We start from the raw sequence: 51,644 nt of genomic DNA on the forward strand, positions 1-51,644 counted from the left end.
TCCGTGCTCGCGACGGTGCTGACCCCGGTCTTCTCCGACGCGGAGCGGGACTGGGGGATCTCCGCCGCGCTGGTGGGTCAGGTGCTCGTCGTCCAGGTGGTGACCGTGCTGGCCGGTGTCGCGTTCGGCATGCTGCTGCTCAGCTCGCCGCTGGCGATCGTCCTGTACTTCGTGCTGCCGACGGTGTTCAACATCGTCGTCAACCTGATCGCCGCCCTGGACTGGGTGCGGGACTGGCTGGACCTGTCGACCACCTCGATGCCGCTGTTCCAGGACGGGCTGGACGGGCAGGGCTGGGCGCAGTTCGGCACCTCGGTCGGGCTGTGGGTGCTGCTGCCCATGGTGATCGGCTGGGTGCGCATCCAACGGTCCGAGATCGCCTGACCCGACGGACGGCGGCGGGAGCAGTCCCGCCGCCGTCCGGCTCAGGCGTGCTCGCCGGGGACCCGCAGCGCCCCGCTGAGGTGCCGGGCGGTGTTGACCAGCCCGACGTGGCTGAACGCCTGCGGGGTGTTGCCCAGGTGCCGGCCGGTGCGCGGGTCGTACTCCTCGCTCATCAGGCCGAGGTCGTTGCCCAGGCCGAGGAGCCGCTCGAAGAGCTCCCGGGCCTCGGCGGTGCGGCCGATGCCGTTGAGGGCGTCGGCGAGCCAGAAGCTGCACAGCAGGAACGGCGCCTCGTCGCCCGGCAGGCCGTCGACCCGGCCGTCGGCGTGGGTGTGGTACCTCAGCAGGAAGCCGTCGGACATCAGCTCGCGCTGGACGGCGTCCACGGTGCCCACGACCCGCTCGTCGTCCCAGGGCAGGAAGCCGACCTGGGGGATGAGCAGCAGCGCGGCGTCCAGCCCTTCCGAGCCGTAGAACTGGGTGAAGGTGCGGCGCTCGGGGTCGTAGCCGCGGGCGCACACGTCGTCGTGGATCCGCTGCCGCAGCTCCCGCCAGCGCTCGACCGGCCCGTCCAGCCCGTGCCGCTCGACCGCCTCGATCGCGCCGTTGACGCCGGCCCAGGCCAGCACCTTGGAGTGCACGAAGTGCCGGGGCTTGCCACGGACCTCCCAGAGGCTGTTGTCCGGGGTCTCCCAGATCTCCTCCAGGTAGGCCAGCAGCTCCTTCTGCACGGCCCAGGCGTCCGCGGTGGCGCAGAGGCCGGACTCGCGGGCCAGGTGCAGGCCGTCGAGCACCTCACCCCAGACGTCGAGCTGGAACTGCCCGGCGGCGGCGTTGCCCACCCGCACCGGGGCCGAGCCCTCGTACCCGGGCAGCCACGGCAGCTCGTACTCCGGGATCCGCCGGGAGCCGTCGAGGGCGTACATGATCCGCAGGTCGGCCGGGTCACCGGCGACGGCGCGCAGCAGCCACTCCCGCCAGGCGCTCGCCTCCTCGAGGTAGCCGGTGCCCAGCAGGGCCTGCAGGGTGAAGGTGGCGTCACGCAGCCAGCAGTACCGGTAGTCCCAGTTCCGGCTGCCGCCGAGCTCCTCGGGCAGGGAGGTGGTCGCGGCGGCGACGATCCCGCCGGTGGGCCGGTAGGTCAGCGCCTTCAGGGTGATCAGTGAGCGGCGGACCGCCGGAGCCCACTCGCCGTCGTAGGTGCAGTGGCCGATCCACTCGGCCCAGTAGGCCTCGGTGCTGGCCAGCGCCTCCTCGGCGTCGACCGGCTCGGGCCGCGGCAGGTGCGAGGGGGACTGGACCAGCACGAACGGGACGCGCTCGCCGGCGGTGACCTCGAACTCGGCCGAGGTGGTGTGGTCCTCCCCGTGCAGCTCCACCGGCGTGGTCAGCGAGACCGCGTCCGGGCCGGCGACGGCGACCAGGTCGCCGTCCACCGAGCGCACCCAGGGCACGAGGTGGCCGTAGTCGAACCGGAGCACCAGGTCCATCCGCATCGGCACGCGGCCGGACACGCCCTCCACGATCCGGACGACGTCCGGGCTCTCACCTCGTGGTGGCATGAAGTCGATGACCCGGACGGTGCCGGTCGGGGTCTCCCACTCGGTCTCCAGCACCAGCGAGTCACCCCGGTAGCGCCGGCTGGTGCAGCTGCTCCCGTCGGCCGGGGCGAGCCGCCAGCGACCGTTGCGCTCGTCGCCGAGCAGGGCGGCGAAGCAGGCAGCGGAGTCGAAGGACGGCAGGCACAGCCAGTCGATCGAGCCGTCCTTGCCGACCAGCGCAGCGGTCTGCAGGTCCCCGATCAGTCCGTAGTCTTCGATCCTGCTGGGCACGGGCGGTTCCTCTCGAGTGGGTCGGCCGGGGTTGGGCCGCGGCATGGCACGAAGGCGCCCAGCAGGCCCTACCGTCCTGCTCCGCCCGGCAAACCCCGCGACCGCGTGATGATCATCCGTTATCCCCAACATTTGGCCCTGATTGAGAACAGGAGCAACAGAACAACCGCGCAAGCAGCGGGGCAGTGGGGCCCGGATGGCCCTGGACGGTGCTAGGAACGACCGGCGGCTCCACGTCGCTCAGCTCGTCCGGAGAGGAGACGGTCCGTGGCCTACGACGCCGAACTCGCCGACCGCGTCCGCAGGGCTGTCCCGGGGGAGAGGACCGTTCGCGAGGTGCGGATGTTCGGTGGCCTCGCGTTCATGGTCGACGGCGAGATGATCGCCTGCGTCTCGGCCGGTGGGGGAGCCCTGCTCGTGCGGGTGTCGCGCAGCCGAGATGCCGAGTACCTCTCGGTGACCGGGGCCCGCCGGGCGGAGATGGGCACGGGCCGCTCCATGGGCGAGGGCTGGATCGCCGTCGACGAGGCAGCGCTCATGGACGACGGGGACCTGCAGTTCTGGATGCACGCCGTCCTGGAGCACAACGCCGAGCGGACAGCCGAGAAGGCGGCGAGGAGCTGATCGTCATGGGTGTTCCTGTCGGGGCTCCGGTCTAGCGTCCCCGCTGTCGCACCAGCCGCTGACCGCAGGAGACCGCCATGAGCACGCTCCCGGACCGACCGAACACCGCGCTCGTCGTCATCGACGTGCAGCAGGGCGTGGTGGCCGAGGCGCCCCGCCGCGACGAGGTCGTGGGCCACATCAACGAGCTGGTCGAGCAGGCCCGAGACGACGGGGTGCCGGTGGTCTGGGTGCAGCACTCCGACGAGGAGCTGGTGCGGGGGAGCGACGCCTGGCAGTACGTCCCCGAGCTGGTGCGAGCCGAGTCCGAGCCGCTGGTGCACAAGTCCTACGGCGACTCGTTCGAGGGCACCGACCTCGCGGACGTGCTGGCTGACCTCGCCGTGGGCCGCGTGGTCGTGGCCGGTGCCGAGTCCGATGCCTGCATCCGGTCGACCATCCACGGTGCGTTCACCCGGGGCTACGACGTGACGCTGGTCGGCGACGCACACACCGCCGGCGACAAGAGCGCCTGGGGCGCACCGCCGGCCGAGCAGGTCATCGCGCACACGAACCTCTACTGGCAGTTCCAGTCCGCGCCCGGGCGCACGGCCGCCGTGGTCGACACGAAGGACGTGACGTTCACCGGCTGACCAGCGACGCCAGCACCGTGGCCGGTGGGGGAGTCAGATCACGGCACGACCACTGGCGAGTCGCTGCCCCACACGCGCACGGCATGGTGCACGTCGTCTCCGGTCGTGACGTACAGCCGGGTCGGCGCACCCGGGAGCTCCGCGGCCGGGTAGCTCACCGAGGCACCACCGCCGGCGCCGGCACACGGGACGGTGAACTGCATCTGCCAGACGGACCGGTCGTCACCGATCCCGATCGTCAGGGACTGCCCCGCGTGCTCCTCGCCGCAGTCGCCCCCGACGTGCAGCGCCGGGTGATCGCCGCCGGTGGGCAGGTCGAAGACGTGCGAGCCGGTGTGCTCCTGCTCCAGCAGGACGGTGGCGCCGGCGTCGTCGGGCGGTGCCACGTACGGGGCCCCGGTGTAGACAGCACCCGGAGTGGAGGGCCCTGGAGCGGCTTCGGAGAACCAGGAGCACGCTGACGTGCCGAGCAGCAGGATGCTGGTGACCAGCAACGCCGCCTGCTGTCGTCGCATCGTCGCTCCTGTTCATCGACTGACGCGTCACCTTACGCACGCAGGCGGCTCCTCGGCATGAGGTACCGAGGTCGTCATCGCGGGGAGCGCCACATCGGTCGATCACCCCACTACTTGACATAATGTCGATTATCGGCGGACGGGATGAGGCTGCTCAGAGCCCCTTCCGGCCCGCGATGACCCGTCCGGTCGGCGGCGTGCACGTCGAGTGGCACGTGGTCACTGCGTCCGGCCCGACCACTCGGCGCGCTGTGCCCGGCACGCGCGTCCCGTGCGTCGAGTCGACGAATGCTGCTCCCGATGACCGGCGCCGGTCGCCTCGGTTGTCTCGGCCGTCTCAGCCGACGATCTTGGTGGCCCGTCGTGCTGGTCGATCAGCACGGGCGGCCACCACTCGCCGCAGGTCAGGGTCGCCCGCAGTCCTCCAGTGACCACCTGGTCCGACTCCCCGTGGTGTCGCTGCGCCGACCCAAAAACGTCACATTGACGAAAAGGCACCTCTGCGCGGGGCTCGGACACCCGCGGTCGCCGGCTCGCGAACTCGCCGTCGTGCGCGACTGACGCCAGGCCGGCGCCATCACCGACGGGTGCCTGCCGGAGTGGGCCGAGGTGAGCTCTGGCCGTGACGCGGGTCGCCGACCAGCGGACCGATCCCCCGAGGTCCACCGTCTCGAGGTGAGATACGTCACAGTGACGCATCTCGGGCCAGCACCTGGTGTGGGCCGCCCGGTGGCTCAGCCGGCGGTCTTGCCGCTCAGCCAGAGCCGGTCGAGCCGGCCGGTCGACCGGACCAGGTCGGCCAGGGACCGCTCGAGCTCGGCCTTGGTGGGCTTCTCGGTGAGCAGCGTCTGGACGTCCTCGATCGCACAGCGCAGTTGGTACAGCCGGTCCTGCAGACCGTCCAGCTCCGCCCGGGTCACCAGGACGACGTCCGCGGACAGACCCGCCTTGGCCGTCGCCGCGCGCTGTTCGTACGCCCGCTGCCGGCAGGCCTGGCCACAGTAGAGCCGAGGCCGGCCCACCGACTCCTGCGCCGGGAGGACGTTGCGGCACCAACCGCACCGTCGCTCCTCACCCTCGGCCCGCCGTGACCGAGGGACCGGAGGGGCCTCGACGCCCTGCTCTACCGCCACGGCACGGACGGTAGACGCCCGGTCCGGCCGCCCGCCGCGGACACGCCCGAGCCGGTCCGCGAGAGCGGCTGCCCCGTGACCAGGACCTCCTCGGACGGGCCGGGGCGCAGCGCACTAGCGTGGGGGGGTGCCGGGCTCGCGTTACGCCTTCCTCGATGGGCCGACCCCGGTGGCGATGGCCCACCGGGGTGGGGCGATCGAGCACCTGGAGAACACCCAGCCGGCCTTCGAGGCGTGTGTGGCGCTGGGTTACCGGTACCTCGAGACCGACGTCCGGGTCACCTACGACGGCGAGCTGGTGGTCTTCCACGACCCGACGCTGGACCGGGTCACCGACCAGACCGGACGGGTCGACACCATGCACTGGCGGGACGTCCGCACGGCGCTGATCGGCGGCCGCGAGCCGATCATGCGACTGGAGGACCTGCTGGGTGCCTGGCCCGACGTCCGGTTCAACCTGGACATCAAGGCCGCCGGCGTGCTGGCGCCCCTGGTGCGTTCCATCCGCCGGCTGAACGTCGAGGACCGGATCTGCCTCGGCTCGTTCTCCGACGCCCGGATCGCCGCGGCGCGGCGCCTCTTCGGCCCCGCCGTCTGCACCTCCCTGGGGCCCAAGGGCGTCGCCGCGCTCCGGCTCTCCTCCTACTCGCCGCGCGCTGCGGGGCTGGTGCGGATCCAGGCCGGCTGCGCGCAGGTGCCGCTCGCCCTGGGGGGCCGCCCGCTGGTCGACGAGCGGTTCATCGCCGCGGCGCACGCCCGCAGCCTGCAGGTGCACGTGTGGACCGTCGACAGCGAGGCGGAGGCCGCCGAGATGCTCGACCTGGGCGTCGACGGCGTGATGACCGACCGGCCGGCGATGCTCCGTGACCTGCTGGTGTCCCGGGGGCAGTGGACGGGCGCGTGAGGACGCGCGCCCCGCGGCTCCCCTGGCCGGCGCAGAACGGCACGGGCGGCCATCCGGGCCGGTGCTGGACCGCCGTCCCCGGGACTGGCACCCTGCGCCGGTGAGCGCCGCCCCGCAGGTCGACCCCGCACCGCCGCCGCCCGATCGGGCGCTGCGCCGGGAGCGCGCCGGTTGGTACTCCTACGACTGGGCGATGTCGGTCTTCAACACCTCGGTGACGACCGTCTTCCTCGCCCCGTACCTGACGTCGATCGCCGAGGCGGCCGCGGACGCCGACGGCCGGATCCACCCGCTGGGCATCAGCGTCCCGACCGGCAGCTGGTTCGGGTACGTGCTGTCGCTGTCGGTCGTGCTCCAGGTGCTGGTGCTGCCGATCACCGGGGCCATCGCCGACCGCAGCGGCGCCAAGCGGCAGCTGCTGGCCACCTTCGCCGGTCTCGGCTCGCTGTGCACCATGTCGCTCTTCTTCGTCGCCGGCGAGCGCTACCTCCTGGGCGCGGTGCTGTTCATCGCGGCGAACCTCTCCTTCGGTGCGGCGACCGTCGTCTACTACTCCTGGCTGCCCGACCTGGCCGGCCCGGACGAGCGGGACGCCGTGTCCAGCCGCGGCTGGGCCTGCGGCTACCTGGGCGGGGCGCTGTTGCTGGCCGCCAACCTGGCGCTGTTCTCCCAGTACGAGTCGCTCGGTCTGACCGAGGGCGAGGCGGTGCGGATCTGCCTGGCCTCGGCCGGCTTCTGGTGGGCCGGGTTCACCGTGGTCAGCGTCTCGCTGCTGCGCAACCGGCGGCCACGGGAGTCCGCGGTGGTGGTCGGGCCCGGGCAGGGGGCGCTCGCCGGGGGGTTCCGTCAGCTCGCCGCGACGCTGCGCGACCTGCGCCGGTACCGGCTGACCCTGTGGTTCCTCGGGGCCTACCTGCTGTTCAACGACGGCGTGCAGACGATCATCGGGGTGTCGGCGCAGTACGGCGCCGAGGAGCTGGACCTGGACCAGTCGACGCTGATCTCGGCCATCCTGCTGGTGCAGGTGGTCGCCTTCTTCGGTGCGATCGCGATGGGCCGGATCGCCATGGCGATCGGCGCCAAGCGGACGGTGCTGGGCAGCCTCGTGCTGTGGGTCGGGGTCCTGGTGGCCGCCTACTTCGTGCAGTCGGGCGCCGTCGTCCAGTTCTACCTGCTGGCCGTCTGCATCGGCTTCGTGCTGGGCGGCACCCAGGCGCTGTCCCGGTCGCTGTTCAGCCAGCTGATCCCGCCGGGCAAGGAGGCCGAGTACTTCGGCTTCTACGAGATCAGCGACCGTGGGACGAGCTGGCTCGGCCCGTTCCTGTTCGCCCTGACCTACCAGCTCACCGACTCCTACCGGTACGCGATCTTCAGCCTCGTCTTCTTCTTCGTCGCCGGCGGCTTCCTGCTGGCCAAGCTGGACATGCGCCGTGCGATCGTGGAAGCCGGCAACACACCCCCGGAGCGTCTGTGACCCCCACTCCCCCCGCCGGCCAGCTCGACGCCCTCGACGCCTCGCTGGGCGTCGTCCCGGCCGCCGGTGACCGCCGCCGGCACCCGGCCCCGGCCCACCTGGTCTTCTTCCACGGCCCGATGGACTGCGGGAAGTCCACCCTCGCCCTCCAGGTCGACCACAACCAGAGCCGGCAGGGCCGGCACGGGTTGCTGCTGACCCAGGGCGACCGGTCCGGCACCCCGCAGATCAGCTCCCGGGTCGGGCTGCAGCGGGCGGCGGTCGAGCTGGACGCCGACACCGACGTCCGGCTGCTGGTGCGCGACCGGTGGGCCGCCGGGCACCGGGTCGACTACCTGATCGTCGACGAGGCGCAGTTCCTCACCGGGGAGCAGGCCGAGCAGCTGGCCGAGCTGGTCGACGAGTCGCACGTCGACGTCTACGCGTTCGGGCTGACCACCGACTTCCGCACCCGGCTGTTCCCCGGCACCCAGCGGCTGTTCGAGCTGGCCGACGACGTGCAGCGGGTGCAGGTCGAGGTGCTCTGCTGGTGCGGCCTGCCCGGTCTGCTCAACGCCCGGGTCGTCGGCGACGCCGTGGTGCGCGAGGGGGCCACCGTGGTGGTCGCCGACACCGCGCCGGCGCTGCAGCCGGAGGCCACGCCGGCCGCCGGAGAGGCCGCCGTCCGGTACCAGGTGCTCTGCCGGCGGCACTTCTCCCGTGGTCAGCTGGGGCCGACACCGACCGGGCCGGGGCAGCTGGCCCTGCGCTGAACGGGCCGCCGGGCTCACCCGTCAGGGTGGTTGAGCGCTGATACATCACCCCGTGCGATGATGTGTTGCTGACGACGTGGAATCCATTTCCTTCATCTGTCGTTGACGTCTACGACACCCCGCACCGGATGCGTGAGCATGCGGATGCCCGGGCAGTCCAGATCTGACCGACATCAGCACGAGAGGACGGTGTGCCATGGGCGAGCGTTCGCTACGCGGGAGCCGACTGGGCAGCGTGAGCTATGAGACCGAGCGCAACACCGCGCCCATCGAGCGGCAGTACGCCGAGTACCGGTGTGCCCAGGGGCACCTCGTCACGGTGCCCTTCGCCGATGACGCCGAACTCCCCGACACCTGGGAGTGCAAGTACGACGGTTCGGCCGCCAAGCTGGTCGGGGGCGCGGAGCCGGCCCCCAAGAAGGTCAAGCCCCCGCGCACGCACTGGGACATGCTCCTGGAGCGTCGTTCGGTCGACGACCTCGAGGAGGTCCTCGCCGAGCGCCTCGAGGTGCTCCGCGGTCGCCGCACCCGCGCATCCTGAGCTGCTCTCCCAGCTGAGACGTCTCAGCTGAACGTGAACGGCCCCGGTGGGACCTCCCACCGGGGCCGTTCCGTGTCCGGGGAGCGCCCCGGACCAGCTGGTCAGGGGTCCGTGCGCTCCGCGGCGACCTCGCCCTCGATCACCGGGTGCTCCCCGCGGGTGGCCGGGCCGGCCCGGAACGGCTGGTCGGGGCCGGTGACCGTCTCGGTGCGCGTCGATCGCACGTACACCGGTCCGCGCAGCGCGTCCGGGAGCCGCCGGAGCAGCCCGCGGGCGATCAGGGCGCGGGGCAGCGCGCGGGTGACCGGCAGCAGGCAGAGCAACCCGAGCAGGTCGCCCAGGAAGCCGGGCAGCACCATCAGCAGCCCACCCAGGGCGACCAGTCCGGCATCCCCCAGGGCGCGGCCCGGGGCCCGGTGCTCCTCGGCCCGCATCCGGAGCTCCCCGAGGGCCTTGGTGCCCTGACGGGCCAGCAGCGCCCAGCCCAGGACGGTGGTGGCCAGGGTGGCGAGGATCGTCCAGCCCAGCCCGATCCAGGAGACGACCAGGACGTAGACGACGACCTCGGCCAGCGCGCCCAGCCCGATCGCCATCCGGAGGCCCGACGACCTGCGTCGTGGGGCGGTGTGGCTGGTGGCCATGTGTTCTCCCTTCGCCCGCGGGGCGGTGGGTCCTCCCTACCGGAGGACCCTGGGCCGCCGCCCGTCCCGGGCTCGTCCTGGTACGGGACGGGTCACCCGGCCCGGCAGCCGATCGGCCAGCCGGTCCAGGATGCCCCACCAGCTCACCCGTACCAGTGCTTCTCCAACGATCGACGCGCTCATCTTGCTCCGCCCGGCCGTCCGTTCGCTGAAGGCGATCGGCACCTCGACCACCCGGGCACCGGATCGGACCGCCCGCCAGGCCCAGTCGACCTGGAAGCAGTAGCCCTGGCTGGCGACCGAGTCGAAGGGCAGTCGGGTGACCAGCTCCATCCGCGCCGCCCGGAACCCGCCGGTGGCGTCGGCCAACGGAAGCCGCAGCGCCCAGCGGGTGTAGAGGTTGCCCAGCCGCGACAGCGCCAGCCGGTGCGGCGGCCAGTCGAGCACCTCTCCCCCGGGCACGTACCGGGAGCCCAGCACCAGGTCGGCGTCGGCGAGGGCGGCCAGCAGTGCCGGGAGGCGTTCGGGCGGGTGCGAGCCGTCGGCGTCCATCTCGACCACCACGCCGTAGCCGTGCTGCGCGGCCCACCGGAAACCGGCGACGTAGGCCGGCCCCAGCCCGGCCTTGGCGGCGCGGTGCAGCACGTGCACGCGCTCATCGGCCGCCGCCCGGGCATCGGCGAGCTCGCCGGTGCCGTCGGGTGAGGCGTCGTCGACGACGAGGGCGTGCGCCGTCGGCACCGCCGCGTGCAGCCGGTCCAGCACCCCCACCAGGTTCCCGACCTCTTCGTAGGTCGGGATGACGACCAGGACCGGCCCGGGGACCTCCGGGCCGGTCACCGGCCGACCGCCCGTCGCCGGGCCAACGCCGGGACCCCTGCGGCCAGGACGGCGCCCACGCCCAGCGCCGTCAGCACCCACTCCGGTCCCGCGCCCAGCCGTTCGGCGACGGTCGAGGAGTCCCGCTGGGCGATCTCCTCGACGAAGGTGTCGGCGGTGAACAGCTCGGAGCGCTGCACCAGGGAGCCGTCCGGGGCGACGACGGCGCTGATCCCGCTGGTCGCCGCGACCACCACGGTGCGGCCGTACTCGACGGCCCGCAGCCGGCTCATCGCCAGCTGCTGCGCGCTCTCGTCGGTGTACCCGAACGTCGCGTTGTTGGTCTGCACCACGATCATCCCGGCGCCGGCATCGACCACGTCGGCGACGAGGCCGTCGTAGGCGACCTCGAAGCAGATGACGTCGCCGACGCGCGCCCCGCCGACGTCCAGGACGCCGACCTCGGTGCCGTGGACGAAGTCGGTGACCCGGTCGACCAGCGGGCTGAAGAAGCGGAAGAAGGCCCGGGCCGGCACGTACTCCGCCAGCGGCACGGGGTGCCGCTTGACGTAGGTGTCACCGGGGCCGGTCACCGGGTCCCAGACGATGGCGGTGTTCGAGACGAACTCGCCCGGGCCCTGCACCACGGCGCCGACCAGGATCGGCGCGTCGATCGAGACGGCCGCGCGGGTGATCACCCGGGCCGCGTCGGCGTTGGTGTACGGGTCGATGTCGGAGCTGTTCTCCGGCCAGATGACCAGGTCCGGCTGCGCGGCGTCACCACGCGCGACGGCCGCAGCCAGCTCGATCGTCTGGTCGGCGTGGTTGTCCAGCACGGCCCGCCGCTGGGCGTTGAAGTCCAGCCCGGCCCGCGGCACGTTGCCCTGGATGACCGCCACCGTGCGGGTGGGGCCACCCGCGGTCAGCGACGCCCCGGCCAGCGGCAGCTCCGCCAGCAGGCCCACCAGGGGGACGGCGAGCGCACCCACGAGCGCCAGGGCGGCCGCACGCCGTCCGCCCCGCCGCCGCCGAGCCCGGTGCAGGCCGACGACGGCGGCGGCCAGCAGGGTGCCGGTCAGCGCGACGGCGAAGCTCACCAGGGGCACGCCGCCGTAGGCGGCCAGCGACGTGAACGGCCCGTCGGCCTGGCTGAACCCCAGCCGGCCCCACGGGAACCCGCCCAGCGGCCAGCGGCCGCGCAGCGCCTCGGCGCCCACCCAGAGCGCGGCGGACCACAGCGGCCAGCCGGGCAGCCGGGAGGTCACGGCCAGGGCCCCGCCGAGGACCGCGAAGTAGAGCGCCTCGACCACGGCCAGGGCCAGCCAGGGGAAGGAACCCACGTAGATCCCGGTCCAGGACAGCAGGGGCAGCAGGAAGACCAGGCCCAGCACCAGCCCCAGCCACACCCCGCCGCGGACCCGCTGACCGCGGACGGCGAGCGCGAGAGCCGCCGGACCCAGCACGGCGAGCGCCCACAGGTCGTGCCCGGGGAAGGCGAGGTACAGCGCCAGGCCCCCGGCTGCCGCCAGGGCGGTGCGCCAGGGCCAGCGGCGGCGCGGGGCCGCGGGCTCTGCCCGGGTGCTCGGGGTGGCTGACTCCACCGTGCCGGTCGCCACCACTGCCGGCACCGCCGCCCTCCGCGCTGGCCCGGGTCGCTGCCCGGGACACCCTGGGCCCGGCGTGCCGCTCGGACCCGGTCGTGGCGCTGATGCCGTGACCGGCTCCCAGCATCCCACTCCCGGCCTGGCGACCGCCGCAGCTGCACCGGACCGGCGTCCGCACCGGGGCACCCCGCGCCTTCGGGCCGGGACGGCGGCCGCTGGCTGCGGTCGCCGTTCCGTTGTCTGGTGACGCGGGGCCCCGCCGGAGCGGACGTCGGGAGCGGGACGTGCACCCTCGGGTCCGCGGTCCCCCCTCGGCCTGGCGGCGTGCGCAGGCAGCGACGCGAGGTGCGTCACCGGACTGCGTCACCGAGGGACGAGCGCGCGACTGTGCCGAGGGGGAAGCACACCCCGGTCTCCCGGGATGGGGCGACCCCGACCCTAGGCACCGATCGGACGCCGGGGAACCCCTCGGGACGAGTGGTTCGGAGCGTCACCGGAGCGGAACACCGGGTGGCGTGCCGATGACAGGACGGAGACCCGCCGGCGTCAGCCCGGGGAGTCGAGGGCGGGGACGACGAGCGTCGCCACCGCCTCGACCACCCGCAGCGGTGGGTCGAGCACCTGGGCGGCGGACGCGCCGCGGGTGGGGTCGGCGCGGGCCACGACGTCGGCCCAGCACCGCAGCTCACGGCTGCGGCGGCCGACCCGGACCACCTCGCAGGAGGCCTCCAGCACGTCGCCGGCCTGCACCGGCGCCAGGAAGGAGACAGCCGAGTACCCGGCGAGCAGCCCCTCGTCGCCGTCGGTGCGGATCGCCACCTCGGTCGCGACGTCGCCGAACAGGCCGAGGGTGTACGCCCCGTCGACGAGCGCGCCGCCGTAGTGGGCGTGCGCGTGGGGCACGTAGCGGCGGTGGGTGACGGTCAGCCCCAGGCGCGGGTCGGTCGGGCGCGGGTCGCTCATGCGGGCTCCTCCTCGGGGACGAGTGCGTGCACCAGGTAGCTGGCGACCTCGCCGGGCGTCGTCCCCCGGCCGAAGACCTTGTCCACCCCGAGGTCGGCGGCCATCGCCGGGTCGAAGCGGGGACCGCCGACCACCAGCAGCGGCCGGGACTCCCCCATCGCCTCGCGGAATGCGGCGGCCAGCTCGCGGGTGTTGCGCAGGTGGGCGTCCTTCTGGGTCACCACCTGGGAGACCAGGACGGCGTCGGCGTTGCGGGCGCGGGCGGCGTGCACCAGCTCCGGGACGCTGACCTGGGCGCCGAGGTTGGCCACCTGCAGCTCCCGGTAGTACTCCAGGCCCTTCTCCCCCGCGAACCCCTTGAGGTTGAGGATCGCGTCGATGCCCACGGTGTGCGCGTCGGTGCCGATGCAGGCCCCCAGGACGACGAGGCTGCGCCGGAGCCGGGTCTTCACCGCCGCGTTGACCTCACCCGGTGACAACAACGGGTAGGCCCGCTCCTCGACCTGCACGGCGTCCAGGTCCACCAGGTGCCGCACGCTGCCGTAGACCACGAAGAAGGTGAACGCCGCGCTGTCGCCCGCCGCCCCGCCCCCACTCCCGATCCCGGTGCTGTGCACCACCATCGCCGGCTCGATGCCCATCTTCTGCGCCAGCTGCAGCGCCGCGCCCTCGGCCTTGGGCCCGGGCGGGACGGGCAGCGTGAACGACGTCTGCACCATCCCGTCACCGGTGGTGTCCCCGTACGGCCGCACCACGCTCCCGCCCCCGGCCCCACCAAAATGGCCATCTTGGCGGTCGTCGTCAGGCACGGGCCACCTCCCGGGTGAGCAGTTCGGTGGCGGGGTCATAGTGGCCGGTCGCCTTGACGACGACGCCGTCCAGGCCCTTGCCGCCGTCCGGGGCCCGCTTGGTGATGCCGAAGGTGCCGTCGGCGACCGCCTGGATCAGCCCCTGCGGGTGGGCCGCGATCCGCTCCAGCAGGTCGACCGCCTCGGTCAGCACGGTGTGCGCCCGGCGGTCGATGAACCCACCGGGTGGGGGCGCGAAGTCCTCGTGCAGGTTCCCGGCGGCCTCGAGCACGTAGCGGACGTTGCGCAGCGCCAGGTCGCGGTCGGACAGCCACGGGGTGACCACCGCCTCGGTCATCATCCCGACCAGCAGGATCCCCTGGCCGGTGAGCGCCCCGGCCAGGTTGAAGAAGCCGTCGAGGAGGTAGCCGCGGAACACGTCGCCGGTCATGTGCTTGGTCGGCGGCATCCACTTCAGCGGCGCGTCCGGGAAGAGCCCGCGGGCCAGCAGCGCGTGCGCCAGCTCCAGCCGGAACGACTCGGGGACGGCCGGGTCGATCTCGAAGGCGTGTCCCAGGCCCAGCTGCCAGTCCGCCAGCCCGGCCTCGTGCGCCAGCCGCTCGTTGAGCAGCTGGCTGACGGTGACGGTGTGCGCCTCGTCGACGGCGTCGGCGGTGGTGAGGTAGTTGTCCTCGCCGGTGTTGATGATGATCCCGGCGCGGGCGTGCACCATCCGGCTGAACCGCTGGTCGACGAAGGTCCGGATCGGGTTGATGTCGCGGAAGAGGATCCCGTACATCGCGTCGTTGAGCATCATGTCCAGCCGCTCCAGCCCGGCCAGGACGGCGATCTCGGGCATGCACAAGCCGGACGCGTAGTTGGTCAGCCGCACGTAGCGACCGAGCTCGGCGCTGACGTCGTCCAGCGCGGCCCGCATCAGCCGGAAGTTCTCCTGGGTGGCGTACGTGCCGGCGTAACCGGTGCGGGTGGCGCCCTCGGGCACGTAGTCCAGCAGCGACTGCCCGGTGGAACGGATGACGGCGATGACGTCGGCGCCGGCGCGGGCGGCGGCCTGGGCCTGCGGGATGTCTTCGTGGATGTCGCCGGTGGCCACGATCAGGTAGATCCACGGACGGCGGGGCGGGTCGCCGTGCGTGGCGACCAGTTCGTCCCGGCGGGCCCGGTTCGCGTCGATCCGGGCGATCCCGGCACCGACGGCGGTGCGGGCGGCCTCCCGGGCCCGGTCGGCGGCGGCCCCTTCGGGCACGGTGAACCGGGCGGTGCCGGCGCCGACCTGCTCGGCGAGCTCGGCCAGCGTGCCGCCGGAGCCCAGCGCGTGCCAGACCGGCAGCGCCACCCCGTGCTCCAGGCCCACCTGGTCGCGGACGGCGTCCACCACCCGGTTGACCCAGGGCACCTCACCGTCGCCGAGGACCGGGTCGGTGCCGGTCAGCCCGGCCAGCCGCAGCTGGGCCCGCTCCACCGAGATCGTGGTGTGCGTGGCGGCCAGGTCCACGACCGGTGCCGCCGCCCGGGCGGCGAGCTCCCGTGCCCGCGCCACCAGCGCCTGGTCCAGCTGCAGCCTGCTCATCCCCGAGCTCCTCCCAGGTCGGCTCCGGTACAGGGGCCGGGCGCACGGCGCCTGACCGCCGAGTCGCCCGCAGCGGCGGTCAGCACGGTCGGCCGGCGACGATGAGCTGACGGCAGGCGGGGCGCGCGCGGCCGGCCAGGACGGCGGAGAGCGTCAGCTCGGTCGCCCACAGCGCCAGGTCCGCCGGTGCGCCCACGGCCAGCGGCCCGTCCGGGTGCTCGGCGCGGGCGGCCACCCAGCCGCCGTGGGTGGCGGCGTCGAAGGCGTCGAAGGGGCGCATGCCCGAGCCGGGGGTGGTGTGGTCGATGGCGGCGTGCACGCCGCCCCACGGGTCCAGCGGGGTGACCGGGGCATCGCTGCCGATGGCCACCGTCACGTCGGCGTCGACGAGGTCGGCCAGCGGGTTGCAGCCGGCGGCCCGCTCGACGCCCAGCCGCTCGGCGTACATGCCGCTCGGCCCGCCCCAGGCGGCGTCGAAGGCGGGCTGGACGCTGGCGACCATCCCCCACCGGCGCAGCTGGGCGATCGCGGCGTCGCTGACCATCTCCACGTGCTCCAGCCGGTGCCGGCAGGCCCGGACGGCGTCGCGGCCCAGCTCGTCGACGACGATGCCGACCGCGGCCAGCACCTGGTCGACGGCGGCGTCCCCGATGCAGTGGAACCCGGCCTGCAGACCTGCCGCGGTGCAGGCGCGCACGTGCTCGACGAGGGCCGCGGTGTCGAAGCGCAGCGCGCCGGTGGTCTCCGGCCGGTCGGCGTAGGGGGTGCTCAGCGCCGCGGTGTGCGAGCCGAACGCACCGTCGCAGAACAGGTCACCGCCGGCGCCGGCCAGCCGCAGCTCCCGGACGACGTCCAGCCCGCCGCGCTCGGAGAGCTCGCCCCAGTAGCCGACCACCCGCGGCCCGGGCGCCTCGGCGGCCAGCGCCAGCAGGCCGGCGAGGTCCTCGGCGCTGGACACCTCCGGCCCGGCCATCTCGTGCACGCTGCCGACGCCCAGTGCGGCCGCGGCCGCGAGGGTGGCCCGCTGGGCGCTGCGCCGCTGGCCCGGCGGCACCGACCCGTAGGCGGCCTGCCGGGCGGCGTGGTGGGCGTCGAGCCGGAGCCGGCCGTCGGGGCTGTACCCGGGCAGCGCGGTGATCCCGGGCACCCGGTCCAGCAGGGCGGTGGAGACGGTGGCCGAGTGCACGTCGACGCGGGCCAGGTAGGCCGGCCGCTCCCCCACCACCGCGTCCAGGTCGTGCCGGGTGAGCCCGCGGCCCTCGGGCCAGCCGGTCTCGTCCCAGCCGGTCCCGAGCACCGTGCCGGTGGGGGCGGCGGTGGTCTGGGCGGTGACGCCGGTCAGCGCGGACCGCAGGCTGTCGGCGCCGTGCAGGTCCAGCCCGGTCAGCGCCAGCCCGGTGGCGGTGGCGTGCACGTGGGCGTCGACGAACGCGGGGGTCAGCAGCGCTCCCCCGCCGTCCAGCACCCGGCCGGCCGTGGGTGCGTCGGCCGCGGCGCCCAGCCAGGCGATCCGCCCGGCGACGACGTGCACGGCCCGCCCGGGCCGGTCCCCGACCGTCACGTCCCGGATGAGCAGGTCGCTCATGAGGCGCGGACCCGTGGCTCGATCAGGGACCGCACCCCCGGCGAGCGCCGGTAGAGGTCCATCGCCAGGGCCGCATGCCCCGGCGTGTAGCCGTTGCCCACGAGCATCGTCACGTCCGCCGCCATCCCCTCAGCTCCCAGGGCCGCCGCCGAGAAGGACGTGGCCATGGAGAAGAAGACCACGGTGCCGCCGTCGGCCGTCGCGAGGACCGCTCCGTGCTCCGCGCCGGGGGTGTCCACGCAGACGACCGTGACGTCGACCGGCGCTCCGACCGCGGCCGCGACGGCGAGCGGGTCGGTGGCGTCGGCCACCACCACCTCGTCGGCCAGCCGGGCCGCCCGCAGCGAACTGGCCTCCCCCTCGTCCCGGACCACGCCGACCAGCCGGCCCGCGCGGGCGTCCCTGGCGGCGGCCAGGCTCAGGCAGCCGGACTTGCCGGCCGCCCCCAGGACGGCGACCGAGGGCCGGTGGCCCGACCGGTGCACGACCCGCTCGGTGGCCGCCGGGGCGCCACAGACGTCCAGCACCGCCAGCGCCACCTCCTGGGGCAGGTCGTCGGGCAGGACGGCGGCGATCGAGCGGGCGAACAGCACCGCCGTCCCGGCCGCGGGCACCTGCTCGCTGCGGCCGTCCCACCGCGCCAGCCCGTCGGTGATCCGCAGCGGGGTGAGCGTGAGGGAGACCAGGGTGGCCACCTGCTGGCCGGGCTCCAGGCCGAGCGGGGAGTCGTCGCCCACCTCGTCGACGACGCCGATGAGCATCCCGCCCGAGCCGGTGACCGGGTTGTGCATCTTGCCCCGGCTCCCGACGATCCCGAGCACGGCGGCACGCACCCGGTCGCCGTCCCCGCCGTGCTCCTCGGCCAGCTGCCGGTAGGAGGCGGCGTCGAGGTTGAGCCGGTGCACGGCGATGCGGACCTCGTCCGGGCCGATCCGGGGGTCCGCGTCCAGCCGGGCGGCCGCCTGGGGCAGCACGCCGACCGGTTCGAGCACCCGGTGCACGCCGAGGCTGCGGTGCAGCGCGTTCATCGCCACCGTCGTCCCTTCGTCGTCCCCGGCTCGATGCCGGAGAACCTATCGTCAATCAGCCCATTCACCGAACTTCTTCCCGTAGGGTCGTGGTGTCGATGTTGGAGACACCGCGCGGACAGGAGTTCCGGTGCTGGAGCAGCCCTACGAGTACACCGCCCGCGAGCTCGTCGAGCCCGACTGGCGTCGCCTGCCCGGCTTCGCCGGGGTCACCGAGGTGGACTGGCGGAGCGCCCAGTGGCAGCGCGCGCACTGCGTGAAGAACCTGCGCCAGCTGCGCGGGGTCTACGGCGACCTGCTGGACGAGTCGTTCTACGCCGACGTCGAGGCCGACCAGGCCGGCCGGGCCACGATGTCGCTGCTGCTGCCGCCGCAGATGCTGAACACGATGGTCCCCGGCCGCGTCCCCGACGCCGCCGCCATGCTCGCCGACCCGGTGCGTCGCTACATGCTCCCCGTCGCCTCCGACCGGCTGCCCGGCGACGAGGCCAGTCACCCGCACGCGGCCAGGGACTCCCTGCACGAGCACGAGATGTGGGCGGTCGAGGGCCTCACCCACCGCTACCCCACCAAGGTGCTGGCCGAGCTGCTGTCCACCTGCCCGCAGTACTGCGGGCACTGCACCCGGATGGACCTGGTCGGCAACTCCACCCCGGCGGTGGACAAGCTGCGCTTCGACCTCAAGCCGGTCGACCGGCAGGGCGAGATGCTGGCCTACCTCCGGCGCACCCCCGGGGTGCGGGACGTCGTCGTCTCCGGCGGGGACGTGGCCAACCTGCCCTTCAAGAACCTCGCCGCCTTCGTCGAGGGGCTGCTGGAGATCGACTCGATCCGGGACGTCCGGCTCGCGTCCAAGGCGCTGATGGGCCTCCCCCAGCACTGGCTGCAGCCCGAGGTCGTCGACGGGACGGGCCGGCTGGCCGCCACCGCCCGGGAACGGGGCGTCTCGCTGGCGGTGCACACCCACGTCAACGCCGCCCAGTCGGTGACCCCGCTGGTCGCCGAGGCGACCCGGGCGCTGCTGGCGGCCGGCGTGCGCGACGTGCGCAACCAGGGCGTGCTGCTGGCCGGGGTGAACGACACCGCCGGGCAGCTGCTGGACCTCTGCTTCGCGCTGCTCGACGGCGCCTCGATCACGCCCTACTACTTCTACATGTGCGACATGATCCCCAGTGCCGAGCACTGGCGGGTCCCGCTGGCCACCGCGCAGACCCTGCAGCACGACGTCATGGGCTACCTGCCCGGGTTCGCGACGCCGCGGATCGTCTGCGACGTGCCCTACGTCGGCAAGCGCTGGGTGCACCAGGTCGCCGAGTACGACCGGGAGCGCGGCATCTCGTACTGGACGAAGAACTACCGCACCGGCATCGAGCGCACCGACGCCGACGCCCTCGACCGCCGCTACGCCTACTACGACCCGATCGCCAGCCTGCCCGCCGAGGGCCGCGCCTGGTGGGCCGCCCACCGCGACCGCCAGCTGGCCCCCGTCGGCTGACGGCGGACCCCGCTGAGGCGTTTCCCTCGCGGCGGACGGCGGTAGGCACGGTCGGGTGGAACTGCTGTGCACCGACCGGCTCCGGCTGCGGGCCTGGACGACGGGCGACGCCGACCTGGCCCGCCTCGCCGACCTGTACAGCCGGGACGAGGTGACCTGCTGGCTGGGTGGGGCACCGACGGTGCCGCCTGCCGAGCTGGTCGAGCGCTGGCGGCTGGTGCACGAGCTGGACCCGGCGCACGGGTGCTGGGCCATCGAGCCCCGGGGCGGGGGCCCGCCGGCGGGCACGGTGCTGCTCAAGCCGCTCCCCCAGGGGGTCGGTGAGGTGGAGGTCGGCTGGCACCTGCACCCGGACAGCTGGCGGCGCGGCTACGCCACCGAGGCGGCGCGGGCGGTCGTCGACCGGGCGTTCGACGACGGGCTGCTGGAGGTCTACGCCGTCGTCCGGCCGGGCAACGAGGCCTCACTGCGGGTCTGCGAGAAGCTGGGGATGCAGCCGCTGGGCCGCACCACCCGCTGGTACGGCACCGAGCTGGAGGCCTTCCGGCTCGAGGCCCCGCCGGACTGAGCGGAGGGCGCCGTGGAGTGGTTCACCGACCCGGGCGCCTGGTGGGGCCGTTGGCTCTTCACTCGCGGCCTCGCGCTGGTCTACCTGATCGCGTTCGTCGCCGCACTGCGCCAGGGGCGGGCGCTGCTCGGCACCCACGGCCTGACCCCGGTCCCCCGGTACCTGGAGTGGGCCTCCTGGAGACGGGCGCCGAGCCTGTTCCACCTGCACTGGTCCGACCGGTTCTTCGCCGGCTGCTGCTGGACCGGCATCGTCTTGTCGCTCGCCGCTCTCGGCGGGCTGGCCGACCGCTTGCCCCTGGCGGGCTGGATGGCGCTGTGGGCGGTGCTCTGGACGCTCTACCTGTCGATCGTGAACGTCGGTCAGATCTGGTACGGCTTCGGCTGGGAGTCACTGCTGCTGGAGGCCGGGTTCCTCGCCGTCTTCCTCGGTCCCGCGCACGTCGCCCCGCCCACGCTCGGCATGTGGCTGCTGCGCTGGCTGCTCTTCCGGCTGGAGTTCGGAGCCGGACTGATCAAGATGCGCGGCGACCGGTGCTGGCGCGACCTGACCTGCCTGTCCTGGCATCACGAGACCCAGCCGATGCCCAACCCGTTGAGCTGGTGGTTCCACCGGCTGAGCCCGCGGCTGCACCGGGTCGAGACGCTGGCCAACCACGTCACCCAGCTGGTCGTCGTCTTCGGCCTGCTCGCGCCGCAGCCGATCGCCGGGGTGGCGGCGCTGGTCATCGTGGTCACCCAGGGGTACCTGCTGATCAGCGGCAACTTCGCCTGGCTCAATGCGCTCACCCTGGTGCTGGCCCTGTCGCTGGTCGACGGGCGCTGGCTGGCCGCCGTCCTGCCGGTCGACCGTCCCGACCAGCTCTCCGCCCCCACCTGGTTCGTCGCGGTGGTGCTCGGGCTGGCGGTGCTGGTCGCCGCCCTCAGCGTGGCGCCGGTGCGCAACCTGCTGTCGCCCGCGCAGCGGATGAACACCAGCTTCGACCCGCTCCGGCTGGTGAACAGCTACGGCGCCTTCGGCTCGGTGACCAAGGTGCGCCGGGAGCTGGTCGTGGAGGCCACCGACCACGCCGGGCCCGACGCGGTGTGGCGGGAGTACGAGTTCCGCGGCAAGCCCGGCGACGTCCACCGCCGTCCGCCCCAGTGGGCGCCCTACCACCTGCGCCTGGACTGGCTTATGTGGTTCGTGGCCCTCTCCCCCGCCTACGGCCGGGCCTGGCTGCTGCCGTTCCTGGGCAAGCTGCTGGCCGCTGACCCGGCCACGCTGCGGCTGTTGCGGTCGGCGCCCTTCGGCACGGACCGCCCGGCTGCGGTGCGGGTGCTGGTCTACCGCTACCGGTTCACCACCCGCCGGGAACGGCGGGAGACCGGCGCGTGGTGGCACCGCAGCTACGAGCGCGAGATGGTCGCCCCGCTCACCGCGGACGACGTCCGGGCGCGGGTGCGCTGAGGGTCAGCGGCGGGCGCGGGCCAGCAGCCGCTTGGCGCGGGCCAGCGGGTGCGGGCCCTTGACCTTGGTCCGGTTGCCGGCGGCGTAGTCGGCGTCGTTGACGGCGGCGATCTCCGGGGTCGGCGCGGTGCCACCCAGGTGGGCCGGCTGCCACCAGCGGTCGTCGTCCCCGGCCGGCTGGTCCGGGTAGGTGCGCTGCGCCTCGTCCAGCAGCTCCACCATCGCCGCCTTGATCCGGCGCAGCAGGGCCTGCGGCTTCTCCCCCGGCTCCGGGAACAGCGGCTCGCCGATGATCACCGTCACCGGCACGTCGCGGCGCAGCACGAACTTGTGTGCCTTCGTGGCGACGCGATGCCCACCCCACACCGCGGCAGGGAGCACGGGCACCCCGGCCTCGACCGCCATCCGAGCCGCGCCCGCCTTGACGTCCTTGACGGTGAACGACGTGCTGATCGTCGCCTCGGGGAAGATCCCGACGACGTTGCCGTCCTTCAGCGAGAGGACGGCGGCGTCGAACGCCGAGGCCCCGGCCTTGCGGTCGACCGGGATGTGGTGCATCGCGCGCATGAACGGCCCGGCGAACCAGTGCCCGAAGATGGCGGCCTTCGCCATGAACCGCACCAGCCGGTGCTGCGGCAGCGCCGCGAGCCCGAGGTAGGTGAAGTCGAAGTAGGAGACGTGGTTGCTGCAGATGATCGCCCCACCGGTGGCCGGCACGTGCTCCTGCCCGCGGAGGTCGAAGCGGAAGCGGAACAGCCGGAAGACGACGAGGACGATCCGGATCACCGACCGGTACGGGCGGTCCCGGGGGTCCGGCTTCGGCCCGAACAGGTCCCGGCGGGCGACGTCGCCCCAGCTGGCCGTGTACATGAGCGGACCCTAACCAACGCCGGTTCGAGAGCGGCGCTCCGGCCTCAGTCGCCGTGGGTGGCGGCGACCGCGGCCCGGACGACGGCAGCAGGGTCACCGGTCTCGCCGAAGACCGCCCGTTGCAGCGTCGCCCCGGTGCCGCGGCGCAGGACGGCGCCGACGCCCTCCTCCACCCGCTCGGCGTCCCCGCTGTCGCGCAGGGCCGCGCCGACGTGGTCGACCAGGGCGGCCACCACCTCGGCCGCCGGGGCGGGGTGGCCGGTCCGCGGGTCGACCAGGTCCCCGGTCAGCCCGGAGCGGCCGGCCCGCCAGCCGGCGACGCGGAGCACCTCGGTCCGCATCTCCGGGGCGGCGACGCCGGCCCGCCACTCCCGGGCCGCGGTCTCCACCAGACCGCGCACCAGCCCGGCCAGCAGGACGGCGTCCTCCACCCGCAGGGCCACGTCGGACACCCGGACCTCCACGGTCGGCCAGGTGGCCGAGAGGCGGGCGTCGAAGTAGACCATCCCCTCGTCGAGCACCGTGTCGGTGGCGACCAGGTCGGCGATCAGCTGGTGATACCGCGCCGGGGTGCCGAACACCGCGTTCGGGCCGGCGGAGGGCCACCGGTTCCAGACCTGGGAACGGAAGCTGGCGTAGCCGGTCTCACGCCCGGACCAGAACGGCGAGTTGGTGGTCAGCGCGGTCAGCACCGGCAGCCACACCCGGATCCGGTCGAGGACGGCGACCCCTTCCTCGTCACCGTCCACGGAGACGTGCACGTGGCAGCCGCAGGTGAGCACCTCCGCAGCGGTCAGGCCGAACACCTCGACCATCTGCGCGTACCGCTCCCCCGGCGTCGTCTCCGGCTCCACCGCCACCGGCGAGCTGGCCAGGGCCGCGACCCGGGCGCCCACCGTCACAGCGGCGGCATCGGCACGGGAGCGCCAGTGCCGCAGCTCCGCGACCACCTCGTCGAGCCCCCGGCAGACCCGGGTGCCCAGCTCGATCTGCTGCTCCTTCAACTCGGGCACCAGCCGCGGACCACCCGAGGCACCGCTGGCGTCGGGCGCCTCGTCCGACTGCTCGGCCCGGTCGTGCTCCTGGACCGTCTCCCCCTCACCGCGGCGGGCGGCCACCTCGAGGGCCTCCGGAGCCAGGGGCACGGGCGTGCCCGCCGGGTCCACGACGAGCAGCTCTTCCTCGACTCCCACGGTGCGCACCGCCCCATGGTCACCGGGACCGGGGGGACCCTGCTGGCTGGGTGGGGCGGATTGCAGTCCAGATCACCGTGGTCGCTGATGCGCACCCGGAGGGTGCGCCTTGTGTCCATGGCAGGTGACGACGACGATGAATCGCGACATTGTTGGTGATAACGGTAGTATCTCGCCATGTCAGGTGCATGGCAGCCACCGCTGCCGGAGATGCCGGCTCCACCCCCGGCCCGCGCCTGGGCCCGGTTGCCCGGGCCGCCCGGGTACGAGCCGCAGTGGCGGCGGCTGGTCGAGGCGGCTCTGGAGCTCGGACTGGGGCCCGAGGCCCTGGCCGAGACCGGGCTCGAGCCGTTGGCCGCGGCCCGCGAGTGGAAGCCGGCCACCATCGCCCTGTACAGCAAGGTCGCCCGCTACGGCGGGATCGGGGTCCCCCGGGCCACCACGCCCGAGCCCGACCCGGTCACGCTCGACCTGCGGGAGCTGACCCGGGTGCGAAGCGAGGCGCCGGAACACCTGCGTTCGGTCGCCTGGTGTGCGCTCGCCCTGGGCTGGCCCGGGACGGTGGGACAGTTCCGGGCGTTGCGCCGCGACCAGGTGCACGCCACGACCCGCCGCCTCGAGGTGTCCACCGAGGACGGTGAGTGGTCAGTGCCCGGTGCGCTGATCGCCTGGCACGCCTGGGAGGCCGTCCGCAGCCGGTTCCCCGGCCTGGCCGCGAGCCCCTGGGTGCTGCCGGCCCTGCGGCGGGGGCCGGGCCCGAGCTCGCACGTCGGTGGACAGCTCTCCACCCAGGCCCTGCAGGTGACGTTCGCCAAGCACGCCGTCCGTACCGCCACGGCCATGCGCGCCACGGCCCCGGCGAGCCGCCGCGAGCAGGTCGAGGAGCTGGCAGCCGACTACCTCACGCTCTCCTACGACTCCTACCGTCGGCTGGCGCTGGCCGGCGGGGCGCCGCCGGTGGGCCCCCGCGGGGCGGTGCGGGCACTCCGTGTCGTGGGCCGTCGCGCTCGACTGGCCGGCTGAGCACCCACCCGCCTCAGCACAACGAGAGCTGCTCGGGGGGCTCCTCGACCGCCGTCGGCGCCGGCCGACGGGTGGGCAGGCTGCCGGCGGGGAAACCCGCCGACTCGTCCCCGGGCAGCCCGAGGCCGCTGCCGGTGTCGACGCCCCGTGCCGCTCCCCCGCTCTGCCGGTCCAGGCCGTACCGCGCGAGCACCGGGGCCACCCGGCCGGCCAGCCATGTGCGGTACTCGGCCGGCACGTAGGCGCCGCGGCCGTAGAGCTGGCGGTACCGGCCGACCAGCCCGGGGTGCTCCCGGGACAGCCAGGCGGTGAACCACTCCCGGGCTCCCGGGCGCAGGTGCAGCGGCAGCACGGTCACCCCGGTGGCCCCGGCCTCGGCGATGGCGCCGATCGCCGCCGTCAGGTGCTCCATCCGGTCGGTGAGGCCGGGCAGCACCGGGGCCAGGAAGACCCCGCAGGGCAGCCCGGCGTCGGTGATCGCCCGCACGAGGTCCAGCCGCGCCCGGGGTGAGGGTGCGCCGGGCTCCAGGGCGGCGTGCAGGTCGTCGTCCCAGATCGCCATCGACACGCCCATCCCCACCGGGACGTCGCGCGATGCGGCAGCGAGCCGGGGGACGTCCCGGCGGGCCAGCGTGCCCTTGGTCAGCACCGAGAACGGCGTGCCCGACCGGGCCAGCGCGTCGATGATCCCGGGCATCAGCCGGTAGCGGCCCTCGGCCCGCTGGTACGGGTCGGTGTTGGTGCCCAGCGCGACGTGTTCCCGCTGCCAGGACGGCCGCGCGAGCTCACGCCGCAGCACGTCGACGACGTTGGTCTTGACCACGATCTGCTGGTCGAAGTCGGCGCCGCTGTCCAGCTCCAGCCACTCGTGCGTCCCTCGGGCGAAGCAGTTGTGGCTCACGACGCCGTTCGCGATGAAGTCCCCCGTGCCGGTGGTGATGTCGTACATCGGCATCTCCAGACCGAGGTCTTCGACCTCGGTCACCCGTAGATCAGCCGTGCTCTTGATGGCCGTGCCCTGCACCTGGCACTTCCGCCGGATGGCCGGGTCGACGAGGTGGATGAAGCGCAGGTGCTCCTTCAGCCCCCCGCGCAGGCGGACCGTCCGTACCCGGTTCGCCAGGCGCCTGTCCTCCAGGACGCTGTCGAAGCCCAATGCGGTGAAGGCGGCACTCGTCCGTTCGAGCATCTCGTCATCGGCGTTGGTGATCCTGAGGACGTGCTGGCTCCGGCTGCCCTCGGCGTCGAAGACGCCAGCCAGGAAACCCCGGTGCCAGGCACCTGACGGCTGTTCCGGCCAGGCGATGAGCTCGAAGATCCGGGACACGGAGGCGGCTGACGACGTCCTGATGGCGCTCATCGCGCGGCGCTCGGGGGTGACAGCGGAGAACTCGAACCAATCGGTCGAGATGCCCGCTTGCGTGAGGTACGCCTGTGATCGCCGGAGGCCGTTCAGGTCGGCCAACGCGAGTCGGAAACGGTGCACGTCACCATGGAGCCGCCCGGCTCGTTGGTAGCGGTACACCTTGAGGTGCGCGTCTCCGCGAACCATGCCGGTCAGGTATCCCCGCCGGTAGTCCTCGCAGACGTCGACCGTCAGAGCTGACCGGCCGAAGCCGAGCAGTTCGTCGTTGGTCGTCAGGTGCGGGCGCTGACCCGCTCCGCGGCTCGCGTCGGTGACGTGCTTCCAGCCACGCCCGGTCAGGAACCGATGGTCACCGCTCGCGACGATCCTCGTGCCATCGGCGAGGGTCACCCGGTGGGCGGGCTTGACCGTCGACCAGTGCGCCAGCACCTCCGTCTCGACGTACCGGCGGTAGCGGTCTCTCTTCTCCGTCCCGATGATCCGGTCCCCCACCACCAGGTCGGCGATGCCCTGCTGGGAGCCATCCGCCATCAGCACCTGGGTGTCGCCCGACAGGCAGTACACGCACGCATGCGAGCAGCCCCGGTAGGGGTTGATCGTGTGGCCGAATGGCATCGCCGAGCCCTTGGGCACCGCGTTCAGCGCGCTCTTGGCCCGCACCTCGTGGAAGGTCAGACCCGGGAACTCCGGCACCTGCACGCTGCGCAGCAGGCCGCGGACGTCGGGCAGCCCGGGCAGGGTGGTCGGTTCGTCGAAGTCCAGTCGCTGGGCGTCCCACCGCATGCCGCCCATCCGAACACATGTTCGACCGGCTTTCGAGTCACCTCAGGTCAGTACGGTCCGAGGCTCCCGGACGGTGCGGCGGCGTCCCCTTGCTTGAGCTCGACGAAGACGGTGTGCGTCGGCGTCGTACCGATGTTCTCCCCGGCGTGCTCCTGCGCCGAGAGCCATCGGGCGGCGCCGGCGGGGAGCTCCACGTCGACCTCCCGACCGCCGGTGGACAGCCGCCGCCGGAACGAGCTCAGCGTGACCATCACGCTGTCCGGGTGCCGGTGCGGCGTGGTGCGGTGGCCCGGCGCGTCCTCGTACTCGAGCACCCGGACGCGGGCGTTCTCGAAGACCACGCGGTAGCTGTCGCCGTTGCTGCTGATCGGGTCGAGGTCCATGGGCAAACGCAGCGCCGGCCGACGTCGGCCGGTCGGGTCTCGTGTGCGCCCGGTCAGACCGGCGGGCGGTCCTCGTAGAAGGTGGAGAGGACGACGGTGGTCCGGGTGGTCACGTTGGCCGCCGACCGGATCTCGTGCAGCAGCGCCTCGAGCGCATCGGGCGAGGCCACCCGCACCTTGAGGATGTAGCTCTCCACCCCGGCCACCGAGTGGCAGGCCTCGATGGCCGACAGGTGCGCCAGTCGGGTCGGTGCGTCGTCGGGCTGGGCGGCCTCGATCGGGGTGATGGAGACGAACGCGGTCAGCGGCAGCCCGAGCCCCTTGGCGTCCAGCTGCGCCGCGTAGCCGGTGATCAGCCCGCGCTGTTCCAGCCGGCGGACCCGCTGGTGCACCGCGGACACCGACAGCCCGACCCGCTCGGCCAGGTCGGTGAAGCTGGCCCGCCCGTCGCGGGCCAGCGCGCTCAGCAGCTCGCGGTCGACGTCCTGGGCCGCCGTCGGCCCGCCCGGCTCAGCCGGGGAGTTCGACGAGCTCACGGGGACCGTTGTTGAGGTTGCGGACCCCGTCGTCGGTGCAGACGACGATGTCCTCGATCCGGGCGCCGTAGCGGCCGGGCAGGTAGATGCCGGGCTCGACCGAGAAGGCCATCCCCGGCTCCAGCGGCAGGTCGTTGCCGGCGACGACGTAGGGCGCCTCGTGGGTGTCCAGCCCGATGCCGTGCCCGGTGCGGTGGATGAAGTGCTCACCGAAGCCGGCCTTGGTGATGACGTCGCGGGCCACGGCGTCGACCTGGGCGCAGGTGACACCAGGGCGCACCGCGGCGACGGCCGCCGCCTGCGCCCGCTGCAGGACGGTGAACCACTCGACCAGACCGCGGGCGGCGTACCCGCCGACCAGGTAGGTGCGGGTGCAGTCGGAGCGGTACCCGGTCGCGGTCTCCCCGCCGATGTCCACGACGACCACGTCGCCGGCCTCGATCACCCGGTCGGAGACCTCGTGGTGCGGGCTGGCCCCGTTGGGGCCCGAGCCGATGATGGTGAAGTCGACGCCGACGTGGCCCTCGGCCAGGATCCCCGCGGCGACGTCGGCCCCGACCTCGGCCTCCGTCCGCCCGACCCGCAGCCACTCCCCCATCCGGGCGTGCACCCGGTCGATCGCCGCACCGGCGATGGCCAGCTCCTCGATCTCGGCCGGCGTCTTCACCATCCGCAGCCGGTCGATGACCGGGCTGGCCAGCTCCAGCGCGGAACCGGGCAGCGCCCGCTGGATGCCCAGCGCGTGTTCGGCCCAGGTACGCGAGCCGACGGCCACCCGGGCCGGCGCCTTGCCCAGCCGGGCGGTGACCGCCTCGGCCAGCCGGGCGAAGGAGTCGTCGGTCTCGTCCCAGGCCAGCACCTCCAGCCCCAGCGAACCGGCCGGGGAGGCGGCGATCATCGGCGCCTCCAGCCGCGGCACCACCAGCAGCGGCTCACCCCGGCGGGGCACGGCCAGGGCGGTCAGCCGCTCCATGGCGTGCGCGTCGTAGCCGCAGAGGTAGCGCAGGTCGGAGCCGGGCGTGACGACGACGACGTCGATGCCCAGCTCGTCGGCGACGGCGCGGGCGGCGTGCACCCGGTCGATGGACACCAGCGGGGAGGAGGGAGGAGGAGAGACGGCGACCACGTGCGCAGACTATCCACGGAGCACGACAGGTCCGTCCGTCGTCATCGCACCGTTACCGTGCCCGGCGTGACGACGATGCTGCTGGACGCGGCGAGCCTGTACTTCCGCGCCTTCTACGGGGTGCCGACCAGCGTGACCGGGCCGCACGGCCGGCCGGTCAACGCCGTCCGCGGGTTCCTGGACATGACCGCCCGGCTCGTCGTCGCCCACTCCCCCAGCCGGCTGGTCGCCTGCTGGGACGACGACTGGCGCCCGGCGTTCCGGGTGGCGGCGCTGCCCAGCTACAAGGCGCACCGGGTGGCGCCAGCGGGCGGTGAGGAGGTGCCCGACGAGCTCGGGCCGCAGGTCCCGGTGCTGGTCGAGGTGCTCGCCGCCGCCGGGCTGACCCGGGTGGGCGCACCCGGCTACGAGGCCGACGACGTGATCGGGACGCTCGCCACCCGGGCCCGCGGGCCGGTCGACGTGGTCACCGGCGACCGCGACCTCTTCCAGCTGGTCGACGACGCCCGCGACGTCCGGGTGCTGTACACCAACCGCGGCATCAACGACCTGGAGTTCGTCGACGAGGCGGCGGTCGCGGCCAAGTACGGCATCCCCGGCCGCTCCTACGCCGACTTCGCGGTGCTCCGCGGCGACCCCAGCGACGGGCTGCCCGGGGTGTCCGGCGTCGGGGCGAAGACGGCCGCCGCGCTGATCAACGAGTTCGGCTCCCTGGCCGGCATCCGGGAGGCGGCTGCCCGCACCGCCGTCCCGAAGGCGCCGCTGACCGCGGCCGTGCTGAAGAAGCTGCACGCGGCTGCGGACTACCTCGACGCCGCCCCCGAGGTGGTCGCCGTCGTCACCACCATCGACCTGCCACCCGTGGACGGCGCACTCCCCCGCGAGCCGGCCGACGCCGAGGCGCTCGCCGCGCTGGCCGAGGCGCACGGGCTGGAGTCCTCGGTCCGCCGGCTGGGGTCGGCGCTGGGCTGGTCGGCGGGCTGAGCCCCCGTCAGCCCTCGGACCAGGTGTAGTCGCCGTCCTCACCGCGGAGCGTGAGGGTGAGGGTGACCGGTTCGCCGTCGGCGGTGCGGCCGGCGCACGAGTAGGTGGCGCCGTCGAGGACCGGGAGCTCCTCCGCGCAGCTGAGGTCCAGCGCGATGCCCTCCCGGTCCTCGAACTGGCCGGCGACGGCGCGCTCGACCGCCGCCGGGTCGAGCCGGGTGGAGCCGAAGGGGGACGGCAGGGTGAGCGCGGCCGCCACCAGCAGGGCCGCCAGGACGCCCAGCCCCAGCAACCGCGGCCGCCGAGAGCGGGTCCGGGCCGGGGGCGCGGGCGGACCCCAGCCGCCGGGGAACCCCTGCTGCTCGGAGAGCTGCCCCGACGGCGGGCCCCAGCCACTCGACCCACCAGGACCGCCCAGCGGCGGGCCCCAGCCACCGGACTGCCCGTGCTGGTGCGGCTGGGCGTGGGAGGACGGGGGTCCGTACTGAGGTGGGGGGCCGTACTGCGTCGGCTGGCCGTACGGGGATGGCTGCCCGTACGGAGCAGGCGCGCCCCAGCGCGGGTGTTCCGCGGGCCGTCCCGGGGCGGCCGAGGTCGGTCCCCAGCCGCCCTGCGGGCCGCTGCCTCCCGGCGCCCCCGGCCGGGAGCCGGGCGCGGGCCCCGTCGACGGCTCGGGGCGCGCCCACGGGGACTGCGGGTCCTCGCCCTGCGGCGGCTGGCTCATCGTGGCTCCTCGATCAGGCCCGGCACCCCGGGGCGGGCCGATTGTGTCCCACCGGCCGCAGCCTTCGGCTCAGTCGGTGACGGCGACCGCCACCACCCCGCGGCGGACCCGGCCCACGGCGGCGCGCGCCACCCCGGCCAGCGGGTCGTCAGCCACCTTGGCGAGCTGGTCGAGCAGGTCGACCAGCTGCCGGGCCCAGCGGACGAAGTCGCCGCCGGAGAGCTCGGTCCCGGCCTGCTCCGCCCCGGCCAGCACCCGGTCGAGGCTCTGGCCGTCGGCCCACCGGTAGGCAGCCCAGACGAAGCCCAGGTCCAGCTCGCGGGTGACCGGCACGGCGTGCTCCCGCTCCACGTCGGACAGCGCCGTGTGCACCCTGCGCATCTCGGCGAGGGCACCGGCGACCTTCCCGGCGGGCACGGAGGGCTGCGCGGCGCTGTCCCGGCGGGCCTCGAACACCAGCGCGGAGACGCAGCCGGCCAGCTCGGCCGGCGTGAGCCCGCGGAACGCGCCGGCGCGCAGGCACTCCGCGGTCAGCAGGTCGGTCTCCGACCAGATCCGGCCCAGCCGGCGGCCGGCCTCGGTGACCACCGTCGGGTCGGGGGCGGCGTCCCCGCCGTCCGGGGCGGGCCCGGGCTGCAGGTAACCGAGCTCGGTCAGGACGTCGCAGGTGCGGTCGAACTGCTGGGTCAGCGAGTTGGTGCGGTCGGCGATCTGCCGGCGCAGCCGCTCGGCGTCGCGCAGCTCGCGCAGCCAGCGGTCGGCGGCACGCACCCGGTCCTCGCGGTCGGGCAGCCCGTGCACCGGGTGGACGCGCAGCGCGTGCCGCAGGTCGGCGAGCACCGGGTCGTCGTCGGCCGCGGACCTGCCCTTGGCGCGCCGGGCGCCCAGACCGTTCTCCGCGCGGGCGTTGCGCAACGTGGAGGCGAGGTCCCGGCGGGCGTGCGGGCTGCGGTGGTTGAAGTTCTTCGGCACCTTCACCCGGGCCAGGGCGCTCACCGGGGACGGGAAGTCCCCCGACGCCAGCCGACCGGCCCACTTGTCCTCGGTCAGCACCAGGGGGCGGGGGTCGGTGAGCTCGGTGACCCCCGGGTCGAGCACCACGGCCAGCCCCTGGCGTCGTCCGCTCGGCACCCGGATGACGTCCCCGGCCCGCAGCGCGGCCAGCGACTCGGCGGCCTCCATCCGGCGCTTGGCCTGGGTGTCCCGGGACAGCGCCTTCTCCCGCTCGGAGATCTCCATCCGCAGCCGGGCGTACCCGGCGACGTCCAGCACGGCGGCGCTCAGCCCCGCGTTCATCTCCTTGAGCAGCCGGGCGGCGTCCTCCTCGTGCCGGGCGGCCGAGCGGGCCAGGCCGACCACCGACCGGTCGGCCTGGAACTGCGCGAAGGAGGCGGCGAGCAGCTCACGGGCGCGATCCCGGCCGAAGGCGCCGACCAGGTTGACGGCCATGTTGTAGCTGGGCCGGAAGGAGGACCGCAGCGGGTAGGTGCGGGTGCTGGCCAGCCCGGCGACGGCCGCCGGGTCGACGCCGGGCGCCCACACGACGACGGCGTGCCCCTCGATGTCGATGCCGCGCCGACCGGCCCGGCCGGTCAGCTGGGTGTACTCCCCCGGGGTCACGTCGGCGTGGGCCTCGCCGTTCCACTTCACCAGCCGCTCGAGGACGACGGTGCGCGCCGGCATGTTGATGCCCAGCGCGAGGGTCTCGGTGGCGAACACCGCCTTGACCAGGCCGCGGACGAAGCACTCCTCGACGGTCTCCTTGAACGCCGGCACCAGCCCGGCGTGGTGGGCGGCGAACCCGGCGAGCAGGCCCTCCCGCCACTCCCAGAAGCCCAGGACGTGCAGGTCCTCCTCGGGCAGGGAACCGGTGCGCCGGTCGATGATCTCGGCGATCGCCCGGCGCTCGGTCTCGTCGGTCAGCCGCATCCCCGAACCCAGGCACTGGTGCACCGCGGCGTCGCAGCCGTTGCGGCTGAACACGAAGGTGATCGCCGGGAGCAGCCCGACCCGGTCGAGTCGTTCGATCACCTCCGGCCGGGACGGCGGCCGGTAGCGGGGCTTGTGGCTGAACCCGCCCCGGGTGCCGCCCCCACCACCGGACCAGCTGTCGAAGCGCCGCTCCTGCTCGTGCACGTGGCGGACCAGCTCCGGGTCGACGACCGCGCGGCCGCGCTCGCGGGTGGACAGCCCGCGCGGGGTCTGCTCCCACTCCGCCGCGTGCGCCGCGGGCCGCAGCGCGAACAGGTCGAACACCCGCCCGCCGACCAGCATGTGCTGCCACAGCGGGATCGGCCGTACCTCGCTGACCACCACCCGGGTGTCGCCGCGGACGGTGACCAGCCAGTCGGCGAACTCTTCCGCGTTGCTGACCGTGGCCGACAGCGAGACCAGCCGGACGTGCTCGGGGAGGTGGATGATCACCTCTTCCCACACCGCCCCGCGGAACCGGTCGGCCAGGTAGTGCACCTCGTCCATCACGACGTAGCCGAGGTCGGTGAGCGCCGGGGAGTCGACGTAGAGCATGTTGCGCAGCACCTCGGTGGTCATCACGACCACCGGTGCGTCGCCGTTGATGGCGTTGTCCCCGGTCAGGAGCCCGACCTTCGCCGCCCCGTACCGGTCGCAGAGATCGCGGTACTTCTGGTTGCTCAGCGCCTTGATCGGCGTGGTGTAGAAGGCCTTGCGGCCCTCCTGCAGCGCCTTGTGGACGGCGAACTCCCCCACCACCGTCTTGCCGGCGCCGGTCGGGGCGCAGACCAGCACGCCGGAGCCCTCCTCCAGCGCCTCGCACGCCTCCACCTGGAACGGGTCCAGGGAGAAGCCGAGGTCGGCGGTGAAGTCCGAGAGGGTGGGGTGTGCGTACCGCCGACGGGCAGCCGCGTAACGCTCAGCCGGGCTGGACATGTCCCCACGTTAGGCGCGATACCGACGATGCACCCCTCCGACCCGAGGAGGGCAGAAATGGCCATTTCTGCCCTACGGGGGGCAGGCGTGAAGGGTGCCGAGGACGGTGACGGCGCCGGGCATGCAGACGGTCGTGGCCGGGAGTGCGGCGATCGGCTCGCCGTCGGCCCAGGTGGTCAGGCCGGTACCGGCGAGGCCGATCTCCCGGCCGCGGAGCACGGCGACGGCGGGGTGGCCGACGTGGCTGCCGTCGGCCAGCCGGGGGCGGGTGCGCACCAGCTCGCGGCGGCTGACCGGCCCGATGACGACGACCTCCAGCAGCCCGTCGGTCGGGTCGGCGCCGGGCGCGATCTTCAGCCCGCCGCCGTACCAGGGGGTGTTCCCGACCGCGACCAGGGTGACCTCCCGTTCATGGACGTCGCCGTCGACGGTGATCGTGACCGCGCGGGGCCGCAGCTGGGCCAGCTCCAGCAGGATCGCCAGGTCGTAGCGGCGGGGGCCGCGCGGCCAGCGCAGCCGGTCGGCCCGGTCGGTGACCGCCGAGTCGAAGCCGCAGCACAGCACGGTGCCCCACCACCGTTCCCCGGTGCGGGCGGCGTCGATCCGCCGGCTGCGGCCGGCGTGCAGGTCTGCGGCGAGCGCCTGGGCGGCCTGCACCGGGTCGGCCGGTACGCCCAGGGCGGTCGCCAGGTCGTTGCCGCTGCCGGCGGGCAGCAGCGCCAGCGGGGTCGCGGTGCCGGCCACCGCCTGGAGGGCGGCGTGCGCGGCGCCGTCGCCACCGAGGGCGGCGACTGCGGCGACCCCGTCGGCCACGGCAGCAGCGGCCTGCTGTTCCGCCGCGGTCCGGGTGGCGGCCGCCAGCACCCGCGGGCGCACCCCGCCGACGGTCAGTGCCGCGAGGACCGCCGTCGTCGCCCGGGCGGCGCGCCCCCGGCCGGCGGCGGCGTTGACCAGGACGGCGACCTCGGGCCACGTCACGCCGCGACCGGCCGGCTCAGCGCCGGAGGTGTTCCGGCTCGTCGATCGGGCTCGGGGTGGTGTCCAGCGGGCTGGCCGCCTCGATGCCCGGCGACGCGTCGTCGTCGTCCAGCCCGGCCAGGCCCTCGGCCTCGGCACGCTTGGCCCGCCGCTTGTCGACCACCCGGGCGATCTGGATCGCGATCTCGAACAGCACGCACATCGGTGCCGCCATCAGCAGCATCGTGAACGGGTCCTGGGTGGGCGTGATGAACGCGGCGAAGACGATGGTCAGGAAGTACAGCCAGCGCCGGCTCTTCGACAGCGCCTCGTAGGAGAGGACGCCGACCAGGTTGAGCACGACGGCGACCAGCGGCAGCTCGAAGCTCACCCCGAAGGCGATCAGCAGCGAGATGACGAAGCCGAGGTAGTCCTGAGCGGTCAGCGCGATCGCCACGCCGTCGCCGGCCAGGCCGAGCAGCAGCTCCAGGCCCTTGGACAAGGCGATGTAGGCCAGCGCGGCCCCCAGCGCGAACAAGCTGCTGGACACCGCCACGAAGGCCAGGCCGTACCGCTTCTCGTTCCGCTTCAGCCCCGGGGTGATGAACGCCCACACCTGGTACAGCCAGAACGGCGCGGAGATCACCACGCCGACGAGGAAGGCGATCTTCAGCCGGATCAGCGCACCCCCGAAGACGTCGGTGACCAGCAGCTCGCAGTCGCCGTCGCCCCCGGTGCCGAGCGCACGCAGGTCCGTGTCCAGGCCGCAGTACGGCGCCCGGATGAACTCCCCAAGGCCCTGCTCGTACCACCAGAACGCCACCGCCGTGCCGATCAACACGAAGAACAGCGCGATCCCCACGCGGTTGCGGAACTCGCGGAGGTGACTGATGAGGCTCATCGTCGCCGCGGCGTCCCGTTCGGGACGCCGCGGTCGGCGGTCACGCACTCGCCCTGCCAGGGTCACGGGCGGCAGTGGTCGGTGGTGCGGGTCAGCGCGTGCGGTCGGCGGTCGCCGACGAACGCATCCGCTCCGCGCGCGACCGCAGCTCGGCTGCCCGTGCCTCGGCGGCGGCGGCCTCGGACTCGTAGTCGACGGCGCCCGGGTTCACCGCGGGGGCCACGATCTCGCCGGTGACCGGGGAGGTGCGGGCCTCGTCCTTGGCGCGCACGTCGTCGTCCTTCATGCCCTTCATCTCGCTCTTGAAGATGCGCATCGAACGGCCCATCGAGCGGGAGGCGTCGGGCAGCTTCTTGTAACCGAAGAGCAGCAGGACGGCCAGGATGATGAGGCCGATCTCCATGGGGCCGAGGTTCATCGGACTCCTCCGAGTCGTGGGGGGCGTGCCAGGCAGACTCTACGCCCGGAACTCCGTGGGTCCAGGGCGCTGGACGGCTGTACGCACGCCGTCCACCTCCGGTTCAGTCGTCGGTCTCCGACCGGTCCGCGCGCTGGGCGGCGGCCTTCTCCGCGGCGGCCTGGACCTCGGCCAGCACGGGGCGGACGTCGCGCTCCAGCGCCCGCAGCTCGCGGTCCAGCCGCCCGGCGGCACCGAACAACCCGTACCCGAGCACGCCGAGCACCAGCAGGGCCAGCACCGGGACGACGATCCACACGATCAGCAGCACGGGCCGGAGCCTAACCGGCGCGGCCCTCCCGGGCACCGGGCGAGCTGCCGGTCAGTCCGCGTACCGGGCCAGCGCGGCGCGGGCTGCCTCGGCGACCTGGGTGGCGAGTTCGACCGGTTCGTCGACCGTGGCCGCCCCGCCGAGGGAGGCCACCAGGCGGCGGGCCCAGGACAGGTCCGACGTGCGCACCGTGACCGCCAGCCCACCCGGCGGGTCGGTCACCTCGGTCTGCTCCTCCACCGGGTAGTAGTCGGCGACCCAGCGGGCCGTGCGGGCCAGCCGCAGCCGGACCAGCGGCTCCGCCGCGCCGGGCTGGTAGAGCCCGTCGGCCAGGTCGCGCTCGTGCGCCTGGGGCGGCGGCGCGGCGGCCTCGTCGAGCACGGCGACGTCGTCGATCCGGTCCAGCCGGAACAGCCGGACGCCCTCGGCGCTCCGGCACCATGCCTCCAGGTACCAGTGGCCGTCGACCAGCAGCAGCCGCATCGGGTCGACGGTGCGCTCGGTGCGCTCGTCCCGGCTGGGCACGTAGTAGTGCAGGTGCAGGGCGCGGTGCCGCTCCACCCCCTCACGGACGACGGCGAGGGACTGCGCCCGGGCGTCCACGCTGACCGCCACCGGCGCCCGCACCTCCGCCGGGTGCCCGGCCGCGGCCGAGACCTTGGCCAGCGCCCGGCTCACCGCCTCACCCTCGGCCAGCCCCGGCAGCTCCAGCAGGGTGCGCAGCGCGACGATCAGCGCAACCGCCTCGTCGGTGGACAACCGCAGCGGGCGGACCATCCCGGCGGTGAAGGTGATCCGCACCCGGTCGCCCTCGAAGGCCAGGTCGATGAGGTCGCCCGGGCCGTGCCCGGGGAGTCCGCAGACCCAGAGCAGGTCCAGGTCCCGGCGCAGCTGGGCCTCGGTGACCCCGAAGTCGGCGGCCGCGTCGGCCAGCCGGACCCCGTCGGGGCGGGCGGTCAGGTAGGGCACGAGGGCGAGCAGCCGGGTCATCCGCTCCGCCGTGCTGGGGGCCGTCATGCCCGCTCCCCCACGGCGGCGAGCCGGCTGAGCCGGTCGACGACCGCCTCGCGGATCCGCTGCGGGGCCTCGACGAGCACGTCCGGGCCGTAGGCGGCCAGCTGGTCGGCGAGTGCCCAGGGCTCGGTGGTGCGCAGCTCCAGCCGGTCGTCCCCGTCGTCCGCGGGACCCAGTGACGTGGCGTGCCGACGCAGGCCGATCGCGGTGCCCGGCCGGGCCCGGACGACGACGAGCTGCTCCTCCCGCCGCTCCGAGCCGGCCACGACCGAGGCGAGGTCGAGGTCGGCCGGCGGCTCGAACGCGCCGGGCGGACCGCTGGCCCGCGGTGTGCCGGTGACCCGGGACAGCCGGAACACCCGGGCTGCCTGCCGGTCCAGGTCGTGGCCGACCAGGTACCAGCGGCCGTGCCAGGCGACCAGGCCCCACGGCTGCACCCGGCGGCGGCTGGCGGCCTGCTCGTCGGGACGGCGGTAGTCGAAGGCGAGCGCCCGGCGGTCGCGCGCCGCCGCGTAGCAGGGCTCGAAGGCCGGCTCACCGGCGTCCAGGCGCGGCTGGATGGACAGGCCGCGGGACTGGTCGACCTCCACGCCGGCGGCGCGCAGCTTCACCAGGGCGCTCTGCGCGGCGCCGGCGAGCTGCGCGGACTGCCACAGCCGCAGTGCCAGCCCCACGGCAGCCGCCTCCTCCGCGGTCAGGGTGATCTCCGGCAGCTCGTAGTCGGCCCGGGCGATGCGGTAGCCGTCCTCGGTGTCGAAGGCGCTGGTGCGCCCGGTCTCCAGGGGCACGCCGATCTCCCGCAGCTCGGCCTTGTCCCGCTCGAACATCCGCTTGAACGCCTCGTCGGCGCGGTCGGTGCCGTCGTCGGGCTCGTAGCCGGGGACGATCGAGCGGATCTTCGCCGCCGAGACGTACTGCCGGGTCCCGAGCAGGGCGATGACCAGGTTGACCAGTCGTTCTGCCCGCTTGGCTGCCACGGGACCAGGCTAGTGCTCAGCGGCCAGGGGCCTCGGTGCACAGCGGCCGGCGCCCTCGCTGGTTAGCCTCCCCGGGTGACTGATGCACCGTCTCCCGCCCCCGGCTCCCGGATCCGCTGGCGCCGCGGCCGGGTCACCGAACTCGGCCGGTCGTGGCGGGACGCGCAGGAGCTGACCGTCGAGGTCCCCGAGGACGGCACGCTGAAGGCGCTGGCGCACCCCTCCCTCGTCGGGCTCCCCCAGGTGGGCGACGAGGTGCTGCTGAACACCACCGCCTGGGCGCAGCGGCTGGGCACCGGCGGGTACGCGCTCGTCGTCGCCGTCCCCGACCGGCTGCCGCCGGACCCCACCGGCCCCGGCCACCTGGTGAAGGGGCGCTACTCACCGCTGCAGGTGACCGTGCAGGGCGTCGACGAGCAGGAGACCCCGCACCACGACACGATCGCCGGCGCCGAGGACCTCGACGGGATGCCCGTGGTCGTCGCCGACCTGCACTCCGCGCTGCCCGCGGTGCTGGCCGGCGTGCACGTCACCGACCCGGCGCTGCGGGTGGCCTACGTGATGACCGACGGGGGCGCGCTGCCCGCGGCGTTCTCCCGGACCCTGGACACCCTGGCCGGCTCGCTGGCCGGGGTGGTCACCGTGGGGCAGGCCTTCGGCGGCGACGTGGAGGCGGTCACCGTGCACACCGGGCTGCTGGCCGCGCGGCACGTGCTGCGGGCCGACGTCACGATCGTCACCCAGGGGCCGGGCAACCTGGGCACCGGGACGCCGTGGGGCTTCTCCGGCGTCGCTGCGGGCGAGGCCTGCAACGCGGTCCACGTGCTCGGCGGGCGGGCCGTCGGCGCGCTGCGCATCTCCGACGCCGATCCCCGCCCCCGGCACCGCGGCGTCTCCCACCACTCGCTGACCGCCTTCGGCCGGGTCGCCATGGGCGGGGTCACCCTCGTCGCGCCCCGCGGCCTCGGCTCGGACCTGGGCACCCAGGTCGAGGAGGACCTGGCCGGGCAGCCGGAGCGCAACCCGGTGGAGTGGGTCGACTCGGTCGGCCTGGAGGACGCCCTGGCCGCCTCGCCGGTTCGGCTGTCGACGATGGGTCGCGGGCTGGCCGAGGACCGCGCCTACTTCCTGGCCGCGGCCGCGGCGGGGCGGTTCGCCGCCCAGCTCACGCTGTTCGGGCCTCCCCCGGCCTGAGCGCACTCACCTTCGAGAGGCCTCGTCCTCGGCGCGGGCAGTGGCAGTTGGCCGGCGATCTCGGCCGTGAGTTGGGGATAACGGTCGTATCACGAGAGTGACCCACCCGGTCACCGCCGGCGCTGAGCGGCTCAGCTCCAGCGGCGGAAGCCGCCCTCGGCGTCGATGGTCTGGCCGGTGACCGAGCGGGCGTCCGGGCCGGTCAGCCAGGCGACGACGGCGGCCGCCTCGGCTGCGGTGTTCCAGCGACCCCGCGGCATCAGCCGGCTCACGGTCCCCTGCTCGGCCGGGTCGGCCCAGCCCGTGTCCGTCGGGCCCGGGTTCAGGCAGTTGACGGTGACGTCGACGTCGATCAGCTCGTCGGCCAGGGACAGCGTCATCTGCTGGATCGCCCCCTTGCTGATCGCGTAGGGCAGCTCCCGGGACATCGGCCCCCGGTGCTGACCGGAGGTGAACAGGACGACGGCGCCCGGGCCGGTGGCCGGCTCGTACTGGGCGGCGAAGGCCTGGGTGAGCAGCAGGCTGCCCCGGGTGTTCACCGCGAAGCAGAGGTCGACCTCGGCGGCGGTGACCTCGGCCAGCCGGCCGTTGGCGCTGCGGGCGTGCGCGGCGACCAGGGTGGTCAGCGGCCCGACGGCGTCCCGCGCGGCCGCGACCAGCTGCGCCGGGGCAGCTGGGTCGGCCAGGTCCGCGACCAGGTGTGGCGGCTCCCCCAGCTCGGCCAGGACGGCGGCCAGGTCGTCGCCGCCCCAGGGCTGCTCGGCGTCGTGCGGCGCCCACGACTGGACGACGACCCGGTCCCCGCGGTCCAGCAGGCGGCGGGCGACCGCGAAGCCGATGGAGCTGCGGCGACTGACGCCGGTGACGAGTGCAGTGCCCACTGCGGCAGTCTGCTCGGCGCGTCCGGAGCGGGCGACCCGTTCGTCGGGCCGGAGCTGCCCCGCAGGAGCTGCCTTGGTCGTCACTGCTGTTGTTCGTCTTCCCATGGTCGAGTCGGCGCTCAGTTGGGGATAACGGTTCATCCGGAGCCATGGGGGCCGGGGTCGGCCCCATTGCCGTCCCAGACCTCGAACGACGTGGCAGCTCGATCAGGGACCGGCACCGCGAGCCGTCCCGGCGGCTCGCCCTGCGGGCGTGGCCGCAGCGACGGCCGTCGTCGATCGGGTACCTGCTCCACGTCCGTCCGTGGGGCGCCCTGGCCGGTCCCCGCCACGGCGTGCGGCCGCGGCGGGTGGCTCGCTGCCTACATGGAGGCGATGAGCTTCTCGACCCGCTCGTCGACGGACTTGAACGGGTCCTTGCACAGCACCGTGCGCTGCGCCTGGTCGTTGAGCTTGAGGTGCACCCAGTCGACGGTGAAGTCGCGGCGCTTGTCCTGGGCGCGGCGGATGAACTCACCGCGCAGCTTGGCCCGGGTGGTCTGCGGGGGGACGTTCTTCGCCTCGAAGATCGCCGGGTCGTGGGCGACCCGCTCGACCTGGCCGGCCTTCTCCAGCAGGTAGTACAGGCCGCGGTTGCGGCGGATGTCGTGGTAGGCGAGGTCCATCTGGGCGACCCGCGAGCTGGACAGCGTCAGGTCGCGCTTGGCCATGTACCGGTGGAGCAGCTGGTGCTTGATGGCCCAGTCGATCTCCCGGTCGATCAGCGAGAGGTCACCGCTGTCGACGGCCTTCAGCGTGCGCCCCCACAGCTCGAGCATCTGCCGGTGCACCGGGCCGTAGCCCTCGCGGTCGACGAACTCGGCGGCGCGGTCGTGGTACTCCTGCTGGATCTCCAGGGCAGACATCTCCCGGCCGTTGGCCAGCCGGACCTTGCGCCGACCGGTCAGGTCGTGGCTGATCTCCCGGATGGCCCGGATGGGGTTCTCCAGGGTCATGTCCCGCAGCACCACGCCCTGCTCGATCATCCGCAGCACCAGGTCGGTGATGGTGACCTTGAGCAGCGTCGTCGTCTCGCTCATGTTCGAGTCGCCGACGATGACGTGCAGCCGGCGGTACTTCTCTGCGTCGGCGTGCGGCTCGTCGCGGGTGTTGATGATCGGCCGCGACCGGGTGGTGGCGCTGGAGACGCCCTCCCAGATGTGCTCGGCTCGCTGGCTGACGCAGTAGACCGCGCCGCGCGGGGTCTGCAGCACCTTGCCCGCGCCGACGACCATCTGCCGGCTGACCAGGAACGGGATCAGCACGTCGGCCATCCGGCTGAACTCACCGTGCCGGCCGACCAGGTAGTTCTCGTGGCAGCCGTAGCTGTTGCCGGCCGAGTCGGTGTTGTTCTTGAACAGGTAGATGTCGCCGGTGACGCCCTCTTCGTTGAGGCGCTGCTCGGCGTCGATCAGCAACCCCTCGAGGATCCGCTCCCCCGCCTTGTCGTGGACGACGAGCTCGGTGACGTCGTCGCACTCGGCGGTGGCGTACTCGGGGTGGCTGCCCACGTCGAGGTACAGCCGGGAGCCGTTGCGCAGGAAGACGTTCGAGCTACGGCCCCACGAGACCACCCGGCGGAACAGGTAGCGGGCGACCTCGTCAGGTGAGAGGCGGCGCTGCCCCTTGAAGGTGCACGTGACGCCGTACTCGGTCTCGATGCCGAAGATCCGTCGCTCCACGTCGCCGAGCGTAGGCGTCCGCGGCGCACTCGGCTCGTGTCCCGAGTGCGCCGCGCCGCTCACTGCTCGCGGTCCGGGGTCTCGCCGTCGGTGCCGCCGCCGACGCCGTCCTGCGTGCTGGGCTGGGCGGAGGTCTGCTCGGTGCCGCCGGCGGTGTCGACGGCTGCCGGGTCGCCCAGACCGGCGGGGGTGCCCGGCGCCGGCGCACTGGGTGCGTGGCCGGTGGGCGCCTCGGCCGGGCTCTCGTCGGGCTCGGTGGCCGTCTGCTGGTCCGACAGCAGGTTGGCCAGCGCGGCCCCGACGACCCGGCGGAACGCCCGCTTGGGACGCCGCCGGTCGAGGACCGCCACCTCGAGCTGCTCGGCGGGCAGCTGGTCGTGCGCCCCGCCGTTGGCCGCGGTGACCGGACTGACCGCGGACAGCGCGCGGACGCCGACCCGCAGCGCCTGCTCCAGGCTCATGCCGGCGGTGTAGTGCTCGCGCAGGTGGTTGCTGACCGCCTCGGCCTGCCCGCCCATGACCACGAAGGACGCCTCGTCGACGATCGACCCGTCGAAGGTGAGCCGGTAGAGCTGGTCGGAGGCGGAGTCCTCCCCCACCTCGGCCACGCAGAGCTCGACCTCGAAGGGCTTCATCTGCTCGGTGAAGACCGCGCCGAGGGTCTGCGCGTAGGCGTTGGCGATGACCCGGCCGGTGACGTCGCGCCGGTTGTAGGAGTAGCCACGGACGTCGGCCAGCCGGATGCCGGCCACCCGCAGGCTCTCGAACTCGGAGTAGCGGCCGACCGCGGCGAACCCGATCCGGTCGTAGAGCTCGCTGACCTTGTGCAGCGTGGCGCTGGGGTTCTCGGCGATGAAGAGCACGCCGTCGGCGTAGGTGAGGACGGCGACGCTGCGACCGCGGGAGATGCCCTTGCGGGCGTACTCCGAGCGGTCGCGCATGACCTGCTCGGCCGAGGCGTAGTACGGCATGGTCATGGCTCAGCCCTGCCCGTCTGCGGCGGAGCGCTCGGCGACGATGGTGGTGGCGATGGTGGCGACCTCGTCGTCCGGGAGCCGGACGGCGCCCTCGGCGTCGACCCGGTAGACGATCGGGTAGAGCCGGCGCACGGTGTCGGGGCCGCCGGTGGCGGAGTCGTCGTCGGCGGCGTCGTAGAGCGCCTCGACGAGGGTGCGGGTGGCGGCGTCGGCGGCGAGGCCGGGGCGCCAGGTCTTCTTCAGCGAGTTGCGGGCGAACAGCGAGCCGGAGCCGACCGAGGCGTAGCCGCGCTCCTCGTAGTTGCCGCCGGTGACGTCGTAGCTGAAGATCCGGCCGGGGCTGACCCCCTCGGCTGCGTCGAGGTCATAGCCGGCGAACAGCGGGACGACGGCGAGGCCCTGCATGGCGGCGCCGAGGTTGCCCCGGATCATCGCGGCGAGGCGGTTGGCCTTGCCGTCGAGGGACATCGTCATCCCCTCGATCTTCTCGTAGTGCTCGAGCTCCACCTGGTAGAGCCGGACCATCTCGATCGCGATGCCCGCGGCGCCGGCGATGCCGATCACCGACCAGGAGTCCGCGGCGTAGACCTTCTCGATGTCCCGGCTGGAGATCAGGTTGCCCATGGTCGCCCGGCGGTCGCCGCCCATCAGCACCCCGCCGTCGAAGGTGGCGGCGACGATCGTGGTGGCGTGCGGGGCCAGGTCAGCCACGGACATCGTCGGGACGGTGCGCCGGCCGGGCAGCAGGTCGGGGGCGGTGGTGCCCAGGAAGTCGGTGAACGAGGAGCCCACCCGGTCCAGGTACGCGGGCGGGAACCCGCTCCGACCAGCTGACGTCTCGGTCACCCATCCGCCTCTCCTGCCGTCGTCCGACGGCGGTCCGTGCTGCTGACTCTGCTGCGCCGGGCGGCCGCGGAGCTGCCGGCCGACGCCCCGCCGACCCTACCGGCGGGCCGGTCAGCCGGTCGGCCACCACTGCTGGCCCGGCGGCGGGCCGACCAGCTGGCCGGCGCGGTGCGACTCGACGTACCGGGCGGCCACCCGGAGCAGCGCGGGGTCGTCCCTGAACTGCCCGAGCCCGCCGTTGCAGTTGAAACACAGCAGCGATCGGACGGCGCCGCTGTCGTGGTCGTGATCGACGTGCGCCGCCGGAGCCTTGGCGCAGATGGCGCAGACGCCGCCCTGGTCGACCAGCATCAGATCGGCCTCCTCGGCCGAGATGCCGTAGCGCCTGGACAGGTGATAGGTGCGTGAGCCGCCGGCCTTGGCGCGCGACGCCTTGGAGCGAGCGTTGTGACAAGGTCTGCAATAGGCGTGGTGGCCACTGCTGCTCCTCACGGTGCGCACGAAGTCATCCAGTGGGAGAACCCGTCCGCAGTCGGGGCACCACTTGTGGCCGTGGGGGACGACCAACTCCTTCGGCGCCTGGCGCTGCACCCGAGGACTTGTGCGCCTGGCCTCCCGACTCCTGAGAGAGCGTTCAGCCAGGTGCTCCCTGCAGTAGAAGGCGAGCCCGTCACGAGACCGGGCGTTCTTGGAGAAGTCAGCGACCGGCTTGTGACATTTACAATCCCGACAGAACTTCGTGTCCATCTGCGTTTTGTACGAAGTTATTCACTGGCCCCCTTTTTGCACGTAGCTCCTCACAAATTCCTCTGCATTTTCCTCGAGAACGCCGTCGATCTCGTCGAGGATGGAGTCGACGTCGTCGGTCATCTCCTGGCGCCGCTCGGCGGCCTCGGCGTCGACCGACGCCTCGACCTCCTCGGTCTCCTCGCGCGTGCGCGTCGCCTTCTGCTGCCCGCCGGTGTCCCTCGTGGCCATCTCACCCTCCAGAGCTCGCTGCTGGGTCGTGCTGAGGCAGAAGCTACCCGCGCCGTGTGACAGTCCGCCGCCCACGCGGACCCGTGCCGCGGGTGGTCAGCGGGCGGTGATCCGGTCGACCAGCTCGGCGGCGGTCGAGGTGGAGTCGAAGAGCGCGCCGACGTGCTCCCGGGTGCCCCGCAGCGGCTCCATGGTCGGGATGCGCACCAGGTTCTCCCGGCCGACGTCGAAGACCACCGAGTCCCACGACGCCGCGGCGACCTGACCCGGGTAGCGGCGCAGGCACTCGCCGCGGAAGTAGGCCCGGGTGTCCGACGGGGGGCGGGTCATCGCCTCGGTCACCTCGGCGTCGGTGAGCAGCCGCTGCATCGAGCCGCGGGCCACCAGCCGGTGGTAGAGCCCCTTGTCCGGGCGGACGTCGGAGTACTGCAGGTCGACCAGCTTGAGCCGGGCGTCGCCCCAGCTGAGGCCGTCGCGCTGCCGGTACCCCTCCAGCAGCCGGAGCTTGGCCGGCCAGTCCAGCCGGTCGGCCAGCCGCATCGGGTCGACGGCGAGGTCGTCGAGCACCTCGGCCCACCGGGCCAGCACGTCGGCGGTCTGCTCGTCGTCGTCCCCGTTGTCGGCCACGAACTTCTGCGCCTGGGACAGGTACTCCCGCTGCACCTCGATCGCGGTCAGCCGGCGGCCGTCGCGCAGCCGCACGCGGTGGGTCAGCGACGGGTCGTGGCTGATCGCCTGCAGGGCCTCGACGGGCTCCTCGATGGTGAGGTCCTGGCTGAGCGCCTTCGCCTCGATCATGGCCAGCACGAGCGACGTCGTCCCGACCTTGAGGTAGGTCGACAGCTCGGCGAGGTTCGCGTCGCCGATGATCACGTGCAGCCGGCGGTAGTCGTCGGGGTTGGCGTGCGGCTCGTCCCGGGTGTTGATGATCGGCCGCTTGAGCGTCGTCTCCAGGCCCACCTCGACCTCGAAGAAGTCGGCGCGCTGGGACAGCTGGAAGCCGTCGGTGCGGCCCTCGGGGCCGATCCCCACCCGGCCGGCGCCGGCGAACACCTGGCGGGTCACGAAGAACGGGATCAGTCCGCGGATGATGTCGATGAACGGCGTCGACCGGCTCATCAGGTAGTTCTCGTGCGCCCCGTAGGAGGCGCCCTTGCCGTCGGTGTTGTTCTTGTACAGCTGGATGGGATGGGTGCCGGGCACCCGAGCGGCGCGCCGCGCCGCCTCGGCCATCACCTGCTCCCCCGCCTTGTCCCACAGCACGATGTCGCGCGGGCTGGTGACCTCCGGCGTGGAGTACTCCGGGTGGGCGTGGTCGACGTAGAGCCGGGCCCCATTGGTGAGGATGACGTTGGCCATCCCCGAGTCGTCGTCCAGGTCGTTGTGGTCCAGCGCCTGCGCCGGGGACAGGTCGAAGCCGCGGGCGTCACGCAGCGGCGACTCCTCCTCGAAGTCCCAGCGCGGCCGGCGCGGCGTCGGCGCCTCGGCCACGGCCCAGGCGTTCACCACCTGGCTCGACAGCGTCGTCGGGTTCGCCCCTGGCTGCCCCGGCACCGAGATGCCGTACTCGAGCTCCGTGCCCATCACCCGTCGCACGCTCATGCGCCTCAGGTTAGGTGGCCGAGCGGAACAGCCGGTGGGCGGCGCCTGGACGCCGACCGGCCCCTGCCGCAGCACAACAGGGGCCGGTCGCCGTCCAGGTGTGGCTACAGGTACTGACCGGTGTTGGTCGCGGTGTCGATCGCGCGGCCGCTGTCGGCGCCCTTGCCGCTGATGAGCGTGCGGATGTAGACGATCCGCTCGCCCTTCTTGCCCGAGATCCGCGCCCAGTCGTCGGGGTTGGTCGTGTTGGGCAGGTCCTCGTTCTCCTTGAACTCGTCGACGCAGGCGTTCATCAGGTGCCCGACCCGCAGGCCGCCGACGCCGGTCTCCAGGCGGTCCTTGATCGCCATCTTTTTCGCCCGGTCGACGATGTTCTGCAGCATCGCCCCGGAGTTGAAGTCCTTGAAGTACAGGACCTCCTTGTCACCGTTGGCGTAGGTGACCTCCAGGAAGCGGTTCTCCTCCGTCTCGGTGTACATCCGCTCGACGGTGCTCTGGATCATCCCGGCGATGGTCGCCTCGCGGCTGCCGCCGTGCTCGGCCAGGTCGTCGGCGTGGATGGGCAGCGTCGTCGTCAGGTACTTGGTGAAGATGTCCCGCGCGGCCTCGGCGTCCGGCCGCTCGATCTTGATCTTCACGTCCAGCCGGCCCGGGCGGAGGATCGCCGGGTCGATCATGTCCTCGCGGTTGGAGGCGCCGATGACGATGACGTTCTCCAGCCCTTCCACGCCGTCGATCTCGCTGAGCAGCTGGGGCACGATCGTGCTCTCGACGTCGGAGGAGACCCCCGACCCGCGGGTGCGGAAGATCGAGTCCATCTCGTCGAAGAAGACGATGACCGGCGTGCCCTCGCTGGCCTTCTCCCGGGCCCGCTGGAACACCAGCCGGATGTGCCGCTCGGTCTCCCCCACGTACTTGTTCAGCAGCTCGGGGCCCTTGATGTTGAGGAAGAACGACTTCCCCTGGCTCCGGTCGGAGTCGCCGTTGAGCTCGGCGACCTTCTTGGCCAGCGAGTTGGCCACCGCCTTGGCGATCAGCGTCTTCCCGCAGCCGGGCGGGCCGTACAGCAGGATGCCCTTCGGCGGCCGCAGCTCGTACTCGCGGAACAGGTCGGCGTGCAGGAACGGCAGCTCGACGGCGTCCCGGATCTGCTCGATCTGCCGGGAGAGCCCACCGATGTCGGAGTAGTCGATGTCGGGGACCTCTTCGAGGATGAGCTCCTCGACCTCGCTCTTCGGGATCCGCTCGTAGACGTAGCCCGAGCGGGACTCCAGCAGCAGGGAGTCACCGCTGCGCAGCGGCTGCCCCTCCAGCGAGTCGGCGAGGTGGACCACCCGCTCCTCGTCGGTGTGCCCGATGACCAGGGCGCGGCGCGGGAACCCGGGCACGGGCTCCAGCAGCTCCTTGAGCATCACCACGTCACCGGCGCGCTCGAACCCGCGGGCGGCGACGACGTTCATCGCCTCGTTGAGCATGACCTCCTGGCCGTGCTGCAGCTCGGTGACCTCGACGGCCGGCGACACCGACACCCGCAGCTTGCGGCCGCTGGTGAACACGTCGACGGTGCCGTCCTCGAACCGCTCCAGGAAGACGCCGTAGCCGGACGGGGGCTGCCCCAGCCGCTCGACCTCCTCCTTGAGCGTGACCAGCTGCTCGCGCGCGTCGCGCAGCGTGCCGGCCAGCTTGTCGTTGCGCTCGGAGAGGAAGGCCGCGCGGCCCTCCGCCTCGGCGAGCCGTTCCTCCAGCGCGCGCACCTGGCGCGGGCTGTCGGTGACCTTCCGTCGAAGGAGGCCGATCTCCTCCTCGAGATAGGAGATCTGCTTGACCAGGGAGGCGACGTCACGCTCACGCCGCGCTCGGAACTCGTCGGGGCCAGTGCCAGTACCGGGGCCCATCGCGCACCTCCACACACATCGGGGGGAGCCAGGACGCCAATCTATACACGCGGGAGCTGACGGCGCCGCACGCTCGGAACGGGTGCGCGCGGTGCGCCCGGACGTCATCCTCCCGACACGTGCCGGCCGCATCGGCCGAGGCGTCAGGCGAGCTTCTTGCGCCGCTGCCGCATCGGCGCGACGGCCCCCTCGGCCAGCCGGCGGGCGGTGACCAGGAAGGCGGTGTGCGCGACCATCCGGTGCTCCGGGCGGACCGCCAGGCCCTCGGCGTGCCAGGGCCGCAGCATGGTCTCCCAGGCGTACGGCTCGGTCCACACACCCTGGGCGCGCAGCGCCTCCACGTAGGTCGACAGCTGGGTGGTGGTGGCCACGTAGCCGATCAGCACGCCGCCGGGCCGCAGGGCGGCGGCGACGGTGGGCAGCACGGCCCACGGCTCGAGCATGTCGAGGACGACGCGGTCCACGACCTCGGCGGCCGGGTGGTCGGCCAGGTCGCCCAGCCGCAGCGACCAGTTCTCCGGCACCTCGCCGAAGAACGCGCCCACGTTGCCGCGGGCGACGTCGGCGAAGTCCTCGCGCCGCTCGTAGCTGGTGAGGCTGCCGGTCGACCCGACGGCGCGCAGCAGCGAGCAGGTCAGCGCGCCGGAGCCGGCGCCGGCCTCCAGCACGCGCATCCCGGGGCCGACGTCGCCGAAGCCGACGATCTGGGCGGCGTCCTTGGGGTAGATCACCTGGGCGCCGCGCGGCATGGAGAGCACGAAGTCGGCCAGCAGCGGGCGCAACGCCAGGTAGCCGGTGTTCGCCGTCGAGTGGACGACGGAGCCCTCGGGGGAACCGATCAGGTCGTCGTGGCTGATGGCGCCGCGGTGGGTGTGGAACTCCTTGCCCGGCTCCAGGACGACGGTGTGGTGCCGGCCCTTGGGGTCGGTGAGCTGGACGCGGTCGCCGACCCGGAAGGCACCCTCGACCGGCTCGGGGGCCTCGGTCGGGACCGGCTCGCCCTCGACCACCACCGGCTCGAGCGGCACGTCGGCGAGCACCTCGGTCGCGGTCGGGGTCTCGTCGGCGGGTTGCTGCTGCTGTACGTCCACGTGGGACGAGGGTACGGACGGCGAAACGCCCGCCCTCGGCGTGCGCACCGGAACTGTCAGGGGCCGCACCTAACCTCGGACCCATGACGGCCACCCTGGACACCGGCCTGCCGGGCGGAGCGGGCACGGCGGAGTCAGCATCGGCGGGGTCAGCAACGGCGGAGCGCACGACGGCCGCGGACTCCGCCCCTCGCCGCCCGTCCCTGTCGCCCTCCCGGGCCGCCGACTTCAAGTCCTGCCCGCTGCTGTACCGCTTCCGCACCATCGACCGGCTGCCCGAGAAGAAGTCCCGGGCCGCGGTCCGGGGCACCCTGGTGCACACGGTGCTGGAGAAGCTCTACGACCTGCCCGCCGCCGAGCGCACCGTCGCGGCCGCCCAGACGCTGGTCGCGCCGGCTTGGGACGAGCTGCGCGAGGAGCCGGGCGTCGCCGAGCTGTTCGCGCCCGCAGCAGAGGGCCAGCCGGCGGAGAAGGAGAGCCTGGAGGCCTGGCTCGCGTCGGCCGGTCAGCTGGTGGAGACCTACTTCCGGCTCGAGGACCCGACCCGCATCCAGCCGCACGGCCGCGAGGAGCTGGTCGAGGTCACGCTGCCCGACGGGCTGCTGCTCCGCGGCTACGTCGACCGGCTGGACGTCGCCCCGACCGGTGCGCTGCGGGTGGTCGACTACAAGACCGGCGGGATGCCGCGGGAGGCCTTCGAGGCCAAGGCGCTGTTCCAGATGAAGTTCTACGCGCTGGTGCTGTGGCGCACCCGGGGCGTGGTCGCCGCCCAGCTCAAGCTGCTGTACCTCAAGGACGGCGACGCGCTCACCTACGCCCCCGACGAGGCGGAGCTGCTGCGGTTCGAGCGCACCCTGCAGGCCATCTGGGCCGCCATCGAGCGCGCGGTCGCGACCGGTGACTTCCGGGCCAACAAGAGCCGGCTGTGCAGCTGGTGCGACCACCAGGCCCGCTGCCCGGCCTTCGGTGGCACTCCCCCGCCCTTCCCGGCCGAGGCTGCAGCCGCCGCGGGCTGGCGCACGACCCTGCCGCTCACCAGCGACTGACCGCGCGTCCCGGCTCGACCGGCCATGCTCGGTCCAGTCGCTGTAACGACGCGGCCGGAGGCGTCGGCCCAGGTCAGCTCGTCGTGGGCGCCAGGTCGCGCTCGTCCACCAGTCGGCGCAGCGCGGCCACGGTCAGGTCGACGAGAGACGACCGCAGGGTCAATCCCGGACATGGTTCCAGTGACTGCAATGACGGCACCCCCAGCACAGTTGCGCCGGAAGCCAGCCCGGCGGTGACCCCGACCTGGGAGTCCTCGATCACGACCGAACCGGCCGGGTCCACGCCCAGCGACCGCATCGCCTGCAGGTAGGGCGCGGGGTCGGGCTTGCGGGCGGGCACCTCGTCGCCACAGACGGTCAGGTCGAACGGCGAGCCCCCCAGGTCCCCGGTGATCTGGTCGATCACCAGGGTGGCGATCCGGCGCGGCGTCGTCGTGACCAGTGCGGTGGCCAGCCCGGCGTCCCGTACCGCCACGAGCAGGTCCCGGGCGCCGGGCCGCCACGGCATCCCGCGGCTGGTCATCAGCACGGCGGTCTGCTCCTCGACCCAGCCGGCGTCGACGCGGCGCTCTTCCTCGCTGCGCTCGACGCCCAGGTCGGCGTAGAGCACGCCCATGGCGACCTGCATCGACGTGCCGACGGTCTGCTCCCGCGCCGCGGCGGAGAACACGCCGCCCAGCTGGCCGGCGAGGGCGGCCATCGCCTCGCCCCACAGCTCCTCGGTCTCCACCAGCGTGCCGTCCATGTCGAACAGCACCGCCTGCAGCGACTGCATCGAGTCCGACGGGCTGCTCACCGAGGTCACCGACACCCCTCGAGTCTAAGGAGGAGGGATGTCGGGACCGATCAGGCCGGCTCGGTGCGGACCAGGGTCGCGAAGGCGATGACGTTGTCCTCGTAGCTGCGGGCCGAGGAGTCGAAGTCGCCACCGCAGGTGATCAGCCGCAGCTGCGCGTCGGGGGTGTTGCCGTAGGCGGCGATGGTCGGGAAGTCGTCCTTGGGGTGGCGCTCCACCCGGTCGACGGCGAACACGGCGACCGTGCCGTCGGCGCGGGCCACCTCCACCTCGGCACCGGGCTGCAGGGCCCCCAGCTCGAAGAAGACACCGGGCCCGTGCTCGGCCGAGTCGACGTGCCCGAGGAGGACCGCCGGGCCGGTGGCGCCGGGAGCCGGGCCACGCTCGTACCAGCCGGCCTGGTCGTCCGGGCCGAGCGGCGGCACCTCGACGGTGCCGTCGTCGTTGAGGCCCAGGCGCAGCAGGTCGCTGCTCACCTCGATGCTCGGGATGCTGACCGACACCGGCTGGGCCACCTGCTCGCCGGAGACCGGGACCGCGGGCTCAGCGGGTGCAGCCACCGAATCGGACGTCGACGGGGCGGGGGTACCGGTGGCCGTCGAGCTCTCCCCCTGGCTGGGAGCGGCAGCCGGCTGCGGGGCCTGCTGCTGTCCGGTCACCGCCACCACGGCGGCGACGACCGCCACCACGACGAGCGCGACGGCCAGCGCCGTCCACGTCCGGGGGCCGGGCCGACGGCTGCTCTGCTCGCTCACAGGGGGTCCTTCCAAGAGGGTGGGAGGGGACCGGGTCGGGGGGGGGGGGGGGGGCGCCCCCCCCCCCC

50 protein-coding genes (1 of these 50 cut by a window edge) are annotated in these 51,644 nt (G+C 73.5%); 14 read left to right on the top strand and 36 right to left on the bottom strand.

Annotated features, from left to right (window positions below):
- A protein-coding gene (locus O2V61_RS16405) for a hypothetical protein (protein ID WP_269184336.1) crosses the window boundary here: on the top strand, nt 1-384 show its 3' end. 399 nt of this gene lie to the left of the window's left edge; 384 of the gene's 783 nt are visible here — the last part of the coding sequence; its start codon lies beyond the left edge, outside the window; it ends in the stop codon at nt 382-384.
- Nucleotides 385-425: 41 nt separating this feature from the next.
- Here the strand turns inward: O2V61_RS16405 and O2V61_RS16410 are convergent, their stop codons facing one another.
- Nucleotides 426-2,216, bottom strand: coding sequence for a glycoside hydrolase family 15 protein (locus O2V61_RS16410; RefSeq protein ID WP_269184337.1), 1,791 nt, complete (start codon nt 2,214-2,216; stop codon nt 426-428).
- Between the two features lie 267 nt (nt 2,217-2,483).
- Here O2V61_RS16410 and O2V61_RS16415 point away from each other — a divergent pair, with 267 nt between their 5' ends.
- Both O2V61_RS16415 and O2V61_RS16420 read left to right on the top strand, forming a co-directional pair.
- A complete protein-coding gene (locus tag O2V61_RS16415) occupies nt 2,484-2,840 on the top strand; it encodes a TfoX/Sxy family protein (RefSeq protein WP_269184338.1) in 357 nt (118 codons plus the stop codon).
- Between the two features lie 77 nt (nt 2,841-2,917).
- Complete coding sequence (locus O2V61_RS16420) at nt 2,918-3,472, top strand: isochorismatase family protein (protein WP_269184339.1); 555 nt, start codon at nt 2,918-2,920, stop codon at nt 3,470-3,472.
- A 38-nt stretch (nt 3,473-3,510) separates the two neighbouring features.
- Here the strand turns inward: O2V61_RS16420 and O2V61_RS16425 are convergent, their stop codons facing one another.
- Both O2V61_RS16425 and O2V61_RS16430 read right to left on the bottom strand, forming a co-directional pair.
- Nucleotides 3,511-3,987, bottom strand: a complete 477-nt coding sequence (locus tag O2V61_RS16425; protein WP_269184340.1) for a hypothetical protein — start codon at nt 3,985-3,987, stop codon at nt 3,511-3,513.
- Between the two features lie 734 nt (nt 3,988-4,721).
- Nucleotides 4,722-5,009, bottom strand: coding sequence for a hypothetical protein (locus O2V61_RS16430; protein ID WP_269184341.1), 288 nt, complete (start codon nt 5,007-5,009; stop codon nt 4,722-4,724).
- 238 nt (nt 5,010-5,247) lie between these two features.
- On the opposite strand from O2V61_RS16430, the gene O2V61_RS16435 reads away from it, so the two are divergent.
- The 4 genes from O2V61_RS16435 to O2V61_RS16450 all read left to right on the top strand — a co-directional run bounded on the left by O2V61_RS16435 (nt 5,248) and on the right by O2V61_RS16450 (nt 8,791).
- Nucleotides 5,248-6,024: a glycerophosphodiester phosphodiesterase gene (locus tag O2V61_RS16435; protein ID WP_269184342.1), complete on the top strand. Its 777-nt coding sequence runs from the start codon at nt 5,248-5,250 to the stop codon at nt 6,022-6,024.
- 100 nt (nt 6,025-6,124) lie between these two features.
- Nucleotides 6,125-7,498: an MFS transporter gene (locus O2V61_RS16440; RefSeq protein ID WP_269184343.1), complete on the top strand. Its 1,374-nt coding sequence runs from the start codon at nt 6,125-6,127 to the stop codon at nt 7,496-7,498.
- A complete protein-coding gene (locus O2V61_RS16445; RefSeq protein WP_269184344.1) occupies nt 7,495-8,250 on the top strand; it encodes a thymidine kinase in 756 nt (251 codons plus the stop codon). The genes O2V61_RS16440 and O2V61_RS16445 overlap by 4 nt, the downstream gene beginning before the upstream one ends.
- Before the next feature lie 196 nt (nt 8,251-8,446).
- A complete protein-coding gene (locus tag O2V61_RS16450; protein WP_036332628.1) occupies nt 8,447-8,791 on the top strand; it encodes an RNA polymerase-binding protein RbpA in 345 nt (114 codons plus the stop codon).
- Between the two features lie 101 nt (nt 8,792-8,892).
- On the opposite strand, the gene O2V61_RS16455 is transcribed toward O2V61_RS16450, so the two are convergent.
- The 8 genes from O2V61_RS16455 to O2V61_RS16490 all read right to left on the bottom strand — a co-directional run bounded on the left by O2V61_RS16455 (nt 8,893) and on the right by O2V61_RS16490 (nt 17,810).
- Nucleotides 8,893-9,432 carry an FxsA family protein gene (locus O2V61_RS16455; RefSeq protein WP_269184345.1) on the bottom strand — a complete coding sequence of 180 codons (540 nt, stop codon included), beginning with the start codon at nt 9,430-9,432 and terminating at the stop codon, nt 8,893-8,895.
- A gap of 36 nt (nt 9,433-9,468) precedes the next feature.
- The gene (locus O2V61_RS16460; RefSeq protein ID WP_269184346.1) at nt 9,469-10,272 is read right to left on the bottom strand and encodes a polyprenol monophosphomannose synthase; all 804 of its coding nucleotides are present in this window, start codon (nt 10,270-10,272) and stop codon (nt 9,469-9,471) included.
- Entirely contained in the window at nt 10,269-11,879 is a 1,611-nt protein-coding gene (gene lnt / locus O2V61_RS16465; RefSeq protein WP_269184347.1) for an apolipoprotein N-acyltransferase, read from the bottom strand. Before lnt ends, O2V61_RS16460 begins: the two co-directional genes overlap by 4 nt.
- A 522-nt stretch (nt 11,880-12,401) precedes the next feature.
- Complete coding sequence (locus O2V61_RS16470) at nt 12,402-12,818, bottom strand: hotdog fold domain-containing protein (protein ID WP_269184348.1); 417 nt, start codon at nt 12,816-12,818, stop codon at nt 12,402-12,404.
- Nucleotides 12,815-13,627, bottom strand: coding sequence for an OAM dimerization domain-containing protein (locus O2V61_RS16475; RefSeq protein ID WP_269184349.1), 813 nt, complete (start codon nt 13,625-13,627; stop codon nt 12,815-12,817). The genes O2V61_RS16470 and O2V61_RS16475 overlap by 4 nt, the downstream gene beginning before the upstream one ends.
- Nucleotides 13,620-15,197, bottom strand: a complete 1,578-nt coding sequence (locus tag O2V61_RS16480; RefSeq protein WP_269184350.1) for a lysine 5,6-aminomutase subunit alpha — start codon at nt 15,195-15,197, stop codon at nt 13,620-13,622. The genes O2V61_RS16475 and O2V61_RS16480 overlap by 8 nt, the downstream gene beginning before the upstream one ends.
- Nucleotides 15,198-15,276: 79 nt before the next feature.
- The gene (locus tag O2V61_RS16485; RefSeq protein WP_269184351.1) at nt 15,277-16,782 is read right to left on the bottom strand and encodes an amidohydrolase; all 1,506 of its coding nucleotides are present in this window, start codon (nt 16,780-16,782) and stop codon (nt 15,277-15,279) included.
- Nucleotides 16,779-17,810, bottom strand: coding sequence for an L-erythro-3,5-diaminohexanoate dehydrogenase (locus O2V61_RS16490; protein ID WP_269184352.1), 1,032 nt, complete (start codon nt 17,808-17,810; stop codon nt 16,779-16,781). The genes O2V61_RS16485 and O2V61_RS16490 overlap by 4 nt, the downstream gene beginning before the upstream one ends.
- Before the next feature lie 130 nt (nt 17,811-17,940).
- Between O2V61_RS16490 and O2V61_RS16495 the strand changes: the two genes are divergently transcribed.
- From O2V61_RS16495 to O2V61_RS16505, 3 genes are read left to right on the top strand one after another with little or no spacing between them, the layout of a single operon-like run.
- Nucleotides 17,941-19,305: a KamA family radical SAM protein gene (locus tag O2V61_RS16495; RefSeq protein WP_269184353.1), complete on the top strand. Its 1,365-nt coding sequence runs from the start codon at nt 17,941-17,943 to the stop codon at nt 19,303-19,305.
- Nucleotides 19,306-19,360: 55 nt separating this feature from the next.
- A complete protein-coding gene (locus O2V61_RS16500) occupies nt 19,361-19,873 on the top strand; it encodes a GNAT family N-acetyltransferase (RefSeq protein WP_269184354.1) in 513 nt (170 codons plus the stop codon).
- Nucleotides 19,874-19,885: 12 nt separating this feature from the next.
- Nucleotides 19,886-21,322: a lipase maturation factor family protein gene (locus tag O2V61_RS16505; RefSeq protein ID WP_269184355.1), complete on the top strand. Its 1,437-nt coding sequence runs from the start codon at nt 19,886-19,888 to the stop codon at nt 21,320-21,322.
- Between the two features lie 3 nt (nt 21,323-21,325).
- On the opposite strand, the gene O2V61_RS16510 is transcribed toward O2V61_RS16505, so the two are convergent.
- Nucleotides 21,326-22,192, bottom strand: a complete 867-nt coding sequence (locus tag O2V61_RS16510) for a lysophospholipid acyltransferase family protein (protein WP_269184356.1) — start codon at nt 22,190-22,192, stop codon at nt 21,326-21,328.
- A gap of 44 nt (nt 22,193-22,236) precedes the next feature.
- Nucleotides 22,237-23,394, bottom strand: coding sequence for a glutamate--cysteine ligase (locus O2V61_RS16515; protein ID WP_269184357.1), 1,158 nt, complete (start codon nt 23,392-23,394; stop codon nt 22,237-22,239).
- Between the two features lie 168 nt (nt 23,395-23,562).
- On the opposite strand from O2V61_RS16515, the gene O2V61_RS16520 reads away from it, so the two are divergent.
- Entirely contained in the window at nt 23,563-24,408 is an 846-nt protein-coding gene (locus O2V61_RS16520) for a hypothetical protein (protein WP_269184358.1), read from the top strand.
- Nucleotides 24,409-24,421: 13 nt separating this feature from the next.
- Here O2V61_RS16520 and O2V61_RS16525 read toward each other — a convergent pair whose 3' ends face one another.
- From O2V61_RS16525 to O2V61_RS16540, 4 genes are read right to left on the bottom strand one after another with little or no spacing between them, the layout of a single operon-like run.
- Nucleotides 24,422-26,566, bottom strand: a complete 2,145-nt coding sequence (locus O2V61_RS16525; RefSeq protein ID WP_269184359.1) for an intein-containing Rv2578c family radical SAM protein — start codon at nt 26,564-26,566, stop codon at nt 24,422-24,424.
- Between the two features lie 38 nt (nt 26,567-26,604).
- Nucleotides 26,605-26,940, bottom strand: a complete 336-nt coding sequence (locus O2V61_RS16530; RefSeq protein ID WP_269184360.1) for a cupin domain-containing protein — start codon at nt 26,938-26,940, stop codon at nt 26,605-26,607.
- Nucleotides 26,941-26,993: 53 nt separating this feature from the next.
- On the bottom strand, nt 26,994-27,476 hold the full coding sequence (locus O2V61_RS16535) for an Lrp/AsnC family transcriptional regulator (protein WP_269184361.1): 483 nt from the start codon (nt 27,474-27,476) through the stop codon (nt 26,994-26,996).
- Nucleotides 27,451-28,602 carry a M24 family metallopeptidase gene (locus O2V61_RS16540; protein WP_269184362.1) on the bottom strand — a complete coding sequence of 384 codons (1,152 nt, stop codon included), beginning with the start codon at nt 28,600-28,602 and terminating at the stop codon, nt 27,451-27,453. The genes O2V61_RS16535 and O2V61_RS16540 overlap by 26 nt, the downstream gene beginning before the upstream one ends.
- Before the next feature lie 75 nt (nt 28,603-28,677).
- On the opposite strand from O2V61_RS16540, the gene O2V61_RS16545 reads away from it, so the two are divergent.
- Nucleotides 28,678-29,586 carry a 5'-3' exonuclease gene (locus O2V61_RS16545; RefSeq protein ID WP_269185377.1) on the top strand — a complete coding sequence of 303 codons (909 nt, stop codon included), beginning with the start codon at nt 28,678-28,680 and terminating at the stop codon, nt 29,584-29,586.
- 7 nt (nt 29,587-29,593) lie between these two features.
- Here O2V61_RS16545 and O2V61_RS16550 read toward each other — a convergent pair whose 3' ends face one another.
- The 8 genes from O2V61_RS16550 to O2V61_RS16585 form a co-directional block, all read right to left on the bottom strand.
- Nucleotides 29,594-29,878, bottom strand: a complete 285-nt coding sequence (locus tag O2V61_RS16550) for a DUF4333 domain-containing protein (protein ID WP_269184363.1) — start codon at nt 29,876-29,878, stop codon at nt 29,594-29,596.
- 501 nt (nt 29,879-30,379) lie between these two features.
- Entirely contained in the window at nt 30,380-33,217 is a 2,838-nt protein-coding gene (locus O2V61_RS16555; protein WP_269184364.1) for a DEAD/DEAH box helicase, read from the bottom strand.
- Nucleotides 33,218-33,289: 72 nt separating this feature from the next.
- Nucleotides 33,290-34,195, bottom strand: a complete 906-nt coding sequence (locus tag O2V61_RS16560; RefSeq protein ID WP_269184365.1) for a diacylglycerol kinase family protein — start codon at nt 34,193-34,195, stop codon at nt 33,290-33,292.
- 16 nt (nt 34,196-34,211) lie between these two features.
- Nucleotides 34,212-35,075, bottom strand: coding sequence for a twin-arginine translocase subunit TatC (tatC, locus tag O2V61_RS16565; RefSeq protein WP_269184366.1), 864 nt, complete (start codon nt 35,073-35,075; stop codon nt 34,212-34,214).
- Nucleotides 35,076-35,166: 91 nt separating this feature from the next.
- A complete protein-coding gene (gene tatA / locus O2V61_RS16570) occupies nt 35,167-35,493 on the bottom strand; it encodes a Sec-independent protein translocase subunit TatA (protein WP_269184367.1) in 327 nt (108 codons plus the stop codon).
- A 103-nt stretch (nt 35,494-35,596) separates the two neighbouring features.
- Nucleotides 35,597-35,803: a hypothetical protein gene (locus tag O2V61_RS16575; protein ID WP_269184368.1), complete on the bottom strand. Its 207-nt coding sequence runs from the start codon at nt 35,801-35,803 to the stop codon at nt 35,597-35,599.
- 51 nt (nt 35,804-35,854) lie between these two features.
- On the bottom strand, nt 35,855-36,820 hold the full coding sequence (locus O2V61_RS16580) for a helix-turn-helix transcriptional regulator (RefSeq protein ID WP_269184369.1): 966 nt from the start codon (nt 36,818-36,820) through the stop codon (nt 35,855-35,857).
- Nucleotides 36,817-37,794: a helix-turn-helix transcriptional regulator gene (locus tag O2V61_RS16585; RefSeq protein ID WP_269184370.1), complete on the bottom strand. Its 978-nt coding sequence runs from the start codon at nt 37,792-37,794 to the stop codon at nt 36,817-36,819. Before O2V61_RS16585 ends, O2V61_RS16580 begins: the two co-directional genes overlap by 4 nt.
- Nucleotides 37,795-37,869: 75 nt before the next feature.
- Here O2V61_RS16585 and O2V61_RS16590 point away from each other — a divergent pair, with 75 nt between their 5' ends.
- On the top strand, nt 37,870-38,988 hold the full coding sequence (locus tag O2V61_RS16590) for a DUF3866 family protein (protein ID WP_269184371.1): 1,119 nt from the start codon (nt 37,870-37,872) through the stop codon (nt 38,986-38,988).
- Between the two features lie 131 nt (nt 38,989-39,119).
- Here O2V61_RS16590 and O2V61_RS16595 read toward each other — a convergent pair whose 3' ends face one another.
- The 9 genes from O2V61_RS16595 to O2V61_RS16635 all read right to left on the bottom strand — a co-directional run bounded on the left by O2V61_RS16595 (nt 39,120) and on the right by O2V61_RS16635 (nt 48,979).
- Complete coding sequence (locus O2V61_RS16595; protein WP_269184372.1) at nt 39,120-39,869, bottom strand: SDR family oxidoreductase; 750 nt, start codon at nt 39,867-39,869, stop codon at nt 39,120-39,122.
- 362 nt (nt 39,870-40,231) lie between these two features.
- Nucleotides 40,232-41,590 (bottom strand): Pup--protein ligase, encoded by a 1,359-nt coding sequence (gene pafA / locus O2V61_RS16600; protein ID WP_269158459.1) that lies wholly within the window; start codon nt 41,588-41,590, stop codon nt 40,232-40,234.
- A gap of 59 nt (nt 41,591-41,649) precedes the next feature.
- Nucleotides 41,650-42,567, bottom strand: a complete 918-nt coding sequence (prcA, locus tag O2V61_RS16605) for a proteasome subunit alpha (protein WP_269184373.1) — start codon at nt 42,565-42,567, stop codon at nt 41,650-41,652.
- Between the two features lie 3 nt (nt 42,568-42,570).
- Nucleotides 42,571-43,413 (bottom strand): proteasome subunit beta, encoded by an 843-nt coding sequence (gene prcB / locus O2V61_RS16610; protein WP_269184374.1) that lies wholly within the window; start codon nt 43,411-43,413, stop codon nt 42,571-42,573.
- Between the two features lie 111 nt (nt 43,414-43,524).
- Nucleotides 43,525-44,160 (bottom strand): endonuclease domain-containing protein, encoded by a 636-nt coding sequence (locus O2V61_RS16615; RefSeq protein ID WP_269184375.1) that lies wholly within the window; start codon nt 44,158-44,160, stop codon nt 43,525-43,527.
- Between the two features lie 21 nt (nt 44,161-44,181).
- Entirely contained in the window at nt 44,182-44,391 is a 210-nt protein-coding gene (locus O2V61_RS16620; protein ID WP_269184376.1) for a ubiquitin-like protein Pup, read from the bottom strand.
- 96 nt (nt 44,392-44,487) lie between these two features.
- Nucleotides 44,488-45,993, bottom strand: coding sequence for a depupylase/deamidase Dop (gene dop, locus O2V61_RS16625; RefSeq protein ID WP_269184377.1), 1,506 nt, complete (start codon nt 45,991-45,993; stop codon nt 44,488-44,490).
- A 104-nt stretch (nt 45,994-46,097) separates the two neighbouring features.
- Nucleotides 46,098-47,888: a proteasome ATPase gene (gene arc, locus O2V61_RS16630; protein WP_269184378.1), complete on the bottom strand. Its 1,791-nt coding sequence runs from the start codon at nt 47,886-47,888 to the stop codon at nt 46,098-46,100.
- Nucleotides 47,889-48,031: 143 nt separating this feature from the next.
- Nucleotides 48,032-48,979, bottom strand: coding sequence for a tRNA (adenine-N1)-methyltransferase (locus O2V61_RS16635; RefSeq protein ID WP_269184379.1), 948 nt, complete (start codon nt 48,977-48,979; stop codon nt 48,032-48,034).
- 83 nt (nt 48,980-49,062) lie between these two features.
- On the opposite strand from O2V61_RS16635, the gene O2V61_RS16640 reads away from it, so the two are divergent.
- Nucleotides 49,063-50,025, top strand: coding sequence for a RecB family exonuclease (locus O2V61_RS16640; RefSeq protein WP_269184380.1), 963 nt, complete (start codon nt 49,063-49,065; stop codon nt 50,023-50,025).
- Nucleotides 50,026-50,098: 73 nt separating this feature from the next.
- Here O2V61_RS16640 and O2V61_RS16645 read toward each other — a convergent pair whose 3' ends face one another.
- Together O2V61_RS16645 and O2V61_RS16650 are read right to left on the bottom strand one after the other, a co-directional pair.
- The gene (locus O2V61_RS16645; RefSeq protein ID WP_269184381.1) at nt 50,099-50,836 is read right to left on the bottom strand and encodes an HAD family hydrolase; all 738 of its coding nucleotides are present in this window, start codon (nt 50,834-50,836) and stop codon (nt 50,099-50,101) included.
- Between the two features lie 35 nt (nt 50,837-50,871).
- The gene (locus O2V61_RS16650; protein WP_269184382.1) at nt 50,872-51,576 is read right to left on the bottom strand and encodes a class F sortase; all 705 of its coding nucleotides are present in this window, start codon (nt 51,574-51,576) and stop codon (nt 50,872-50,874) included.
- Nucleotides 51,577-51,644: the final 68 nt, after the last annotated feature.

This window comes from Modestobacter sp. VKM Ac-2985, assembly GCF_026967925.1.
Lineage (GTDB): Bacteria > Actinomycetota > Actinomycetes > Mycobacteriales > Geodermatophilaceae > Modestobacter.

Excerpts from the sequence above, each read along its gene's own strand:
- O2V61_RS16520 (WP_269184358.1), top strand. The coding sequence starts at position 23,563 with ATGTCAGGTGCATGGCAGCCACCGCTGCCGGAGATGCCGGCTCCACCC.
- O2V61_RS16640 (WP_269184380.1), top strand. The coding sequence starts at position 49,063 with ATGACGGCCACCCTGGACACCGGCCTGCCGGGCGGAGCGGGCACGGCG.
- O2V61_RS16525 (WP_269184359.1), bottom strand. The coding sequence starts at position 26,566 with ATGGGCGGCATGCGGTGGGACGCCCAGCGACTGGACTTCGACGAACCG.
- O2V61_RS16485 (WP_269184351.1), bottom strand. The coding sequence starts at position 16,782 with ATGAGCGACCTGCTCATCCGGGACGTGACGGTCGGGGACCGGCCCGGG.
- O2V61_RS16480 (WP_269184350.1), bottom strand. The coding sequence starts at position 15,197 with ATGAGCAGGCTGCAGCTGGACCAGGCGCTGGTGGCGCGGGCACGGGAG.
- arc (WP_269184378.1), bottom strand. The coding sequence starts at position 47,888 with ATGGGCCCCGGTACTGGCACTGGCCCCGACGAGTTCCGAGCGCGGCGT.
- prcA (WP_269184373.1), bottom strand. The coding sequence starts at position 42,567 with ATGACCATGCCGTACTACGCCTCGGCCGAGCAGGTCATGCGCGACCGC.
- tatA (WP_269184367.1), bottom strand. The coding sequence starts at position 35,493 with ATGAACCTCGGCCCCATGGAGATCGGCCTCATCATCCTGGCCGTCCTG.
- dop (WP_269184377.1), bottom strand. The coding sequence starts at position 45,993 with ATGAGCGTGCGACGGGTGATGGGCACGGAGCTCGAGTACGGCATCTCG.
- O2V61_RS16450 (WP_036332628.1), top strand. The coding sequence starts at position 8,447 with ATGGGCGAGCGTTCGCTACGCGGGAGCCGACTGGGCAGCGTGAGCTAT.
- O2V61_RS16555 (WP_269184364.1), bottom strand. The coding sequence starts at position 33,217 with ATGTCCAGCCCGGCTGAGCGTTACGCGGCTGCCCGTCGGCGGTACGCA.
- O2V61_RS16455 (WP_269184345.1), bottom strand. The coding sequence starts at position 9,432 with ATGGCCACCAGCCACACCGCCCCACGACGCAGGTCGTCGGGCCTCCGG.
- O2V61_RS16420 (WP_269184339.1), top strand. The coding sequence starts at position 2,918 with ATGAGCACGCTCCCGGACCGACCGAACACCGCGCTCGTCGTCATCGAC.
- tatC (WP_269184366.1), bottom strand. The coding sequence starts at position 35,075 with ATGAGCCTCATCAGTCACCTCCGCGAGTTCCGCAACCGCGTGGGGATC.
- O2V61_RS16580 (WP_269184369.1), bottom strand. The coding sequence starts at position 36,820 with ATGACGGCCCCCAGCACGGCGGAGCGGATGACCCGGCTGCTCGCCCTC.
- O2V61_RS16530 (WP_269184360.1), bottom strand. The coding sequence starts at position 26,940 with ATGGACCTCGACCCGATCAGCAGCAACGGCGACAGCTACCGCGTGGTC.
- O2V61_RS16615 (WP_269184375.1), bottom strand. The coding sequence starts at position 44,160 with ATGGACACGAAGTTCTGTCGGGATTGTAAATGTCACAAGCCGGTCGCT.
- O2V61_RS16620 (WP_269184376.1), bottom strand. The coding sequence starts at position 44,391 with ATGGCCACGAGGGACACCGGCGGGCAGCAGAAGGCGACGCGCACGCGC.
- O2V61_RS16510 (WP_269184356.1), bottom strand. The coding sequence starts at position 22,192 with ATGTACACGGCCAGCTGGGGCGACGTCGCCCGCCGGGACCTGTTCGGG.
- O2V61_RS16425 (WP_269184340.1), bottom strand. The coding sequence starts at position 3,987 with ATGCGACGACAGCAGGCGGCGTTGCTGGTCACCAGCATCCTGCTGCTC.
- O2V61_RS16490 (WP_269184352.1), bottom strand. The coding sequence starts at position 17,810 with ATGAACGCGCTGCACCGCAGCCTCGGCGTGCACCGGGTGCTCGAACCG.
- O2V61_RS16470 (WP_269184348.1), bottom strand. The coding sequence starts at position 12,818 with ATGAGCGACCCGCGCCCGACCGACCCGCGCCTGGGGCTGACCGTCACC.
- O2V61_RS16545 (WP_269185377.1), top strand. The coding sequence starts at position 28,678 with ATGCTGCTGGACGCGGCGAGCCTGTACTTCCGCGCCTTCTACGGGGTG.